This is a genomic window from Aeromonas sp. 600479 (genome assembly GCF_049175515.1).
GTDB classification, from domain to species: Bacteria; Pseudomonadota; Gammaproteobacteria; order Enterobacterales; family Aeromonadaceae; genus Aeromonas; species Aeromonas veronii_A.
In genome coordinates, this window is record NZ_JAAKVF010000019.1 from 1 (window position 1) to 57,671 (window position 57,671).

Below are 57,671 nucleotides of genomic sequence, written 5' to 3' on the forward strand. Positions count from 1 at the left end.
GCATTCGCCATGCGAGAGTAGGACACTGCCAGGCACCCAATACAAGAAACCCCGCTCATCGAGCGGGGTTTTTTATTGCCTGAAATTCAGCAGGTCGCCTAAAAATTGGCCTGCGTTACCCCCTCCTTCCCCTGAATTCCTGAGCATCCCATCAGTTTTACTCATAAAAAATGGCCCTGGCGGCGTAAAATGGCGCTTTATCTGGTCGGAGATAGCCCATGTTTTGTCCAAAATGCGGCGGTCAAACCCTGCAGAGCGTCAACCCCAAAGAGTTTTGCTGTGACTGCGGTTTTCATTTTTTCCAGAATGTAGCGACTGCGGTGATGGTGGCGCTTTGCTGGCAGGATGAGGTGCTGGTTGCGGTGCGTGCCCGCAATCCGGGCAAGGGGTTGCTGGATCTGCCGGGCGGATTTGTCGATCCCGGCGAGTCGCTGGAGGTCGCGCTGCGTCGCGAGTTGCAGGAGGAGTTGGGGTTCGATATGGTCGGTCAGCCATACCGTTATCTTGGCTCGTTCGCCAATACCTATCCCTATGACGGCATCACCTATCACACCTGTGACACCTTCTTTGCCATCAAGCTGAGCGAAAAACCGGTCATCCAGCCAGCTGACGATGTCGCCGCCTGTCACTGGCTGAAGATCCGCGATATCCCCTTGCCCCGCTTTGCTTTCGAGTCGACGCGCACAGCTATGGCGCGGTTGCAGCAATCCCCTTTGCAAGCCTGATCCCTGCTGATGACGATGGGGATTGGCAGCGACCATCCCTGTCTCATCCTTGTCCGCTTTTGTCCCGCAGACGCCATTCGTCAGACGGTGAGTGGTATAGTCTGCAGTGGATCCGGATTCAAGGAGCATATCGTGAAGAAGATAGTTCTCATCTTGCTCGGCATCGCCGTGGCAGCCTTGCTGGCCATAGTGACGCTGATAAGCCTTATCGACCCCAATCAATTCAAGCCCCAGCTGGCTGAACAGGTGCGCAAGAGCACGGGCCGGGAACTGGTGATGGCGGGGGAGATTGACTGGCGTTTCTGGCCGAGTCTCGGCCTCTCGCTGGAGAAGGTGGCTCTGCGCAATCCGGCCGGTTTTGCCGAGCCGGATCTGATTCGTTTCGAACAGGGCGAGGCCTCGGTGGCCCTGTTACCGCTGCTCTCACATCGTCTGGAGATCGGCAAGGTGACCCTGAGTGGCGCCCATCTCTTTATCCAGACCAAGGCGGATGGCAGCTCCAATCTGAGCGGACTGATCAAAGATGCCACTGCTGATGCAAGCGAACCGGTCGTCCCCGCAACCCCTGCGCCAACCTCTGATAGCAAGCACTGGCAGATCAGCTTGCAGGGTGTCGCGCTCTCCCAGGCCAGTGCGCTTGTACAGGATGATCGCAGCGGCACGTCGCTGCGACTGGATCGACTCGATCTCGATATGGGGCAGCTGGCCACCGGTCAGTGGGTACCCGTGACGCTGGCCGCGAAGGGGAGTGCCGACAAGCTCGCTTTCGACGTTAAAGGGCAGACCCAGATCAAGCTGGCGCAGGAGGTGATGGCCAGTGAACTGAAAGATCTGAGCCTCAGTGGCAGCCTGAGTGCCCCGTCCCTGCGACTCGACAGTTTCTTCATCAAGGGGGATCGACTGGCCCTTGGTGAGTGGAACAACCTCACGTTGGCACTGAAAGGGGCCAAGGTAGAGGGGCAGCAAGTTTTACTGGCAGGTTCGCTGGAAGGAACGCTCAAGGGACGGCTCGATAAAGAGATGAAGCTGGCCGAGCTCTCCGATGTGCTGCTGACGGCAGCGCTGGAAGGTGATGCGCTGCCGCGCCCGCAGATGAAGCTGAAACTGGCCGGGTTTGCCCGTGCCGAGCTCGACAAGCAGTTGATTACCCTGAGCAAGCTGGTGATGAGTGCCGATGAGGCGCTGTTGAGTGGTGATGGAACCGTGCAGCTTGGCGCTGTTCCCTCGATCAGCTTCGATCTCAAGGGGGAGAAGCTGGATCTCGACAAATGGCTCGCCAAATCGGCACCGACCACGACCGCACTGGCGAAAGAGGACAAACCGGCGGCCGGTGCTTCCAATGCCGCTGCAAGTGACAATAAAGCAGTAACTGGCAAGAGCGAAGCTCTTTCCACGGTCGAACCGGATCTGGGCGCGCTCAAGGGGATGGATCTGGATGGTCGGCTGCAACTTGGCAGCCTGCGCCTGAAAGGGCTGGATCTCGGCGCAGTCGATCTGCAGGTGGCTCTGGCCAAAGGGCTGCTGACGCTCAAACAGTTCAGCGCGACCGTAGCTGGCGGTCAGGTAAACGCTAACGGAGTTCTCGATGCACGCCAGCAACCCGCCACCTACAAGGTGCACAAGCAGGTGGCCGGAGTGAACATCCGTCCCTTGCTTCAGACTCTGGCTCAGAGCGATCTGCTGGAGGGCAAGGGCGATCTCGATGTGCAGGTGCAGGGCCGTGGTCTCTCCGCGCTGGCGCTGCGCAACGGGATGCAGGGTAAGGTGACATTGAAGCTGAGTGACGGCGCCCTGCACGGCATCAACCTGCCGGAGATGATCCGCGAGGCGCGGGCCACCCTCACCGGCAAGGGAGCCGAGCAGGTGAAGGAGGCGCGCAAGACCGACTTCAGCGCCCTGACCGCCAGCTTCCTTATTGCCGATGGCATCGCCCGCAGCAACGACATCCAGCTCTTTGCCCCGGCCTTGCGGGTCAAGGGCGAGGGGCAGACGGCGCTGGTGCCACAGAGCCTCGACTTCCTGTTCCTCACCTCCATCGTCGAGAGCAGCAAGGGGCAGGGAGGCAAGGACGTGGACGAGCTGAAGGAGATCACCATTCCGGTGCGGATCGGCGGCCACTGGCAGGCGCCCAGCTACCAGCTCGACGTAAAGGCGCTGCTCAGCAACAACAAGCTGCTGGAGGAGAAGGCGCGCAAGGAGGCCGAACGCGGTCTCAAGAAGCTGCTGGGTGACAAGGCCGACAACGAGGCCGTCAAAGGGGTGGCCGACCAGCTGCTCAAGGGCTTGTTCAAATAGCCCCAGCCTTTCGTTTTATCTCCATGTAGAGCCCGCCTCGTGCGGGCCCTTTTTCATTGCCGCTAGCGGGAATTACTCCCCCAGCAGCAGTTGCCAGACCGCCAGCACATGGCCTCGTTCGGTCAGTAACTGATCGTCGCTCACCTTGCGGGAGATCTCCGAGAGGTTGAGGCGATGGCCGAGGTTGCGGATCTCCAGATAGGCCTGCTTCAGCCCCTCCGCCTGCTCCAGGGTCAGCACCCCCGCCATGACGCACTCATCGAAGATGCGCACGTTATCGGACCAGCGGGTGAGGGCATCGGGTTCACCGCAGGCGTGGGCCAGCACCAGATACTGGGCGATAAACTCGATATCCACCATGCCGCCGGGGGACTGCTTGAGGTCGAACTCGCCAGCACCCGCTTTCAGCAGATGATCCCGCATCTTGTGGCGCATCTCGCGCACCTCGCGGGCCAGAGTCGGCAGATCCCGCTCCTTGGCCAGCACATCGCGGCGGATACGGGCAAACTCGGCGATCACCGCCTCATCGCCATAAATCGGACGGGCCCGCACCAGTGCCTGATGCTCCCAGGTCCAAGCCTCGTTTTGCTGATACAGCTCATAGGCCGAGAGGGACGAGACCAGCAGGCCGGAGTCGCCGGAAGGGCGCAGCCGCATATCGATCTCGTAGAGAATGCCGGAGGGGGTGCGGGTGCTGAACAGGTGCAGGATCCGCTGGGCGAGGCGCAGGTAGAACTGGCGGCTGTCGATGGGCTTGCGCCCATCTGTGTAGCTGTTGGGGTCGCCGCCGTGCAGAAACACCAGGTCGAGATCAGAGCCGTAACCGAGCTCGATGCCGCCCAGCTTGCCATAGGCCACCACCGCAAAGCCGCGCTGGCCGCTCACCGCCACCTCAGGCGGCACCCCGTAGCGCTCGCTCATCTGGGCCCACGCCTGATTGACTACCTCTTCGGTGATCGCCTCCGCCAGCCAGGTGAGGTGGTCGCTCACCTTCATCAGCGGCAGGGCGCCGGCGATGTCGGCCGCCACGATGCGCAGCAGCTGCACCTGTTTGAACTGGCGCAGCGCCTCCATCTGCTGCTCCACGTCCTCTTCGGGGATGCGCAGCAGGAACTGGCGCAACTGGGGCTTGTACTGGTCGAGCGGGGTGGGGTGGTAGAGGTGCTGGGGATCGAGCAGCTCATCCAGCAGGATGGGGTAGCGGGCCAGCTGTTCGCTCACCAGATGGCTGGCGTCGCACAGCCGTACCAGCTGGCGCAGGGCGCCCGGGTTTTCCGCCAGCAGTTGCAGATAGGCGCTGCGGGTGAAGATGCGGGTCAGCAGCTCGCATACCCGCTCGAACAGGCGGGCGGGTTGCTCACTGGCGACCACCAGCCGCAGCAGCTCCGGCATCAGCCAGTCCAGTGCGATGCGCCCCTGCGGCCCCACCTGACGGCGCTTGTACTCCTCCTTGAAGCGCAGCAGGGCAGCGCAGAGCGGAGCGGGCTCGACGACCCCTTGAGCAGTCAGCAATTTTTCCAGCTCGGCGGCATCGAGCTCGGTGCGCCAGAGATCGAGCCAAAGCTGCTCCAGATGGGCGGGTGCCTCTTTCTCTTCCCCCACCACGGCGGCGAACTCCTGATGGACGGCAGCCATCTCCTCATCGAGATGAGCCATAAAGGCGCCCCAGTCGGCAAAACCGAGGGCGGCGACGAGCCGCTGGCGATCCCGCTCCTCGGTGGGCAGGGTCTGGGTCTGCTGATCGCCGATCTCCTGCAAGATGTTCTCGACCCGGCGCAGGAAGCGGTAGGCCGTCAGCAGGCGATCGCAATGGGCGGATTCGAGGGCGCCACATTGAGCGATGGCGGCCAGCGCTTCGGGCAGGTGGCGCACCCGCAGCGCAGGTTCACGGCCGCCGCGAATAAGCTGCAGTGCCTGGGCGATAAACTCCACTTCACGGATGCCGCCAGCCCCCAGCTTGATGTTGCCCTCCAGTCCCTTGCGGCGCACCTCAGCGGCGATCATCGCTTTCATCTGGCGCAGGCCGTCGATAACGCCGAAATCGATATAGCGGCGAAACACGAAGGGGCGCAGCATCTCGGCCAGCTCCACCGCATGTTCGCACTGGGGCCCCAGTACCCGCGCCTTGACCATGGCGTAGCGCTCCCAGTTGCGACCGTGATGCTGGTAGTAATCCTCCATGGCGGCAAAGGAGATGGCGAGCGGCCCCGCATCGCCAAAGGGGCGTAAGCGCATATCGACCCGGAACACCTGACCATCCTGGGTGGGCTGGTGGAGGGCGTTGATGATGCGTTGGCCCAGCTTGATAAAGAACTGCTGGTTGGCGAGCTCGCGCCGTCCGCCGACCGTGTAACCGTTCTCGGGGAAGGTGAAGATAAGGTCGATGTCCGAGGAGAAGTTGAGCTCACCGCCGCCGAGCTTGCCCATGCCGAGAATGAGTAGCGGTTGCGGATTACCGTTGCCATCCATCGGGGTGCCCAGCTCGCCACACTGTTTGGCGTAGAGCCAGTCGCGAGCAGAGCAGATCAGGGCATCCGCCAGCTTGGTGAGATGGATAAAGCTCTCTTCCACTTCAGAGTGGCCCAGCAGCTCGCGCCAGGCGATCACCAGCATGCGGCTGCGGCGGAACTGGCGCAGGATACGCTTGAGCGCCTCTTCATCACTCACCTCGGCGAGCATGGCGGTCAGATCGCGCTGGTAGGCGGGCCAGCGTTCGGCCTGATCCAGTTCTCCGGAGGCGAGCAGTTCGGTCAGCAACTCGGGCTGTTTGAAGAGGGAGTCGGCGACAAAATCGGAGAGCCCAAGCAGGGTCAGCAGGGTCTGGCGAACGGGCTCGGGCAGCGAGCCATAGTCGGGGGCCAGTTCAATCAGTCGTTGCCAATGGCGCTGGGCCAGCTCTTGCAGCAGGGGAGAGAAGGCGGAGAGAGAGGGAGAGTGCTGGGCCACGGTTGCCGTCCTTGTGATTAACGAAACTGCCGGATAAAACGCTGGCTGCCAATCTAGCACTGTCGGGCCCCCGCGTCACAGCGCAGGGGCGAGAAGCATGATCCGGCAAATAAAAATGGGCTCCCTGTCGGGAGCCCATCGGATTGCGCTGGTCATTATCAGTGGCTATCGACCCAGAAGAACTTGAGGACGAACAGCAGGGCAACCACCAGCACGCAGGGGTTGATTTCGCGCCAGCGGCCGGTGCCCGCCTTCATCACGCAGTAGGAGATAAAGCCCACTGCGATCCCCTCGGTGATGGAGAAGCTGAACGGCATCATGACGGCGGTCATAAAGGCCGGTACCGCTTCGGTCAGATCTTCCCACTTCACTCGGGTCAGCTCGGAGCACATCAGCACGCCCACATAGATAAGGGCGCCAGCGGCGGCATAGGCCGGCACCATGGCGGCGACCGGGGAGAAGAAGATCGCCAGCAGGAACAGCAGGCCGACCACGATGGCGGTTAGACCGGTACGGCCGCCGACGGCGACGCCGGAGCTGCTCTCGATAAAGGCGGTAACCGAGGAGGTGCCCATGAAGGCGCCGCCGACGGAGCTCACGCTATCGACCATCAGCGCCTGTTTCATGCGCGGGAAGTGGCCCTTGTCATCGGCCAGCTTGGCGCGGTTGGTGACGCCGATCAGGGTGCCGGAGGAGTCGAACAGGTTGACCAGCATAAAGGAGAAGATGATCCCGGCGAGGCTGATATCGAGCGAGCCCATCAGATCCAGCTGGCCGAACACCGGTTCGATGCTGGGGGGCATGGAGACAAAGCCCTTGAAGGTGACATCGCCAAACAGCCAGCCCAGACCCGTGGTGACCACAATGGCGATCAGCACGGCGGAGTGGACGCCGCGAGCGGAGAAGATGCAGATCAGGAAGAAACCGAGCAGACCCAGCAGGCAGGGCAGGGAGGTGAGGTTGCCCACGGTCACCATAGTCGCAGGGCTGGCCACGACGATCCCTGCGTTGTGCAGGCCGAGCAGGGCGATCAGCAGACCGATACCGGCGGTGATGCCGACCCGCAGGGTGAGCGGGATGTTGCCGATCAGCCAATAACGCACCCGCAGCAGAGTGAGGATCAACAGACCCATGGCACCCCAGAAGATGGTGCCCATGCCCACTTGCCAGGAGTAGCCCATACCCGCGACCACCACGAAGGCGAAGAAGGCGTTGAGGCCCATGGCGGGGGCCAGCGCGATCGGCAGGTTGGCCAACAGGCCCATCAGGATGCTGCCGATACCGGCGATGAGGCAGGTGGTGACGAACACGGCCTGGGTGTCCATGCCCGCCGCAGAGAGGATCTGCGGGTTGACGAACACGATATAGACCATGGTCAGGAAGGTGGTGATACCGGCAATCACTTCGGTACGGGCGGTAGTGCCATGGCCTTGCAGGGCAAACAGGCGCTCAAGCAATCCTTGCCCGGCGGCCTGATTGGCAGCTTGGTGTTGTTGATTCATGTTGGATTCCAATAGGTGACGTGAAATAAGCAGCAGGGGAACGGGCTATCCCATCCATGCGGGGTAAATTGCCCTGTTTCTGGCGGTTAAGTAACCAGACTCGTCCTGATACCGTGACAGCGCGCACATTTTTACACAGGCGGCGCCGTTTACAAACCCCGGATCTGCGAAGCAGATCAATGAATAGAGTAAAAATTCAAACGTTTGCTTTTTGAGCATGAAAAAAGGTTCTCAGCAGAGAACCTTTTATCGAAAATTGGGGGCTTACAGGGTTTTGAAGTAGCGCTCGACCAGCTGGGCCAGCACCGAGTCGAGTCGGTCTTGTACCTCACCCAGTTCGCGGCCGAAGCGGCGCAGAAAGAGGATGGCCTGCTCTTCGGTCAGCTTGCGCCCCTCGATAAAGAACTCCTGCTCCGGCAGTTGCTTGTCGTAGCGGGGGATCAGCACCCAGCTCACCAGCTCTGGATCCACGGCGGCAAAAATCTTGGCGGCAGCAGCACAGAAGGTCTCTATGTGTTCCTTGCCATCCGGCCCGAGGCAACCCGGTTCAACCCGGATCTGGATGGTGAGTTTTTTCTCTATGGGGGTCGTCATCGTGCTACATCCATGCAAAGGCATCCGTCTAGGATTGTAAGCCAAAAGACAACAGAAATGGGAGCCGGAGCTCCCCTTGTGACGTTGGTCGCAGCTGCGATGGTACGGCTTGTACCGACTGACAGCTTACTTGGCGATGCGCTTGTACTTGGCGCGGTGCGGCTGGATGGCCTCGGCGCCGTAGGTCTTCTTCTTCCACTCTTCGTATTCGGTGAAGTTGCCTTCGAAGAATTCGATCTTGCCCTCGTCCTGATAGTCCAGGATGTGGGTGGCGATGCGGTCGAGGAACCAGCGGTCGTGGGAGATGACCATGGCGCAACCCGGGAACTCCAGCAGTGCGTTCTCGAGGGCGCGCAGTGTTTCGATATCCAGATCGTTGGTCGGTTCATCCAGCAGCAGCACGTTGCCGCCGGTCTGCAACAGCTTGGCCAGATGCAGACGACCGCGCTCACCACCGGAGAGTTCGCCAACCCGCTTCTGCTGGTCGGAACCCTTGAAGTTGAAGCGGCCGATATAAGCCCGGCTCGGGAACTCGTAGTTGCCGATGCGCAGGATATCCTGACCGTCAGCGACCTCTTCGAATACCGTCTTCTTGTCATTCATGCTGTCGCGGAACTGATCCACAGAGGCCAGCACCACGGTGTCACCCAGGGTGATGGTGCCGGAATCCGGCTGCTCCTGACCCGACATCATGCGGAACAGGGTCGACTTACCGGCACCGTTCGGGCCGATGATGCCGACGATGGCACCCTTCGGAATGGAGAAGGAGAGATCGTCGATCAGTACCCGATCACCGTAAGATTTGCGCAGGTTGGCCACTTCCACCACCTTGTCGCCGAGGCGCGGTCCGGGCGGAATGAACAGCTCGTTGGTCTCGTTGCGCTTCTGGTAGTCGTTGGTGTTGAGCTCTTCGAAGCGAGCCATACGGGCCTTTGACTTGGCCTGACGCCCTTTCGGGTTTTGACGAACCCACTCCAGCTCTTTCTCGATGGACTTGCGACGGGCAGCTTCAGAACTTGCTTCCTGCGCCAGACGGGCGTCCTTCTGCTCCAGCCAGGAGGAGTAGTTGCCTTCCCACGGGATACCTTCGCCGCGGTCCAGTTCCAGGATCCAGCCCGCCACGTTGTCGAGGAAGTAACGGTCGTGGGTGATGGCCACTACAGTGCCTTCGTAGTCGTGCAGGAAGCGCTCCAGCCAGGCCACGGATTCCGCATCCAGGTGGTTGGTCGGTTCGTCCAGCAGCAGCATGTCCGGCTTTTCCAGCAGCAGACGGCACAGTGCCACACGGCGGCGCTCACCACCGGAGAGGTGCTTGATCTTGGCATCCCATGCCGGCAGGCGCAGGGCATCGGCCGCCCGCTCCAGCTGGTTTTCCATGTTGTGGCCGCCCTGAGCCTGGATGATGGCTTCCAGCTCGCCCTGTTCGCGGGCCAGCTTGTCAAAGTCGGCATCCGGGTCGGCGTAGGCCGCATAGACCTCGTCCAGCCGGGCCATGGCGCGCTTCACTTCGCCAACGGCCTCTTCGACCGCTTCGCGTACTGTCTGCTCCGGATCCAGCTTCGGCTCCTGCGGCAGGTAGCCAATCTTGATGCCGGGTTGCGGGCGGGCTTCCCCTTCGATCTCGGTGTCGATGCCCGCCATGATGCGCAGCAGGGTCGATTTACCGGCGCCGTTCAGACCCAGCACGCCGATCTTGGCGCCCGGGAAGAAGCTCAAGGAGATGTTCTTGAGAATATGACGCTTGGGCGGCACAACCTTGCCGACCCGGTTCATGGTGTAAATAAATTGAGCCATTGGCTAATTCTCTTCCTTTTCAGCAGGTTAATGTCTTGGCATTAACAGACTGATGTCGTGGTGGGGCCAGGTCGACACGCCGTCAACCGGGTTCCAAAAAACCCGTCGATTGTAAACCAACGGACGAGGGGGGGCAAAGGCGGCACCCGGCTATGTCCTCCCTTTGCCAACAGGGTCACGCCTTGCTGCATCAGCCGTGCAATTTGGGCATGATGTGGGCTGCTGTTTTGTCCAGGAGCCGTCATGATCCCATCTCCTCAAGTTCCCTCACTGGCCACCTTTCTCTGCTCCATGGGATTGGATGCCGCCCTGAGCGAAGCCCTCTGTCAGCGTTTGCCACGGTAGACGCTGCGCGCCGGTCAGGCACTGTTGGCGCAAGGGGCCGAACAGGAGGGGGCCTTCTATATCGAAACGGGCATCGCCCGTGCCTGCCACTACAATCGGGACGGGCAGGAGCGCTGCAAGGAGTTCTACTTCGAAGGGGAGCTCTGCCTGCTCTATGACAGCTGGCTTACGGGGTTGCCCGCCCGCTATCAGCTGGAGGCGCTGACGGAGCTGCAGGTGGTGCGGGTGCCGATCGCCCTGCTGGATGAGCCCATCTGGCAGCCGGTCTGCATGGCCCTGCTGCGCCAGCAGCTCGGTTACAAGGAGCGCAAGGAGGCGTTTTTGCTGCTCCACTCCCCCGAAGAGCGTTATCGGGAGCTCTGCCACACCTTCCCCCACTGGCCTGCACGACTGACCCAAGTACAGCTCGCCAACTACATCGGCATCAGCCCGGTCACCTTGTCACGGATCCGCAGGCGCATTAACACGGGTTAATGCCGCTCTCCGGCCATCCCCTCATGCTGCGCCATCCAAATGACGGACGAGGGGTGGATGATGTCGCTGTTTCTGTGGTCGCAACTGGTGGTGAGCCTGGCCTTGTTGCTCGATCTGTTGTCGTTTCAGTTGCGGGATCGTCGCAGGATCCTGGCCTGTCTGGCCCTCTCCTGCACCCTCAATGCCGGTCACTTTGCCCTGCTCGGGCAGTGGTCGGCCGCCAGCCTGTTGCTGCTGGCCAGCGTGCGCTTTCTGGTGAGTATCTGGCTGGTTCGCCGCATCTTGATGTGGTTCTTCATGGGGTTGGCCTTTGCGGCTGCGCTGGCGACCTATCAGGGCGTACTCTCACTGATCGGGCTGCTGGCCAGCCTGCTGCAAACCCGGGCCGCATTTTGCCCGGATGATCGCCAACTGCGGCGCTGGATGCTGCTCGGCACCCTCTGCTGGCTGGTCAACAACCTGCTGGTGGGCTCTCCGGTCGCCGCGCTGATGGAGGGGCTGTTTCTGGTCAGCAATCTGGTGGGCTACTACCGCCACTATGGGCGCAGGGCATGTCCGGGGGGTTGATATCGGCTGTGGAAGAGAGCGCGGGGTAAGTCCTGTCTGATAGAGCTTACAAAGCAGAGAGGCCGCCATAGTGGCGGCCTCTCTGGCTCATCAGGCTTTGTTGAAGCTGTTGATGAGTGCTTTTGCGTAATCAATGACGAACTGCTGGCAGTGGATGGCGGTCTGCGGATCGAACTCCTCGCCATGCAGATCGGTATTGGAGAGCACCCGGATGCCGACAAAGGGCACCTTGTAGGCCTCGGCGACCAGCGCTGCGGAGGAGGTCTCCATCTCTTCTGCTGCAGTGTTGTAGGTCTGATGCAGCCAGTTGATGCGGGCCACCTGGCGGTTCCACTCATCGGCAGTGCCTATGATGCCGGCAACTACGCGGCCGTGGCGATAACGGTCGGCCATGCCAAGGGCGCGGCCAACCAGCTCGGGATCGCCGCCAAAGGAGGAGTGCTCTACCAGCTTGCCTTTGTCACGCAGGCGCATGGTGACCTCGAAGTTGTGCCATTTGCTTGGGTCGACACCCTGCTCGGCCGACGTCAGATCACTGCGATAGGCCCCCATGTTGAAGCTTTTGGTACCGATAACGATATCGCCCCGGTGTAGCGCCGGATCATGGCCGCCTGCCGTGCCCTGATTGATGACGAGGCGCGGATGAAAGCGCTCCATGGCGAGAGTGGTGGCAGCAGCGGCATTGGCCAGCCCCACTTCGGTGCGAGAGACAACTACCGGATAACCCGAGAGGGTACCCTGCCAGTAGGTCCAGGCGCCGACGGTCAGCTCCTGCTTGTCCTTGAGGGCGGCCACCAGCGTCTCGACTTCGACGTCCATCGCTCCCTGGATCAGGATGGGTGCTGGCGCCGGAGTGGCCGCCATGATGGAGGAGGAAAAGAGTGCAAACAGCGTGAGCAGGCGCGAGCAACGTTTGATGAAATTCATGGGATACCTGTTGGTCTGGCAAGAAAGCGCCGGATCCTACCGAAAGGAAAACGATTGCACAAATGGTGGTACGTTTTTTGTCAATAGCGTGCAGCTAGTCGAACAGGTTCAGGGCTGTTTATGGCCAGCGAAGTAGAGCACCCGTTTGACATACTCCCGGGTCTCGTCATAGGGGGGGATCCCGCCATAGCGTTCCACCGCTTTTTCCCCGGCATTGTAGGCCGCCGAGATCCGCACCCAGTCGCCATCGAAGCGGCGATCCAGCCACTTGAGATAACTGACGCCACCCTTGATGTTCTGTGCCGGATCAAACGGACGAGTTACCCCGAATCGCTGCTGGGTCTCGGGAATAAGCTGCATCAGCCCCTGGGCATTCTTGGGTGAAACTGCGCGGCTTTCGAGGTTGGATTCGGCAATGGCGATGGCCAGTACCAGCCTGGCATCCACCTTATGGTGTTTGGCTGCGTGGCGCAGCATGATGACCAGTTTTTGCTTTGCGGGTGGCTGGTGGGCAATCCAGGTGTCGACATTGAAGGGGGCGGAGGGGAGTTGTGCCAGATAGCCACCCTGTCCGCCACGGATCCCGACACCGCACTGATCCCCCATGGGGGCATTGCCGATACGGGCGTTGTAGTAACGGGCAGCCTGTCGGTTACCAAGGCGCATCGCCATGGCGAGGTAGCTGTTGGCCAGCTTGGCGCTGCGCACCGAGGCGGGGCCGATGGCAAGCAGACGACCGATCCGGAAGTAACCTTCGGGGTTGCCGGTACTGGCCGCGACACAGTAGAGGGCGATGGCCTGTTGCAGATTGCCGTGTTGCTGGGCCAGTTGACCCTGCTTGATCGCCGTCAGTGCCTTGGGGGCCTGTCTGAAATCCCTGCCTTGTGCCATCGCCTGCGGCGTACCTGCCAGTAACAACGACAAAAAAAGCAGTAAAAACAGACCGTTTTCACTGATGTTCCCCATGGGTGATCTCCTGCTTGAGTACAGAAGATATAGAGGAACATGGCAGCTATCGCCACGAACCCAGTGGATCCTGTTGTTATAGCCAGTTGATTTCAGAGAGCAAAACGGTATGGAACTAACGGTCTGTCGACAGTTTCACACCATTTTTCATCGGGTTAGAAGTCGTGGTGATACTCATGCTCATCCAGCACGGCGGGAGGAAGCGTGCGATAGAAGCTGCCAATTTCGCAGGCGACCCAGAGCGACAGCAGGATCAGCATGCTGAGCAGGGGAAGCAGGGTGTGGTTCTGGGTCAGGGCATAGGCTGCGATGGCTGCGCCAAGCAGGAGAAGGGTTCGGATCATGAGGTAGCTCCTTGTCGTCATGGGGGGGCGTGGCCACGGACAGAGCGCCTGGGGTCGGGAGTGGCTCCCGGGTGGCACGAAGCGAGGTGATTATATCGCGTCATGCCGCTGCCGGTCCGTGGTGTCATCACACTTTCCATCGTCATGGGGTTCGTATCGAGTTGGGCCCCGCCATATGCGGGGCCTGTGGTTGTGTAACGGTTAGAAGCAACCGCCGTTGCTATCGTCACTGTCGGTCCAGCCGCCACTCTGGCTATCGTCGTCGAGAAAACGGCTGCCAACATCGGGAGGTGAATCCCAGCCATTCCAGCTGACCGGTTCGGCATCGACCGGATTGGCGATGGGCGCTGGCGCTACGATGTCGATGATCTCCTCGGGCCGGTTGTGGTGAAACAGTCCACCGATCATGTCGGCCAGCATCACACCACCGGCCACACCTGCGGCGGTTTGCAGGGCGCCACCCAAAAAGGAGCTGGCACGGGACGCAGGTTGGGCAGGAGCGGTTACCGGTGGCGGAGTGAAGCGTGGGGGCGGGTTGTTTTCGCTACCAAACAGGCCGGAGAGGAAACTGCCGCCGCTCGGGGCGCTCTGGCTGGACTCCAGCTCCTTGATCCGCTCGTTGAGGCGAGTAAGGGCTGCCTGCTGTATCAGTAGCACCTGGGTCATGTAGTAGGGGGCATCCGGCTGCTGGGCCAGATGTTGCCGGATCAGCTGATCCGCTTGTTGGTCTCGCTCGCTATCCCTGGCTTGCGCTTGCTTGAGGCGGTCGAACAGTCCATCGATCAGACCCTGTTCCTGTTGTTGCATCTCAAATCCTCGCTATGGTGCGCAGACAGTGCGTTCAGCCATCCTAAAACCCGCTGGACATCAGTGGTATCTGATTAACTCATCAATGACCGAGGGGTTGCCTCGATGTAGTCAGGAGGAAGCCCGGTAGTAATCGAGATACCAGCGCACGAACGCGGTAACCCCTTCCTTGATGGAGGTGGCTGGGCGCAGGCCGGTGAGGGTGTGGAGGGGCTCGTTGTCGGCCCAGGTGGCGTGCATGTCGCCCGCTTGCATCGGCAGCATCCGCTTGATGGCGGGCTTGTCCAGCGCCTGTTCCAGCGCCTCGATAAAGTCGAGCAGCCGCACCGGCTGACCATGACCGATGTTGAGGATGCGGTAGGGGGCGGCGCTCTCGGCAGGGCTCTGCTCGCCGGCATGCCAGTGAGGGTTGGGGCGAGGCGGTAGCTCGGCGACGGCGAGGATCCCCTCGACGATGTCGTCTATGTAGGTGAAGTCGCGGCTGAGATCGCCCTGGTTGTAGACGTCGATGGGCTCGCCTGCCAGGATGGCGCGGGTGAACTTGGTGATAGCCATGTCGGGCCGGCCCCAGGGGCCGTAGACGGTGAAAAAGCGCAGCCCTGTAGTGGGCAGACCGTAGAGCGCCGAGTAGGCGTGGGCCATCAGCTCGCTGCTCTTCTTGGTGGCGGCATAGAGGGAGACCGGGTGATCCGCCTGCTGCGCGGTGGAGTAGGGCATCTGATCCCCCATGCCATAGACCGAGCTGGAAGAGGCGTAGATGAGGTGCTGGATCCCGTGCTGGCGACCCCCCTCCAGCACCGTCAGCATGCCGGTGAGGTTGCTGTCGGCGTAGGCAAACGGATTCTCCTGCGAGTAGCGTACCCCCGCCTGAGCCCCCAGATGGATCACCCGCTCGAAACCATGACGGGCAAAGAGAGTAGCCATCGCTTCGCGATCCGCCAGATCGACCCGTTCGAAGTGGAAATGGGGATAACTGGCCAATTGTGCCAGCCGCGCCTCTTTCAGACTCACCTCGTAGTAGTCGTTAAGGTTGTCGATGCCCACCACCTGATGACCCGCCGCGCAGAGCCGGCTGGCCACATGAAAACCGATAAAGCCGGCAACACCGGTGACCAGATAGGTCATGGTTGGGGTCCTGTGCAGATCATGGGGCTCCTGACAGTGATGAGAAAAGGGGGTTGCGCGCTTTGTAGCAGAGCCGGCGCGTTTGCGCCATGGCAAACCGCCTCTGTCGGCGCGGCATGCTGCATCTTGGTGCAGCAGGTGTCAATGCCAGATGACAGGCACCAGAATGGGGCGTTCAGCCTGACTGTTGTGATCCTTTTCACAAAAAATAGACTGGACCCCATAACGAAGCCCTGTGGACAGGGCTCGCAGCCCGCCCGCAACGGCAGGCGACAGACACTCTCTCTTTACTTCGCTTGGATACAGGTTATGGACAACACCTCGATTCGCACTGCTCATCCTATTTATGAGGATGTGCTGGCCCTGCTGACGGCGGCCGGCTTTGTTTCCCTCGGCATCTTTCTGTTTCATCAGGTTGGCCTGCTCACCGGCGGGACTGCCGGGCTGGCGCTGCTGCTGCAAAAGGTGACCGGCATCAGCTTCGGCCTGCTGTTTTTCGGCATCAACCTGCCCTTCTATGCGCTGGCATGGCTGCGGATGGGGCCACGTTTTACCTTCAACACCTTTGTCTCGGTGGCGGCGGTCTCCTACATGACCGATCACCTCAACGGGGTGTTGCAGATCGGCAAGATAGAGCCTCTCTATGCGGCGCTGATCGGCGGCACCCTGATTGGCATGGGGCTGCTCATCATGTTCCGTCACAAGTCGAGTCTGGGGGGCTTCAACATTCTGGCGCTCTTTATTCAGGATCGTTTTGGCATCCGGGCGGGCAAGCTGCAGATGGGGCTTGATTGCGCCATTGTTGTCGCCTCGTTTTTCGTGGTGCAGCCCTGGATCCTGGCGCTCTCCATCGTGGCGGCGGTTATCTGTAATCTGGTGTTGACACTCAACCACAAGCCCGGCCGTTACCAGATTGCCTGACAAGCTGCGGCAGTGGCTCGATAAGACAAGCGTGACCCGATAGCACGAGGCGGCCTGATGGCCGCCTCGTCTGTTTCTACCCTCGGGTTTGTTCGCTGCGCCTAGCTCGCCTGCTCCAGCCTGCTGTCGCCGCTCATGGCGTTGCCGCTGATAGCGTGACCACCGACGGCGAGCGGGGTGTGGCAGGCCACCTGATGATGGGCCTCATCACACACCTCAAGCTTGGGCGCCTTGCTTTTGCACAACTCGGTCGCATGGGGGCAGCGCTGGTGGAAGTGGCAGCCGCTTGGCGGCGAGATGGGGGAGGGCACATCGCCGGTCAGCAGAATGCGCTGGCTGCGCCTGCGCGGGTCCGGTACCGGAATGGCGGAGATCAGCGCCTGGGTGTAAGGGTGGCGCGGCGCCAGATAGAGCGACTGGGCATCCGCCAGTTCGACGATCCGTCCCAGATACATCACTGCAATCCGATCCGAGATGTGTTTGACCACCGACAGATCGTGGGCGATGAAGATGATGGAGAGGTTCATCTCCCGCTGCAGGCTGAGCAGCAGGTTGACGATCTGCGACTGCACCGAGACATCGAGGGCCGAGACCGCCTCGTCGCATACCAGCAGCTTGGGCTTGAGGGCGATGGCGCGGGCGATGCCGATCCGCTGGCGCTGACCGCCGGAAAACTCGTGGGGGTAGCGATCCACCGCGCTGCCCGGCAGGCCCACTTTTGCCAGCAGCTCTTGCACCCACCCGCGCCGCTGCTCAGTGTTGCCTTTACCGTGGATGATAAAGGGCTCCTCCAGGATCTGGCCCACGGTGTGGCGGCTGTTGAGGGATTCTGCAGGATCCTGAAACACCATCTGCATCTCCTGACGCAGGGAGCGCATCTCCTTCGGGCTGAGGGCGGTGATATCGCGCCCCTCGAAAGTGATGGTGCCCGCGGTCGGCTCGAACAGCTTGAGCAGGCTGCGCCCGAGGGTGGACTTGCCGCAGCCCGACTCACCCACCAGCCCCAGCGTCTCCCCCTGTTTCAGGTCGAAGCTGATGCCATCCACCGCGTGAACCGTATATTGCTTGCGCAGGAACCCGCCTCCCAGCCGGAAGTGCTGTTTCAGATCCCTGACCGATAACAGAGTGCTCATGGGGTCAACTCCTTCCAGTAGTGACAGGCGACATGGTGGCGCGGATTGAGTTGCTCCACCGCCGGAATGGCGCTGATGCAGAGATCGGTCGCATGGGGGCAGCGGTTGGAGAAGCGGCAGCCAGCGGGCATCTCGTGCAGGGCTGGCACCTGTCCCTTGATGGTCTTGAGCAGGCTCTTGGGCTCATCCTCGAGTCGCGGGATCGAGCTCATCAAGCCGTGGGTATAGGGGTGACGGGGGTGGTCAAACAGCTCGAACACGTCGGCCTGCTCTACCGCCCGCCCGGCGTACATCACCACCACTTCGTCGCACAGCTCCGCCACTACCCCCAGATCGTGAGTGATAAAGATGATGGCCATCCCGGTCTGGGCCTGCAGCTCTTTCATCAGTTCGAGGATCTGGGCCTGAATGGTGACATCCAGCGCCGTGGTCGGTTCGTCGCAGATAAGCAGGTCTGGCTCGCAGGAGAGCGCCATGGCGATCATCACCCGCTGGCGCATACCGCCGGAGAGGTTGTGAGGGTAAACGGCAAAGCGCTGGGCCGGTTCCGGGATCCCCACCTTCTGCAGCATGGCAATGGCCGCGGCTTTGCGCTGGGCCTTGTCATACTCGGGGCGGTGGAGGCGAAACACCTCCATCAGCTGCTCCCCCACCGTCTGCACCGGGTTGAGGGCCGTCATCGGCTCCTGAAAGATCATCGAGATGCGGTTGCCGCGCACCTTGTACATCTGATCCGGCGCAAGCGACAGCAGCTCTTCCCCCTGAAAGCGGATGGAGCCGGCTACCACCTGACCATGGGGTTTGGGCAAGAGCCCCATGATGGCGAGTGAAGTGACACTCTTGCCACAGCCGGACTCGCCGACGATCCCCAGAGTCTGACCCGGGGCCACCTTGAAGCTGACCCCGTCGAGCACCTTGATCTTGCCGTCGTCGACGGCGAACTCCACTTCGAGATCGCGTACTTCGAGGATTGGGGCCTGGTGCTGGCCGTTATCAACGGCGAACTCCCCCCCGTTATCCGGTACGTCAAGAATGGGGGCCTGAGTGTTGGGCATAACGGCTGCTCCCTTCGCAATGGCCTGAATATCAATGACGTGCATAGGTCTTGTCGAGCAGGTTGATGGGCGCCAGCGCCTCCCCTGCCTCCTTGGCGTTGCGGGTCTCTTCCTTCACCTTGGGATCGAGCCAGAGCAGACCGCCACTACTGTGAGGATAACCGTCCATCGGCCAGTAGAGCAGATCCGGCGTGTTCTTGGTGGCAGGCACCTCCGGCAGCATCACATAACGCCAGCTGCTGGCCCGCACATAGTTGAGCTGCACCCCGGGTACGAAGATGGCGAGATCATAGATGCGCTGCTGGATCTGCTGGGAGAGCTTGGCTCGTTTGGCCATGTCGAATTCGACGTTGTAGGCATCGATCAGCGCGTCCAGCTCCTTGTCAGCCACGTTGAACAGGTTGTTGGTCTGCGGTTTGTTGGCGTTGGCGGAGTGGAAAAACTCCCAATATTGCGGATAGAGACCGCCGCCGCCCCAACCGAGCCAGGCCGCTTCGTGTTTCTTCTCCAGCATCACCTTGAAGCCGGTGGCGCCATCCACTAGGTTAAGCTCCAGATCGAGACCCGCCTTCTTGGCCTCCTCTTTCAGCACGGTCAGCCGCTTGGAGTGCTCCTGACTGGTGTAGGTGAGCGCCAGCGTCAGCCGCTCACCCTTCTCATTTTGCAGGATGCCGTCAGGCCCCGGCTTGTTGTAGCCGCCCTTGGCAAAGTACTCCCGCGCCTTGCCAATGTCATAAGCCCGCTCCGGCAGCGTGATGTCAGTGAACTCGCCAAAGCCCGAGTCAAAGGTGGTGGCTCTGTCATAGTCGCCGCGCAGCACGGTCTCGATCATCTTGTCGATGTTGAAGGCGTGCTGGATGCCGAGGCGCACGTTCACGTCCGCCAGCTTGGGGTTGGCCACATTGAGGTGAACCCCCTGACCGCCCTGTTTGGTATCGGTCATGGCCATTACCTTCTGCACGTAGCCTTTTTTGTACTCCGGGGTGACCGCTTTTTCATGCCACCAGTTGGGCAGGATCATCTCGAAGGTATCGATCTCCCCTTTCAGGAAGTGGCGGAAGGCGATGTTGTGGTCGCGGATCACCTGCACCTTGATGGTGTCGATGTTGAATCTGTGCTGGTTGTAGCGATCATCCTTTGCCCACCAATCCTTCTGCTTGCTGAAGGTGACCGACTTGCCCTTCTTGACGTCGCTGATCACGTAGGGTCCAGTGGTGGGCACCACGGCCCAGTTGTACTGCTTCACCCAGTTGGGGGTCAGCTTGTAGTAGTGCCTGGGCTGGGGCCACAGCTCGGTAGTGTTGAGCAGGTCCATCTTGGCCTTGCGGTTGCCCGCTTTGACCATAATGGTGTGATCATCGATCTTCTCTACCGCGACCACTTCAGTGGTGTAGTAGTTGTTGAACCAGGGCCCCTTGATGTGTTTGGAGCGCATCATCTCGTAGCCGAAGGTGTAGTCGTCAGCATTGACCGGCTTGCCATCCGACCATTTGGCGCGGGGATCCAGCTTGAAGTAGACGGTCTGGCTGTCTGGCGCGATGGCCCAGTGGGTCGCGAGCGAGGGGATGGGGTTGCCGGTATTGGGGTGGAAGCTGATGAGCCGCAACTGGTTATCGAGAATAAAGGAGCGGAACGATCCGTTGGAGTCAGGCCCCACGGTGCGAAACGTCAGCGGAAAGCTCTCCACAAACATATTGAGGCTGCCGCCCGGCAGCGCCTTGGGGGAGGCGAACACAGGATCCGTGTCGTTGGTCTCCCATTTGAGATCCGCGGGCAGGCTGGCCGCCCAGACCCAGGATCCGTTTACCAGCACAAAGAGAGCACCTATCCATTTGATTTTATTTTTCATGTTTGACTTCCAGGTCTGGCCCCTGCACTGGGGGTCTTGATTGATAACGGGATTATCCCTTGCTCCCGGGACCGCCGATGGCGGCGGCCCGTCCTTCATTTATCACTGTTCGTTACCCGGCGCCTGCCGATGCGCTGGCATCGGCTGGCTTATTGGTAACGGGTAAATTTGCGTGGATCGAACGCCTCGCGGATCGCCTCACCGATAAAGGAGACCATGATCAGCACCAGACTCACCGCGGCCACCACCGAGCTGACGATCCAGATGGCATCCAGATTGTTGATGCCCTGGGAGAGCAGCTCCCCCCAGCTCGGGGTCGGCGGCGCAAGGCCAAAGCCCAGATAGTCGAGGGCCGTCAGGGTGGAGATATTGCCCACCACGGCGAACGGCGCCAGGGTGACGATCATCATCAGGGTGTTGGGCAGGATGTGGTTGAAGATGATCCGCCCGGTGGTCGCCCCTTGCGCCCGCGCTGCCATCACATAGTCCCGCGCCCGCTCCTTGTAGGTGAGGGTACGCATATACCAGGTGATCCCCATCCAGCCGAACAGCACGTTGATGGCAACAAACAGGCCGAAGTTGGGCTTGGCCAGCGACACCAGGATCATGATGACGTAGAGAAACGGCACCTGGGACCAGATCTCGATAAAGCGTTGCAGGATGAGGTCGAAGCGGCCGCCGAGAAAGCCCATCAGACAGCCGATGGTGACTCCGATGGCGTAACTGGCCGCCAGCGCGATAAAGGCAAAGCCGATGGCGATGCGAAAGCCGTAAACCAGCCGCGCCAGCACGTCGCGGCCGCTGGTGTCGGTGCCGAGGAAGTGGCGCTCGGCTGCGCTGGGGGCGTAAGGTGGGTAGGCATCCTCCTTGAAATCCTGCTCGTAGGGGTTCCAGGGTACCGGCGGCAGCAGCACCCAGTCGCCCTGGCCCTCTGCGGCAAACTTGGCCTTGAGCTGGCGGTAGTTGGTTTCGTACTCGTAATCGAGCCCGAACTGCTGACCGGAGATCACATCGCCATAGGTGGGGAAATGCAGCTGGCCCTGATAGCTCACCATCAGTGCCCGGCTGTTGACCAGCAGCTCCGCCAGCAGGGAGAGCAGCACCAGGGTGGTGAAGATGATGAAGGAGTAGTAACCGCGCTTGATCGACTTGAAGCGCTTGAGTTTTTTCAAGGTAACCGGATTGAGCTTCATGGTCAGTCTCCAAACCGCACGCGGGGGTCAACAGAAGGTGCAACGCAGATATCGGAGACGATATGGCGTGATATCAGCATCGGCATGGCAATAGAGGTCTGGTTCATGGTCAATCTCCAAACCGCACGCGGGGATCAACGAGGGCAACGCAGATATCGGAGACGATATTGCCTATCAGCATCAGCATGGAGGTGATAGCCAGAATGCCCATGACGGTGGGGTAGTCCCGCTCGACGATCGCCTCGTAACCGAGCAGGCCGATGCCGTCGATGTTGAAGATGGTCTCGATGAGGAAAGAGCCGCCAAAGAAAACGGTGAGCACAGACCCCAGGTGGCTGGCGATGGGGATCAGGCTGTTGCGCATCGCGTGGTCGGTGACCGCCTTGCGAAACGGCAACCCCTTGGCCACCGCAGTACGCACATAATCGGCCGACAGGTTCTCCATCAGGCTGTTTTTCATGGTCATGGTGAGGATGGCGAAATCGCCGATGGCGTAGGCGATAAGCGGCAGCAGGGCGTGGGCAAAGACAGTGCGGATCTGATCCCAGCTGCTCTCCATGTACTCAAAGTCGTCCCCCGGAAAACCGCCCATTGGCAGCCATTCCAGATGGAAGGCGAAGACGGTGATGAGGAAGATCCCCACCACGTAGGCGGGCAAGGCATAGGCCATGTAGATAAGCATGGAGCTCAACGAGTCGAAGCGGCTGTTGTGCCTGAGCGCCTTCGCCACCCCCAGTGGAATGGAGACCGCATAGCTCAGCAGAAAGGTTGCCAGCCCGAAGAAGGCGGTAACGGGGAGCCGCTCCTTGATGAGATCCCACACCGGTTCGTAGTAGCGGGTCGATTCGCCCAGATCCAGCACCGCCAGCTTCTGCAACCACTCCCAGTAGGCGACCAGCATGGGCTTGTCGAGACCATAGAAGGCCTTGAGCTCCTCGATCTGTTCATCGGAGAGGGCCTGCGCCCCCTTGCTGCCGCTGGAGCGGCCAGATTCATTCTGGGAAACCTGGGCTTGCAGCAGCATGCGCTCGACCGGTCCGCCCGGCACGAAACGGGTGATGGTGAAGACGAGCAGGGTGATACCGAGAAACGTCGGGATGATCAAAAGCATCCGGCGTAGGAAATACGACAGCATGGTGGAACCTCGTCCTTGTTGTTCTTTTTGCGGCCAGTCAAATCCGGTGACGGGCCTGTCCTTCCTGGCATTACGCGCTGGATTGGTTGCCAAACAGCAGACAATCCGCTTGGCCACTGTAAAAGCTCTGCAACAAAAATCAAGTACAAGGAAATGGAAAACTGGGACAAATGACCCGCTGAGACCAAAAGCACCGAAAAATGACGTTTTTTATCTGAAAAGTGAAAATCAAAACAAAACGCTACTGCTCAACATTATTTTAAAAAATATAAACAGCTGTTTGTTTGAATCTTGTGTTTATTTATGTGATTGAATTTTAAGTGCTTTTATTTCTGATGCCAAAGAAGGGAAAACGATATCATCTCGACAAATTTATCTATCTCCCCCATCGGAGTGGTCAGTCACAATAATAATTAAAATAGAGTTTTATTCTTATTTTTGCCAATAAATCGAAATAAGATATAAAGAGACAGCACGTAAACAAATAAGTTCATCAACTTTTAATTCAGCGTCTTTTACATGTTTTAACAACGATTTCACATTGCGCGGGATGTTTTTGGCAGAATTATTCACTAATTATGCCGGTCAAAATTAATACACTCCGCTTATTCCACATCTCACCCTCCCGATCCCCCCACTCCATTGACGTCGCCAGTCAAAGATTGATAAGCCTTACGCATCGCTCCAAAGAGGGCGGTATCAGGAAGCAAACAATAAACAACCAGGAAGGATATAAGCGATGCTTAGGAAGAGCAGAATCTCTGCTGCGATTGCGTTCGCCTTGGCGAGCCTTGCGGCGGCCCCATCCGTATCTGCCGAAGAAGGGCAGAACGTCGAAAAACTGCAGAAAATCAAAGTCACTGGCTCCCGTATCTCTCGTGTTGATGTTGAGGGGGCGACTCCGGTTGTCTCTGTCAGCAAGGCCCAAATTGAACAGTCTGGCCAGCAGACTGTGGCTGATTATCTGAAACAGGCCTCCTACAACTCCTTTGGTGGTTTCTCCCCATCCTCCGGTAGCTCTGCCCAGTCACAAGCCACCGTAGGGCTGCGTGGCCTTGGTGAAGATCGCACACTGGTGCTGCTCAATGGCAAGCGTATCGCCGGTTCTCCCTCCATGGGGGGCACCGCCATCAACCTCAACACCATCCCCATGGCGGCCGTTGAGCGGGTGGAAGTCAACCTGGACGGTGGCTCTGCCCTGTATGGTTCTGATGCCATCGGTGGCGTTATCAACGTGATCCTCAAAGAGGGTTTTGAAGGCTTGTCATTCCAGGGGCGCGTCGGTTCACCGACCGAGGAAGGTGGTGACGAACAGAGTGGTTCCATCGTCAGCGGCATTTCGGGTGAGAAAGGTTCCCTGATGATGGTCTACGAGCATGATGTCAAAGACGAAATCTATTACAAGGATCGTGATTATCTGGCCAAGCAGGGGGCTGAGTCTCCTAGCCTCTATGGTCGCAATATCAAGGGAGTAGACGCGGCAACTGGCAAGACCGTAACCCATACTCTGAATGGGGTCGACTGTGAAAGCACCGGCGCCGGTTTTGTCACCAAGGGTACGGCTTGCCGCTTCGACTTTGCCCAGGTCGCAGCCAAGACCGCCTCGCGTACTCGCGACACCGTCTATGTCAACGGCCGTTACCATATCAACGACAATGTGGATTTCGTGCCACAGATGATTGGTTCCCGGGTCACCAGTTTTGGTCGTTTCGCCCCTGCTGCCGGTGCCTTCACCGTGGATGGCTCCACCCCTGAAAGTGCTGCAGTCCTGTCTGCCAACAACTTCAGCACCGCCAAGGCTGCGACGGTTTACTACCGCTTCAACAACGTCGGTCCCCGTGACAACGAAGTGACCGACTTGACCGGTACCCTGAACCTGGGTTTTGAAGGGGTGGTTCCGACCGAGGCGGTTGGCGATCTGGAGTGGAATGCCGGTTACATGTACTCCAAAACAGATAACCAGAGTATTGGTAATGGCTATGTATTGGAGCCGGCAGTTCAGACTCAGGTAAACAGTGGAAACTTCGTCAACGGCAGCTTCTCCGCTGATGCCACCAAGGATCTCTCTTATACCACCAGCCGCAACTCCAAGATGGATTTCTTCCAGTGGTATGGCGGTCTGGGTTGGGAGATGGGCGAACTGCCTGCTGGCCCGGTCAGCTGGTATCTGGGTGCCGAGTATAACGATTGGGTTTACTCCGACACCTACGACAGCCAGTCCGAAGCGGGTAACGTACTGGGTTCATCCGGCAACTCTGGTAGCGGTGTGCGCGATGTGTTTGCCACCTACATCGAGAGCCTGATCCCCATCACCGAGCAGATCGAGCTGAACCTGGCGGGTCGTTACGACAAGTACAGCGACTTTGGCAGCGCCTTCTCGCCCAAAGCGAGTCTGCGTTATCAGCCGCTCGACCAGCTGATGTTCCGTACCTCCTGGTCCCAGTCTTTCCGTGCGCCGGGTCTGAATGATCTCTATGCGGCGGATGCCCAGTCAGCGGACTTTGCCAAGGACTATGTCTACTGCCAGGCCAATGGTATTGCCAACTGTTCCGAAGAGCAGTACGAGACAACGCGCCAATCCAACAAGAACCTGAAGGAAGAGACCGCCAATACCTTCACTATCGGGGCGGCCTACAATCCGCTGGACAATCTGAACCTGTCGCTCGATTACTACTACATCAAGATTGATGACGTGATCCAGCTGGCTACCACCCAGACCCAGTTCTATCAGGAGCTCAATACCGGCAGCAACCCGAACGTCATTCGTGACGCCAACGGCGATGTCGAGAAGGTCTATGCCGGCATGGTCAACCTGGGGCAACTCAAGACCAGTGGTATCGACTTCAAGGCGGACTACAAGTACGACTTCAACTCCTTCACCCTGCGTTACGACTTTGGCAGCAGCTACATCCTGAAATATGAGGAAGGTCTGTTTGCTGGTGGCCCAATGGTTGACAAGAAGGGCTGGAATGGCAAACCCGACTTCCGTTTCAACTCCGGGATCGGTGCCAACTTCCCGCAGCTGTGGAATCTGGATACCTACCTGAGCACCAACTATATCGACTCCCAGAGCCAGGACTATGTGGATGGCAAGGAAGAGGGCCATATCGCTTCCAACACCATCTGGAACCTGAACGTCGCGGTCGATACCAGCTGGAATGCCAAGATCCAGACCGGCGTGAAGAACATGTTCAACCGCGGACCTTCCCTGTCAAATGATGGTTACACCTACGATGAATACCTCTACAGCATTGACGGACGGGTCTACTACATCGACTACACCCAGAAGTTCTAATCAACCCCGTTGATATACAACCTCAGCCGGCCCGGTCGGGCCGGCTGTGCCCAACGTCCAAGGAAGTTACGGAGATAGGGTAATCCTATGAAGACAAGGACCATTACAATGAAGAAAGCGCTCCTTGGCAGCCTGGTTTCGGCCGCCTTGTTGACCAGCTTCAATCTGAGTGCCGCCACTGCCGGTCAGGCCGTGGACGCTCAAGCCGCCACCGACAACGCATCCAAAGTTTCCCAGCAGAAGATCGACAGCTATGCCGAATCTGCCGAATCCGCACTGGCCCAGTACAAGGCTGCCCTGCGTCAGGTCGACAGTCTGCGCACCTACAACGAGCAGGTGAGCAAGATGGTCGAGTCCCAGAGCGCCGAGCTGGCGTCGATGCAAAAGCAGATCGCCCAGATTGATCAGACCAGCACCGAAGTGGTGCCCTTGATGCTCAAGATGATCGACTCCCTTGAGCAGTTTGTGTCACTGGATCTGCCGTTCCAGAAGGTCGAGCGCGAGGACCGCGTGGCGGCTCTGACCGACCTGATGAACCGGGCCGATGTCACCATCTCCGAGAAATACCGCAAGATCCTGGAGGCCTACCAGATCGAGGAGGGCTTCAGCCGCACCATTGAGGCCTACAAGGCGAGCCTGGACAAGGATGGCAGCGAGAAGACCTACGAGTTCCTGCGCGTTGGCCGCATCGCGCTGCTTTATCAATCCCCGGATGGCAATGAAACCGGGATGTGGAACAAGAAGACTCGCCAGTGGGAAGAGTTGCCCCAGGAGTATCGCAGTGCGGTTGAACAGGGCCTTCGCATCGCCAAGAAGCAGGCGCCTCCCGCGCTGATCAAGCTGCCGGTTCAAACTGCGGAGAAAGCATCATGAAAGGAATCAAACTTGCTATTGCCTCCCTGATTGCGGGAGCAACCCTGGTCACCCTGCCGGTGACCGCCGCCGAAAAACCGGTGGATCTCAATGCGCTGCTGAACCAGGTCAAGGCCTCCAGCCTGAGCGAATCCCAACTCAACAAGGAGCGGGAAGCCCGCTTCCTGGCTGACAAGAACGAGCAGGGGGCGCTGCTGGCCAAGGCCAAGGCCGAGCTGGCTGCCGAAACAGCCAAGGGCGAGCAGCTCAAGGCGACCTTTGATGCCAACGACAAGCAGCTGACCGAACTGACCGAAACCCTGCGCCAGCGTTCCGGCAACATGGGCGAGATGTTTGGTGTGCTGCGTCAGTTTGCCGGGGAGTTCAAGGGGATCTTCAACGCCTCCGCTCGTCGGGTCGAGCATCCGGAGCAATCCGCCCTGCTAACCCGTCTGGCCGAGAGTAAAGAGCTCCCCTCCAGCGATGATCTGGAAGCGTTCTGGACCACCACCCTCAGCCGCATGGTGGACGGTGGCAAGGTGAGCCAGATCCCGGCGACCGTGGTCTATGGCGAAGGCAACCAGGCCGAGAAGACCGTCACCCAGATCGGCGAGTTCAATACCGTCTCCGAAGGCAAGTACCTCACCTTCGTGCCGGAGACCGGCAAGTTCGAGCAGCTCTCCCGGCAACCGGAGAAGAGTGTGCTCGCTCCCATCGCCGAGTTTGAACAGGGCGGTGGCGGGGTCAAGCCCATCTTTATCGACCCGTCTCGCGGCGTGATCCTCTCCCTGCTGGTGCAGTCACCGACCCTCAAGGAGCGTATCGATCAGGGTGGTTCCGTGGGTTATGTGATCCTGGCATTGGGGGTCATCGGTACCCTGCTGGCCATCTTCTGCGGTATCCGCCTGTCGCTGATCGGCTCGTCCATGCGCAAGCAGCTGAAATCCGATCAGATCATCAAGGGCAACCCCATTGGTGACATGCTGGGGGCCTACCAGAACCATCGCGGTGACAACATCGAGGATCTGGAGTCCAAGCTCGACGAGATCATCCTGCGCAACGTGCCCAAGTTCGAGAAGGGCATCAGCCTCATCAAGCTGATCGCCTCCGTCGCGCCGCTGCTGGGCCTGCTCGGTACCGTGGTGGGGATGATTGCCACCTTCCAGGCCATCACATTGTTCGGTACCGGCGATCCCAAGCTGATGGCGGGCGGTATCTCCGAGGCGCTGGTGACCACCATGCAGGGGCTGGTCGTCGCGGTGCCCATGCTGTTCCTCTACACCATAGTGCAGACCCAGAGCCGTCGTCTGATCCAGGTGCTGGAAGAGCAGAGCGCCGGTTTCGTCGCCCGTTATCAGGAACGTCTGCACGCCTCCAAAGCCGCAGCGTAAGGAGTCACCCATGTGGTTCTGGTTGATTGAAGAAGTCGAGTCGGTCCGCCGGTTTTTGGGATTGGGGGGCGATGTACTGGTCGCCCTGTTCTTCCTGACCCTGATGATGTGGGCCCTGTTGCTGGAGCGCTGGTTCTACTTCATGGCGGTCTACCCCAAGCAGGTGAAGCAGACCAAGGCTACCTGGCTGGCCCGTACCGATCACCTCTCCTGGTCTGCCAAGCAGATCCGGCGCGAGCTGGTCTCACGGGTCGCTATGGCGGTGGACAAGGGGATGCCGGTCATCAAGGTGTTGATCGCTCTCTGCCCGTTGATGGGGCTGCTCGGGACCGTGGTGGGGATGGTGCAGGTGTTTGACACCCTGGCCATCACCGGCACCGGTTCGCCGCGGGCGATGGCATCAGGGATCTCCAAGGCAACGGTACCGACCATGGCGGGCATGATCGCCGCCCTTTCCGGCCTGTTTTTTGTCAACCAGCTCGATCACAAGGCCAAACTGGCGGTGCAAAAGCTGGAAGACAACCTGAAACACGGTTGATGCAGGATGCATACCCCCGGCGAGGCATGGCCTGCCGGGGGCACAGAACAAGCAAGGAGTTTCTGCTATGAGAAAACGTTACAGCGACAGCGGTGCTGACGAGGCGGCTATCGATTTGACCCCCATGCTGGACATAGTGTTCATCATGCTGATCTTCTTCATCGTCACCACCTCCTTCGTCAAGGAGTCCGGTGTCGAGATCAACCGTCCCAGTGCCAGCACGGCCGAGACGGTGAAGAAGGGCAATATCATGGTCGCGGTACGCGAAAACGGTCAGGTCTGGGTCGACAAGCGGGTGGTCGAGGTCGGTGCGGTGCGCGCCAACATCGAGCGGCTGCGGGCCGAGAACCCGGAGAGTGCCGTGGTGATCCAGGCCGATAACGAATCCCGTTCCGGTCTGGTGGTGCAGGTCATGGATCAGATCCGCATGGCCGGTGTCCAGAACATCTCCATCGCGGCAGACAAGAGCAGCTGATGCCGGAGAGAGACCTATGAGATACCTGATATCGTTGGCGGTCTCCTGTGTGGTGGTGTTCTTTCTGTTTCTGGGAATGAACAAGCTGATCACACCGGATCACCGGGAGCTGGTGGAGAAGGATGACGTCACCATGACCGATTTCATCCGCCTCAAGCCCCAGGAGACCCTGCAAGAGAAACAGCGGGAGCTGCCCAAACCGCCGCCGCCCAAGCGTCCGCCACCGCCTCCCGAGATGGAAGTGGCCAGCACGGATCGGCCGAAGATGGAGAGCGCGCCGATGGACATGCCCAAGCTCGACATCCCGGTCAACATCGGTGGTGGCAACGCGCTGGGTGCCTACAGTACCGGCGGTGGTGGTGGCGGAGTCGGTGGCAACAACGGCGCCATTCCGCTGGCAACCTTCGAGCCCATGATGCCCCGCAAGGCGGCACTGGCGGGGCTGGCCTCCGGCAAGGTGCTGGTGGAGTTCACCGTCACCGAGCGCGGCACCGTCAGCAACGTGCGGATCGTCAAGGAAGAGCCGCGCAGTTATGACCTCGGCAAAGAGGCGCGCAAAACCATCGCCAAGTGGACGTTCAAACCGGCCATGGTGGATGGCAAGCCGCAGGCGAGCCGTATGCAGCAAGAGATCGAGTTTGCGGTCAACTAAGGAAGGTGGCGATGAACAAGTTACACAAGATGATCCTCGCCCCGGTCGCCATGGCGGTGCTGCTCAGCACCGCCAGTTGGGCCGCCGAGCAGCCGGCCCTGTCGGATCGGGCCTATCGGGCGGTCAACAAGGCGCAGGAGCTGATCACCGAGAAGAAATACGGCGAGGCCAATGCCAAGCTGCAAGACGCGCTCTCCGGCGCGGGCGAGCGGGTCTACGACAAGGGGGTCATATTGCAGACTCTCGGTTTCGTAGCCGCTCAGCAGGAGAAATACGGTCAGGCAACCAAGTACTTTGCCGATGCCATCGCGACAGGCGGCCTGCCGCCACCGGTGGCCCAGCAGGTGCGCTACAACCTGGCCCAGCTCTATATGGCGGAGGGCAATTATCAGGGGTCGATCAAGACCATGAAGGAGTGGTTTGCCAACCAGGGCAAGGATGACAAGCCCAACTCCCATGCCTATATCACGCTGGCCAACGCCCACGTGCAGCTCAAGCAGTACCGTGACGCGATCCCGGCGGTGGATCAGGCGATCAAGCTGTCGGCAGGTAAAGCGCCGGAGTCCTGGTATCTGCTGAAGATGGGCGCTCACTACGAGCTGAAACAGTACAAACCGGCGACCGAGGTCCTGACCTCTCTGGTCAATATGTTCCCGGAGAAGAAGAAGTACTGGACCCAGCTGTCGGCCATGCATATGCAGGCAGGCAACGATACCAAGGCGCTGGCTGCGCTGGAGTCTGCCTATAACCTCGGCATGTTGACCGAGGCCGCCGAGCTGCAGCGCCTCGCCAACTACCTCGCCTTCACCGGTATTCCCCATCGCGCCGCCCGGGTGATGGAGAAGGGGATGAAGGACGGGGTGATTGAGCAGAGCGCCAGCAACTACAAGACCCTGGCCAACTACTGGCATCAGGCCAAGGAGCTGGATCCGGCCATCGACACCCTGGCCAAGTCCTACCAGCTGGCCCCGAGCGCCGAATTGCAGCTGAAAATGGCGCGCATGATGATCCAGAGCAAACGCTATCAGGATCTGGTGGCGCTGGCCGCCAAACCGGCAGCCAATGCCAATGGTGAACAGCGGGCGGATCTCAAGTTCCTGACCGGTGTCGCCTATTTTGAGCAACAAAAGCCGAAGGAGGCCCTCAACGCCTTCACCCAGGCGGCTCAGAATGGCAACGTCAGCGGTCGGGCATCTCCGTGGATCAGCTTCCTCAAAGAGCAGAGTGGCACCGGAGAGGCAGCCGTCCAGTAATTCCAATGACAACTACCTGTAGTCCCTTTTATGGTTGCCTGGTGGCTCCATTAACCGCTCTTCGGAGCGGTTTTTTTATGGTGGCAGCCAGCACCGGCGGGTGGCCGACGCACGGTTTTATCCCTCTTCATCCCAATAAAGAGCCTCCGTCGACATTGGTCTATCTCCCCGGATGCGACAAACGTTTTAACCACTGCTGCAACCGTGAAGCAAGGTGGCGCTGCGCTGTGGTTGACTGGGGCTGGAGTGGCTCGCTGCCCGGCGGGCCGTGCCATTCATCTTTCACTCAGCTGCGACTTGCCAGTGTGGCTTTTGCCCTGTTGATAAGCGTCACATCGAAAACGGCTACTTTTAACAAGAAAAGCAACATATGGAAGTTGAAATTTTGGCCGACTCGGGAAAGAATGCGCGCTCGGTTATTTGGCGCCGTGGTGCAGGTTGACCCGCCACCGGCAGACCGAAGATAAGATGGCCTCCGGCCCATTTGGTACAGGAAACCACACAGGAATTTTATGAACCCCCTTCGCACTGCCGCTTCGGCCCTTTTATGCACACTTGCGCTGATCAGTCAGCAGGCTGCCGCCCTCGAGTACCGTCTGCCTGCGGCCAACAGCCGTCTGATCGGTGAGAATCTGGAATATGTGGTGCCTGCGGACAATCGTCCGCTGGAGCAGATTGCCTCCGAGTTTCAGTTGGGTTTGACCAATATCATGGAAGCCAACCCGGGCGTTGATCCCTATCTGCCGAAGGCGGGTAGCACCCTGATCATCCCCCACCAGCTGATCCTGCCCAACGCGCCCCGCGAAGGGATCGTCATCAACGTTGCCGAGATGCGCCTCTACTACTACCCGAAAGGGAAGAACGTGGTGGAAGTACTGCCCATCGGCATCGGTCAGCTGGGGGTAAACACCCCGGAGAACTGGATCACCAAGGTAGAGCGCAAGCGCGCCAACCCGACCTGGACCCCGACCGAGAACATCCGTCGCCGCTATGCCGCCCAGGGCAAGACCCTGCCGGCAGTATGGCCTGCGGGTCCGGACAACCCCATGGGTCTGCACGCTCTATACATCGGCAACCTCTATGCCATCCACGGCACCAACGCCACCTTTGGCATTGGTCTGCGGGTGAGCAGCGGCTGCGTACGTCTGCGTGCCGACGACATCAAGTATCTGTTCGACAACGTGCCGGTCGGTACCCGCGTCCAGTTCGTCAACCAGCCGGTCAAGACGACAGTCGAGCCGGATGGTGGTCGCTACATGGAAGTGCACGAGCCGCTGTCACGCACCGAGGAGGAGTTCAACTCCACCGCCTCCGTGCCGCTCCCGATGACACCGGCCATCACCCGCTTCATTGCTCACGCCGAGTCTGACTCCTACGTGGTCAAGCAGGTGCTGGAACAGCGTACCGGTATGCCAACCCGCCTCAATCCCTGATTGGGCAAATTGGCAGTGCCGCGCGCACTGGCTGAATAAAGAAAACGGCGACCAGATGGTCGCCGTTTTTTTATGGGGGAGTCACCGCTTGCTTACTGCACGCAGACCGGGCAGAAGGCGTAGGTGCCTTGCGGATCGTTGAAGCGGGTGAGCGGGTCGAGACTGCGGTTCACTTCCACCAATGCTTTGCCAAATCCAGCCGGCAGCCAGCTTTGCAACTGGGGGGCCAGCACTTGGGCACTGCTGTCAAACAGCTGGCGCAGGAACTTGTCCTTGGTGGACTCCTCCTGCTCGATGGGGGTCACCTGCCACTCCTTGAGGTTGGCCAGTTCGGCGGCGGCCTTGATGGCGTCATCCAGATTGCCGAACTCGTCCACCAGACCCAGGGCCTTGGCATCCTCACCAGTCCAGACACGACCTTCGGCCGCTTTCTCGGCCTCTTCCGGGCTCAGACCACGACCCTTGCTGACCAGACCGATGAAGCGCTGGTAGGTATCTTCCACGCTCAGCTGGATAGCCTGACCGACGTGATCCGGCAGGGCGCGGGTCGGGCCTACGCCGACGTAATCTGTGGTGCCGACCCCATCGGTATGGACACCGAACTGGGCCAACGCCTTGTCGATGGTGGCGAACATGCCGAATACCCCGATGGAGCCGGTGAGGGTGGTGGGGGAGGCGAAGATCTTGTCCGCATCGGCGGAGATCCAGTAGCCACCGGATGCGGCATAGCTGCCCATGGAGACCACTACCGGTTTGCCTGCCTGTTTCAGGGCCAGCAGCTCGGCGCGGATCTGCTCGGCGGCGAAGGCGCTGCCGCCCGGGCTGTCGACCCGCAGGACCACGGCTTTGACCTTGTCATCGCGGCGGGCATCGGCCAGCAGGTCGGAGAGGCTGTCGCCGCCGATGGTGCCGGCAGGCTGCACGCCATCCATGATGGCGCCGCTGGCGACCACCAGACCCACCTCATCCTTGCCGCTCTGGGGATATTGTTCCGGAATGGCAGCCAGATACTCTTTCAGGCCGACCCCTTTCCAGCCGTGGTCGTCCGCTTCACCCACCTCTTTAATGACCGCCTGGGTCATCTCGTCGCGTGTCGCCAGCTGATCCACCAGCCCGTTATCGAGGGCGTAGTTGGCGGCATTGCCACCGGCCTTGCGCAGCAGCTCGAGGAAGCGATCCTTGCCCGGCGCGACTGCATCGGGTTCGATCTCCCGCTGCTCGGCGACATCGGCCACATAGGATTGCCACAGCTGATCCAGCCAGCGTTGGTTCGCTTCTTTGCTCTCGGGGGACATCTCGTCGCGGGTATAGGGCTCGACGAAGGATTTGTAGGTGCCGACCTTGAATACATGCGGGGTGATGTTGAGCTTCTCCAGCGCCGACTTGAAGTAGGTCTGGTAGACACCAAGCCCCTCGATCACCACTGCGCCGCTCTGGTTGAGCAGCACATGATCGGCGTGGGCCGCCAGCAGGTATTGCCCCTGAGTGTAGAAGTCGGCCATGGCGATCACCGGTTTGCCGCTCTCCCGGAAGGAGTCGATGGCGCTCGCCACCTCCTGCAGTTTGGTGAAGTTGGCTCCCTGCAGCCCTTGCGGCTTGATCACCAGCGCCTTGATGCGCTCGTCATCCTTGGCACTCTTGATGGCCCACAGCAGGTCGGAGAGGACGATCTCGCTTGGCTGCTCGTCGCTGCTGTCCATCTGGCGCAGCAGTTGTACGGTGGGATCTGTCTGGGAGCGTTGCTCCACCAGCACGCCGTTGAGATTGAGGGTCAGCGCCCCTTCGATGGGCGCCTTGGGGGCCTCTTTCTGGCTGACGCTGAAGACGATGACCAGCACTACGATGAGAAACAGCAGATTGACCAGCATCAGCCGGGTGAAATTGAGCAGGCGCCACAGGCTGCGGAACAACCAACCCAGACCTTTGAAAATAGACATAGTCGCGTTATCGCCCTGTTAATGGGTAGAGAAGAGCCATTATTAACCAGTTGCGGGCGAAATTGCCATTTCCGACTGGCGGATCCCGCCTATCTTCGTTCAGGGCACGGCTGTTCGCTGAAAAATTGTCCAAACATTTGTTTGAAAAAGAATTTTCGATTCTTTACTCTAGCCTCAGTTTGATAACAAAAAATTAACTGGAGGCATCGTGAGCCGCTATCCGACCCTGCTGACCCCGCTAGACCTTGGTTTTACCCAGCTGCGCAACCGCGTCTTGATGGGCTCCATGCATACCGGCCTCGAAGAGGAGAAGGGCGGTTTTGACAAGCTGGCCGCCTTTTATGCCGAGCGAGCCCGTGGTGGCGTTGGCCTTATCGTCACCGGCGGTATCGCCCCCAACCTGCGCGGTCGGCTGGTGCCTCACGGCTCTCAGCTGAGCTTTCCCTGGCAGGTGAGCAAGCACAAGAAGGTGACCAGCGCCGTGCATCAGGAGGGGGGCAAGATTGCGCTGCAGATCCTCCATGCCGGTCGTTACGCCTACCATCCCTTCAGTCTGGCCCCGAGCGCCCTCAAGGCCCCCATCTCCCCATTCAAACCGCGCGCCATGAGCGAGCGGCAGATCCGCGGCACCATCCGCGACTTCGCGGCTACAGCCGCGCTGGCCAAGGCGGCTGGTTATGACGGCGTCGAGGTGATGGGCTCGGAAGGCTATCTCATCAACCAGTTCATCTGCGAGCGCACCAACAAGCGCACCGATGGCTGGGGCGGCAGCAGCGAAAACCGGATGCGCTTCCCGGTGGAGATTGTTCGCGCCATCCGCGAGCGGGTCGGCACCGACTTCATCATTATCTTCCGCCTCTCCATGCTGGATCTGGTGGAGCAGGGCTCGACCCTGGAAGAGGTGATCGCCCTTGGCAAAGCGCTGGAAGCGGTGGGGGTGACCCTCATCAACACCGGCATCGGTTGGCACGAAGCGCGTATTCCCACCATCGCCACCAGCGTGCCGCGCGGCGCTTTCAGCTGGGTGACCGCCGAGCTGAAAAAGCACCTCAAGGTGCCGCTTATCACCACCAACCGGATCAACACTCCCGAGGTGGCCGAGCGGATTCTGGCGGGGGGCGAGGCGGACATGGTCTCCATGGCGCGCCCCTTCCTGGCGGATCCCGAATTTGTCATCAAGGCGGCCGAAAATAGGGCGGACGAGATCAACACCTGCATCGCCTGCAATCAAGCCTGCCTCGACCATGTGTTCAAGCAGAAGCGCGCCTCCTGTCTGGTCAATCCTCGCGCCTGTTTCGAGACCGAGCTGACCTTTGGCCGCGTGCCCCAGCCCAAAAAACTGGCGGTCGTGGGGGCGGGCCCGGCCGGGCTGGCATTTGCCTGCTACGCTGCCGAGCGCGGTCATCAGGTGAGCCTGTTCGATCAGGCCAGCGAAATCGGCGGCCAGTTCAACTTCGCCAAGCAGATCCCGGGCAAGGAGGAGTTTCACGAAACCCTGCGCTATTTCGCCAAACGGCTGGAGAAGTGCGGCGTCGAGCTCTATCTCGGCCAGCGCCAGAGTGCCGAGAGCCTGCTCGGCGGCGGTTTTGACGAGGTGATCCTCGCTACCGGTATTCGTCCGCGCACCCCCAATATTCCGGGCATCGAACATCCCAAGGTGATGAGTTATCTTGATGTATTGCGGGATCACAAACCGGTCGGCCAGAAGGTGGCGGTGATCGGTGCCGGCGGCATCGGATTCGATGTGGCTGAGTATCTGGTCGAGAAGAAGGTGGAGATGGATGCCGATGGGCACCGTGATCACTGGCTCAAGGAGTGGGGCATCGACAAACAGCTTGGCGAGCGCGGTGGCCTTACGGTTCCTGAAATCGACGCCCCCGAGCGCCAGATTTGGCTGCTGCAGCGCAAGGAGAGCAAGGTGGGTGACGGACTTGGCAAGACCACCGGCTGGATCCACCGTACCGTACTTAAGAACCGCAAGGTGCAGATGCTCTCCGGGGTGCAATATCTGGGGATCGATGACGAGGGCTTGCACATTCAGGTGGGCGAGACCAAGCAGTGTCTGCCGGTGGATCAGGTGATCGTCTGCGCCGGGCAGGAGCCCCTCAAGGAGCTTCAGGCGGGTTTGCAGGCAGCAGGCAAGCCGGTGCATATCATCGGCGGAGCTGACGTGGCTGCCGAGCTGGACGCCAAGCGCGCCATCCGGCAAGGGGCCGAGCTGGCAGCCGTCATCTAACCAGCGGCGCCTTTTTGCCCCTTTATAGTGCGATAAACCCCTGAGCCTCAGGGGTTTTCTTCATTCGGTGCTGTGCTAAGGTAGCGCCATCATTGCCCCAGAGAAGGAATTGCCCATGGATGCCCTCACCCTGTTGCTCAATCGCCACTCCTGTGGCCGTCTCGCCGATCCCGCCCCGAGCGGTGAGGTACTCGACAATATCCTCAAGGCGGGCTTGCGCGCGCCGGATCATGGCACCCTGACCCCTTGGCAGTTCATTCTGTTTGAAGGAGAGGGGCGCGAGCGGCTGGGCAAGCTGTTGGCGGACGCCGCCCGTGCCCGTGGCGAAGATGAAGAGAGCATCAAGAAGTGCAACGAAGCGCCGCTGCGGGCACCCTTGGTCGTCGCCGTGGCAACCCGTTATCAGGATCACCCCAAGGTGCCGAAACTGGAGCAGGAGCTCTCTGCCGGTTGTGCCCTGATGGCGATGCAGATGGCGGCGCAGGCACAGGGCTTCAACGGTATCTGGCGCTCCGGCTGGTTTATCTTCGATGAGCAGATCAACAAGGGATTGGGACTGGCGGCAGAGGATCAGCTGGTGGGTTTCCTCTATCTCGGTACCCCCATGCTGGAAGCACGCAAACTGCGCGAACTGCCGCTCGATGAGTTTGTCCGCCGTTTCTGACTCTTCGGCCACGTTGCGGTTGAGAGAAGCAAAGCCTCGAGAAATCGGGGCTTTTCTGTTTAACCGTGAATAGTAACCAGAGAAATTGGGGAAAATAAATGGCTCAAAGAGGCTTCGCGCGCCATAGCAGGTAATTATTTAAATAGTGCGATGTACCTCGCAATCCTGTTGTATTTCACTATGTAAAACGTTTGCGCATTCGCTAATATCTCCCTGCCAGTTTAGAAGGGCACTCCTTCTAATTTTTCTGCGATGAGAGTCGCAATTCCGTAGCACCTTTTAACAGCCCAACGTCTTCGTGACATTGGGCTTTATTTTTATGGGGTGTAGGGGTTGCTGTGAGCTGATGGCGGCATCAAGATGCAGCCCGGTTGGCAGCCTTATGCCCTGTTTTTGGCTGGCAGGATCCGGGCTGGGTTGCCGACTACCCGAGCTCCGGCCGGTACATCTTTGGTGACTACGGCACCTGCGCCGACGATCGCCTCCCGCCCTATGGTGACGCCGGGCAGCAAGATGGCGCCGCCCCCAATCCAGACCTTGTCTTCAATGGTGACCGGCAGCGCCGTCTCTGTCCCCTGAATCCGTTCATCTGCCTCCAGCGCATGGGCTGCGGTATAGATCTGCACATTTGGCCCAATCATCACATGGGCGCCGATGCGGATGGGGGCATTGTCCAGCAGGGTAGCCCCCATATTGATGTAGGAGTCCTTGCCCAGGTGGATGTGGCGGCCATAGGTACAGTAGAGGGGCGGGCAGATAAAGGCGTTCTCTGCCAGTTCGCCAATCAGCTCCGCCAGTAGTGCCCGCTGCTCAGCCTCATCTTCCGTCTGATTGAAACGGCGATAGCGCCGTGCCGCCTCCCGGCGCAACTGGGCCAGCTCGGGTGCCATGCAGTTGTACGGTTGGCTGCTAATCATCTTCTGGTATTCGGTCATGGCAGGGCCTCAATGATGTGGAGGAACGATGTTAATCCCTCATTGGCCAGAGAAGCGTGAACCTTCCCCCAGAGTGAGAAAAGGGAGAAACAACAAGAGCACCCGCGGGTGCTCTTGTTTAATAAAGGTGCTGACTTGCCGCCTTGAGAGCGGGAGCTATGTTTAGCCGTGTTTGCGGCCGGAGAGGCGGCACCACTCCTCTTTGACGGCGGTCGGGTCCATATCGAACCACTGGCCGTAGATGGTTTCCAGCTCCGGGGCCTGGCTCTCCAGCACGCCGGAGAGGGCCATCAGGCTGCCCGGCTTGCCGTGGCCGGCGATAAGCGGTGCCAGTTCGCGCAGCGGGCCGGCCAGAATGTTGGCGACCACCACGTCCGCTTCGACGTCTTGTGGCTGGTCGGCCGGCAGATAGAGCTCAATCTGGTCGGCGACGCCGTTGCGCGTGGCGTTGTCGCGGCTGGCCTGAATCGCCTGCGGGTCGATGTCGATGCCGATGACGCGGGCGGCTCCCAGTTTCAGGGCGGCGATGCCGAGGATGCCGGAGCCACAGCCAAAGTCGACCACGGTTTTACCGGCCAGATCCAGCCCGTCCAGCCACTGCAAGCAGAGTGCTGTGGTGGGGTGGGTACCGGTACCGAATGCCAGACCTGGGTCCAGCATGACGTTGACCGCATCGGGGTTTGGCACGTCGCGCCAGCTCGGGCAGATCCAGAGCCGCTCGCCGAACTGCATGGGGTGGAAGTGATCCATCCACTCGCGCACCCAGTCCTTGTCCTCCAGCTGCTCCACCTTGTAGCCCACGTCTTCACCGAAGATCTGCTGGAAGAAGGCGATGGTGGGGGCCGGATCGGTTTCGGCGTCAAACAGCCCCATCACTTCGGTCTCGCCCCACAGCGGGGTTTCGCCCGGCATGGGTTCATAGACGGGCACATCCTTGGCATCCATAAAGGTCACCGCCTGGGCACCACGCCCCAGCAGCATGTTGCTCACCTTGTCTGCGGTCTTGGCAGTGGCGTTGATTCGAATTTGTATCCAGGGCATGGCGTCGACTCTTCATAAATGTGAAACCGCGAGATTCTACCATCATGGGGCAGTGCTGTCGTGGTTTGCCCATGACGTGGAGGGATACGGGGGCTTTTGCCGGATTGGCACGGTTCCTGTATTGCTCTATGCAGGCGAAGACGACCGGTTTTCGCTGAACGCTTTGCTCAAGTTCCGTCATCTTTCACTGCCACCCTCGGGTGGCATTTTTTTATCTGCACTCCTTTGCCTGGTAAACAGTCTGCCAGACAAAAAAAGAGCAAGGTCGGCACCTTGCTCAAGGATGTACTGACGCCGTTTTGGCGCATTCATGCTGCTGTTGGCACGCCAGATGCAAAGACTAATATGTCCTGCATAAGGATATGTGTGTGATTGTTACCCCAATGTTCAGGTATTCAGGCCATTTCTCGCGAAATGGCCTCTTTTTTGGCTAATTGTCGGACGTTGGCCTGCCACAGGCTGTCATGAGTGCCGCAGATTGTGCCCGTTTGGGGCATCTCCTTGGTGAACTTATCCCATCATGGTGCGTTGGAGGGCTTAGTTGGCAAAGCCGCTCATGTCGATCACCAGCTTGCCTACCATGCGGCCCGCCTCCACCTCGGCATGGACCTGAGCCAGCGTGACCGGGGTCAGTGACGGGATGGTTCTGGTCAGGGTGGTCTGCAATACCCCTTCATCGACCAGTGCCGCCACCCGGCCGAGCAGGCGGTGCTGCTCGATCATGTCCGGCGTCTGGAACAGGGAGCGGGTGAACATGAACTCCTGGCTGAAGGTGACGCTCTTGCTCTTGAGCAGGGAGAGATCCCACGGCTCGCTCGATTCGGCGATGGTGCAGATATGGCCAAACGGGCGGATCAGCCCTGCCATGGTGGCCCAGTGCTCGGCGGTGGCGTTGGTGCAGAAGATGGCATCGACCTGAGTGATGCCAAGGGCGGTCAGCTCCTCCTGCAACTTGTGGTGGTTTACGACCTGATGGGCGCCCATCTCGAGGCACCACTCGCGGCTCTCGGGGCGGGAGGCGGTAGCAATCACCTCCATGTCGGTGAGCTGGCGGGCCAGCTGGATGGCGATGGAGCCCACGCCGCCGGCACCGCCGATGATCAGCAGTTTGCCACGGCTTTCGCGGGTAAGAGCGAAGCGCTCGAACAGGGTCTCCCAGGCGGTGATGGCGGTCAGCGGCAGGGCGGCGGCCTCCACATCGCTCAAGCTGGTGGGGGCGATGGCGGCGATGCGCTCATCCACCAGTTGCAGGGCGCTGTTGCTGCCCGGACGGCTGATGTCGCCGGCATACCAGACCCGCTCGCCCGCCTTGAACAGGGTCACTTCGCTGCCGGTGGCGATCACTTCCCCCACCGCATCCCAGCCCAGTACCCTAGGCGAGCTTTCAATTTTGGCCTTGGGGGAGCGCACCTTGGTATCTACCGGATTGACGGAGGTGGCGGTGACCCGCACCAGCAGATCCCGCGGGCCCGGAACCGGATCGGGCAGGTTGGCGGCGATGAAGCAGTCGGGGCGGTCGCTTGGCAGATAGTGAGTCAGGGCAATGGCTTTCATGGTTTTTCCTTTCAAATCGCTGTGTTCGGGATTGCCACTCACTCTAGTCTGGTTGATTATCAAGATTAAGATGGGTAATCAGTAAAGACTGTTTGAATATATGAACAATGTCGATCTGGAGTTGATGGGGCTGTTTGCCACCGTGGTGGAGCAGGGGAGCTTTACCCGGGCCGCCGAGCTGCTCGGTATGCCCAAGTCGTCGGTGAGCCAGAAGATCTCGCGGCTCGAATCCCAGCTTGGGGTGCGGCTGTTGCAGCGCACCACCCGCAGGTTGAGCCTGACGCCGCAGGGGGAGCTCTATGTGGAGCATTGTCAGGGGCTGCTGGCACTGGCCCGCAGTGCCAATCTGGCGATGGCACGGCTGCGCTCGGCCCCGGCGGGGCGGGTGCGGATCACTGCCCCCGAGGCGACCGGTACTCTATTGCTTGGCCGGATCCTCGCCGAGTTTCGTGCCCTCTATCCCGAAGTGGTGCTGGAACTGACCCTGAGTGACGAACAGCTCGATCTGGTGGGGGAAGGTTATGATTTGGCGCTGCGGGCGGCGCCGCTGAAAGACTCCAGCCTCATCTGTCGGCGCATCGGTCAGGTGGCGCGTCATCTGGTGGCAGCGCCCGCCTATCTGGCGGCCCACGGCATGCCGCAACAGCTGAGCGAGCTGGGCCGCTATGCCTGTCTGGTGCACTCGGCCATGCCGGTGTGGCCATTGCAAGAGGGAGGCTGGCGGCCGCAGGGGGCCTGTGTCAGCAACAGCTTGCTGGCGCTGCGGGAGATGGCGCTCCATGACGGGGGGATTGCCCTGTTGCCACACCATGTCTGCGAAGGGGATTTGGCGGCGGGGCGATTGCAGAAGGTGTTGCCGGATCAGCCCATTCCGGCCAACCCGTTCTACCTAATCTATCCGAGTCGGGAGTATCTGGCCCCCGCTCTGCGCACCCTGATGGATTTCGTGGCCGAGCGGTTGCCGTTTGCCTGAGTTACCAGCTGCTCTGGCTGGCCGACCCCTGATTGGGTTTGAGGCCGAGCGGGACCGACTGGCGCTCCGCCAGCATGCGGATCTGCCCTTCAATCAGGCTGGCGCTGGGGCCCAGCACCAGCACCAGCTGGTGGTCGTTGAGCTGGATCCAGGAGAGGCAGCCCAAGCCCAGCAGGCGAGATTCATCCACCAGTGAAATATCGCGCACCCGCAGGCTGAGGCGGGTGATACAGACACTCATCGCCATCAGATTGTCCATCCCGCCCAGCACCTTGAGGTACTGGATCGCCAGCATCTGCGGGTCTGAGGGGGCAACGCTGGCAAGGCGCGGATGCTCCACCGCGATGGGCTTGCTCGGCATGCTGAGGGGGGCACGCTCCAGCAGCTGATAGAACAGCAGGGTGTAGGCGACGAAGAACAGGATACCGACCGGAATGAGCCAGAAGCTGTGCTCCCCTGCCTGATAGCTCAGCACCAGATCCAGCAGACCGGCGGAGAAGTAACTGCCCACCTTGATCCCCAGCCCGCTACAGACAGCGAGCGATAGCCCGGTCAGCAGGGCGTGGGCGAGAAACAGCCAGGGGGCTGTAAAGGCGAACAAAAATTCGATAGGCTCTGTGATACCCACCAGTGCCGAGGTGAGCGCCAGGGTGAGCAGCAGCCCGCCCTGTGGCAGCCGCTGCATCCGTTGGCGGTGCAGCCAGATGGCAAAACAGGCGCCCGGCAGGCCGAACATGATGATGGGGTAGAGACCGGCCACATACCCTTCATGAAGGGGTTGGGCGGTGGCTAGCGCCTGCAGGTTGCTCTCGCCAAGGCCGATGACGCTGCCCAATACCTGATGGAGCCCGAGCGGGATCAGCAAGCGGTTGAGGGTGCCGTAGCAGAAGGCGCCAAACGGCGTGGTAAGCAGCTCGGAGGTGAGCAGGGTCAGCCCGCGCTCCAGTGGCGGCCACAGCAGCGAGAGGGGGATGGCGATCATCAGGCAGGCCAAGGCCGACACCAGCAGGCTGGGAAACTCCCCCCTGGCGATCTGCAGCCAGCGGGGTAGCGTTTGCTGGTGAACCCAGGGATAGATAATGGCGGTGGTGAGTCCCGCCAGCAGGCCGCAGATCATGTCGGCGTGCAGGTTGGGGGCCAGCGTATTGAAAGCTGTGCTGAGCAGCAGGAAGTTGACCGCACCCGCCAGCGTCTGTCCGCCCAGCTCCTGCCGACTCAGGCCAAAGGCGATCGCCACCGCATAGATGAGCGGCATCTGGCTGAAGATCGCCTGACCGGTGAGGGAGAGCACCGCCAAATCGAGCACGTCGGGTTGCCCAAGCCGGTAGATCAGCGCCGCCATCGGCAGGATGGAGACGGGCAGCAGCAGGGCATAACCGAGCCGCTGCAGGGCTTGAGTAACGACTTGTCGAGTGGCTTTAATGGGCATACAGCGGCTACGTTCTGTGACTTGGCGCACAGTTTAACCGGAAAACACCTATTTGGGGATAGTTTTGGAACCCCTAATTTATATTTTTATTATTTCTGCCCGAAAAGCTCGCGCACTTCCCGCGAGGGCGGTGTCGTCAGCAGGCTGACCGTGATAAAGACCACCAGCGCCAGCGTGAGGCTTGGCACTATGGCGTGCAGGCCAGCCAGCTTGATCCCCCACTGACTCAGTACCCCATAACTGACGATGCCGCTGACCATGCTGGCCAGTGCGCCCGGGCCGTTGGCCCGCGACCAGTAGAGGCCGAGCACCAGTGGCCAGAGGAACACCGCCTGCAGACCGCCAAAGGCGAGCAGGTTGAGCCAGATGATCATCTCGGGGGGCTGCAACGCCGCCAGCAGCACCAGGGTGCCCAAGATCAGGGTGCAGAGCAGGGAGAGGCGGGGGATGCGCACCTCCAGCTTCTCCTGCTTTGGACTCAGATAGTTGAGATAGAGATCCTTCACCAGAGTGGCGGAAGCCTGGATCAGCTGGGAGTCGATGGTGGACATGATGGCCGCCATCGGCGCCGCCAGAAAGACCCCGGCCAGCCAGGGGGGCAGCACTTCCATCATCAGGGAGGGCATGATCTTGTCAGGGCTGTCCATGCCGGGCAGGATGGCGCGGCCGAGGGCGCCAGCCAGATGCATGCCGAACATCAGCAGGGCGCTGACCACGGTGCCGATCAGAATGCCGCGATGGAGCGCCTTGCTGTCGCGATAGCCAAAACAGCGCAATGCCGAGTGGGGCAGCCCCACCACCCCGACACAGACCAGGATCCAGAAGCTCAGCATAAAGGGCTGGGTCAGCATGTCGCCGGCCCCTTGCGGGCTTACCAGCTTGGGATCGATCTCCCTGAGCTGGTGGATAAGGTTCGGCAGGCCGTCACCGGCAATCAGAATTCCTGCCAGCAGGGCGCCGGTGCCGATCAGCATGATGATCCCTTGAAGGGCATCAGTCATCACCACGGCGCGGAAGCCGCCGATGATGGTGTAGAGCAGCACACAGCTGGCAAACAGCATCAACCCCTGCTGGTAGGAGAGGCCGGTGGCGGTCTCCAGCAGGCGGGCGCCGCCGATAAACTGCACCACCATAGTCGCGATAAAGGCGAGGATGATAGTAACGGAGCCGAGGATCACCACCGCCTTGCTCTGGTAGCGGGCCCACAGCATATCGTTGATGGTCACCGCATTGACCCGGCGGGCGATGATGGCGAACTTCTTGCCAAGCACTCCCAGAGTGAGCCAGACGGTGGGCAGCTGGATCATCGCCAGCAACACCCAGCCCAGACCGATCTTGTAGGCCGCGCCCGGCCCGCCGATAAAGGAGGAGGCCGAGGTGTAGGTGGCCACTAGCGTCATCGCCAGCACCAGCCCACCCATGCTGCGGTTGCCGATGAAGTACTCCTGCACGAAGTTGCCTTGCGCGCGATGGCGGCTGGCCCAGAAACCCACCCCCAGCACCAGCACCAGATAGATGACGAGCGGCAGCATCAACTCAAGATTCATGGGATGACTCCTTGCCGGAAGGGGAGTGGGTATCGAGGGGGATCTCCACAAACAGCCGGTTTACCATCAGGGCGCAGAGCAGAATGAACAGCAGCGGCATCACCATGCAGCTGAGCAGGAACCACAACGGCAGCCCCCACAACTCCAGCTGGAGCGGGATAAAATAGGCGGTGCCATACCAGGCAAAGAAGTAGAGCAGGGTCAGCAGCAGGCAGAAAGCTGCTTCCCGGCGGGCGAGAGCAAAACGGTTCACCTTGGCCTCCGACAAATTTGAGGGGCGCAAGGATAACAAAAAAGGGCCATGTCGCCATGGCCCTTTTTCAGCAGAGGCTCCTTGCGGAGCAGACTTCCACCGGAAGTCCGGTCTCTATCAGAGATCCTTACAGACCCAACTTCTTGTGCAGATAGTGGGCGTTGGTACTGCCACCGTGCAATGTCATCGGGTCTCTATCAGCGATCCTTACAGACCTAACTTCTTGTGCAGGTAGTGGATATTGGTGCCACCGTGCTGGAAGTTTTCGTCTTTCATGATCTCTTTTTGCAGCGGTACGTTGGTCTTGATCCCTTCCACTACCAGCTCGTCCAGCGCATGGCGCATGCGGGCGATGGCAATGTCACGATTCTCGCCGTAGCAGATCAGCTTGCCGATCATCGAATCATAGTGGGGCGGTACCTTGTAACCGGCATAGATGTGGGAGTCCCAACGCACGCCCAGACCACCCGGCGCGTGGAAGCGCTGCACCAGACCCGGAGAGGGCATGAAGGTGGCCGGATCTTCCGCGTTGATCCGGCACTCGATGGCATGACCACGGATGCGGATATCCTGCTGGGTGATCGACAGGGGCTGACCGGCGGCGATGCGCAGCTGCTCCTTGATCAGATCGATACCGGTGACCATCTCGGTGACCGGATGCTCAACCTGGATACGGGTGTTCATTTCGATGAAATAGAACTCGCCGTTCTCGTACAGGAACTCGAAAGTACCCGCACCGCGGTAGCCGATCTCGATACAGGCGCGCACACAGCGCTCGCCGATGAACTTGCGCATTTCGGCGGTGATGCCGGGTGCCGGCGCCTCTTCCACCACCTTCTGGTGGCGACGCTGCATGGAGCAGTCGCGCTCGCCCAGATAGAGGGCGTTGCCCTGGCCGTCTGCCAACACCTGAATTTCGATGTGGCGCGGGTTTTCCAGGTACTTCTCCATGTAGACCATGTCGTTCTTGAAGAACTGGCCTGCTTCGGATTTGGTTAGGGCAATGGCGGAGGCTAGCTCGGCCTCGCTGCGTACCACGCGCATGCCACGACCACCTCCGCCACCGGCAGCCTTGATGATCACCGGATAGCCGATGCGCTTGGCAATAGCGGCATTGCGCTTGGTGTCGTTGTCCACCGGACCGTCAGAGCCCGGTACACACGGTACGCCTGCCTTCTTCATCGCTTCGATGGCGGAGACTTTGTCACCCATCAGGCGGATGGTCTCGGCGCGCGGGCCGATGAAGATGAAGCCGGATTTTTCGACCACTTCGGCAAAATCGGCGTTCTCGGAGAGGAAGCCGTAACCCGGGTGGATGGCCACGGCACCGGTCACCTCGGCGGCGGCGATGATAGCCGGAACGTTGAGGTAGGAGTCGGTACTGGCTGGTTTGCCGATACAGATGGATTCGTCGGCCAGCAGCACATGTTTGAGCTCCCGGTCGGCGGTGGAGTGAACGGCCACTGTCTTGATCCCGAGCTCTTTGCAGGCGCGCAGGATCCGCAGGGCAATTTCACCGCGGTTGGCGATGACTACTTTGTCCAACATGGGTGGCGATTTCCCTTATTCGATGATGAACAGCGGCTCGTCAAATTCGACGGCCTGACCATTTTCAACCAGGATCGCTTTGATCACACCGGCCTTGTCAGACTCGATTTGGTTCATCATTTTCATGGCTTCGACGATGCACAGGGTATCGCCGACATTGACTTGCTGACCCACTTCCACGAACGGCTTGGCTTCCGGGCTGGAGGAGCGGTAGAAGGAGCCAACCATGGGAGAGCGCATCAGGTGACCGCTCGGTGCGGCATCTGCGGCCGGCGCAGCGGAAACCGGGGCGGCGGCTGGAGCGGCAACCGGAGCGGCTGCTTGCTGCATGATCATCTGCGGTGCGGCAGTGACCTGGCCTGCGAAGTTGCGGCTGATGCGAACGGACTCTTCACCTTCGGAGATCTCCAGTTCGGCGATGCCGGACTCTTCAACCAGTTCAATCAGCTTCTTGATTTTGCGGATATCCATTAGCATTCTCTTTCTTCTTTATCTGATCAGTGATTATCAAGCCGCGTGCAGATGGCGCACGGCCGCGGTTAAAGCGAATTGATAGCCATCGGCCCCCAGACCACAAATGACCCCTTTGGCGACATCAGACAGATAGGAGTGATGACGGAATGGCTCCCTGGCATGAACGTTTGACAGGTGAACCTCGATAAAGGGGATGGCGACACCCAGCAGCGCATCGCGGATGGCGACGCTGGTGTGAGTGAAGGCGGCTGGATTGATGATGATGAAATCCACCTGACCCATGGCCTGATGGATGCGGCTGACCAACTCATGTTCGGCGTTGGATTGCAGATGTTCCAGAGTGACACCGAGTTCGCTGGCGTTGAGCTTCAGATCGGCGACGATCTCATCAAGCGTCTTGCTGCCGTAGATGCCCGGTTCCCGTTTGCCCAGCAGATTCAGGTTTGGTCCGTTGAGCAGGAGAATACGGTGATTTTGCGACATATTGAGTGCATCCTCGATGATAATGCTGCTATCTGTCAGCTATCTTGTGGACTACCAGAAATCTAGCCATTTTCTGCGCAAATCGGTGTGCCCTGGCACACAGATTTCGTAATTATATTGATTTCGTGAAAATTAGCAGCATTTTACTGGTCTAATCTCTACATCTGACTATTTATTGAACGCTCCTCCCTGTGCGTCCAGTTTCAGCGGCTCAGGCTGTTTGTACCGCTGTGGAAGCAACAAAGCCGGCACAAGGCCGGCTTTGAACAAGAGTTGGCAGGAGATCAGGCTGCTTCCGACTTCTCGCGGATCAGCTTGTCCACCACACCCGGATCCGCCAGGGTGGAGATATCCCCCAAACTGTCGGTTTCGCCGGTGGCGATCTTGCGCAAGATCCGGCGCATGATCTTGCCGGAGCGGGTCTTCGGCAGCCCCTCCGCCCAGTGAATGACATCTGGCGTGGCGATGGCGCCAATCTCCTTGCGCACCCACTCCTTCACCTCTTTGTGCAGCTCGCGGCTCGGCTCTTCCCCGGCGATCAGGGTGACATAGGCGTAGATGCCCTGACCCTTGATCTCGTGAGGAACCCCTACCACCGCCGCTTCGGCGATCTTGGGATGGGCCACCAGCGCCGATTCAATTTCGGCGGTACCCATGCGGTGGCCGGAGACGTTCAGTACATCATCCACCCGACCGGTGATCCAGTAGTAGCCGTCCTCGTCGCGACGGGCACCATCGCCGGTGAAGTAGCGGCCCGGGAAGGTGGAGAAGTAGGTCTGCTCGAAGCGTTCGTGATCCCCGAACACGGTGCGCATCTGACCCGGCCAGGAGTCGGTGATCACCAGGTTGCCCTCGGTGGCTCCCTCCAGCGGTTCGCCCATGTTGTCGACCAGCGCAGGCTGTACGCCGAAGAACGGTTTGGTAGCCGAACCCGGTTTCAGGTCGGTGACGCCGGGCAGCGGGGTGATGAGGATGCCGCCAGTCTCGGTCTGCCACCAGGTATCGACGATGGGGCAGCGCTCGTCGCCAATGGTGCGGTAGTACCACTCCCAGGCTTCTGGGTTGATGGGTTCACCCACTGACCCCATGATGCGCAGGCTCTGGCGGGAGGTGCCGGTGACCGCTTCGTTGCCCTTGGCCATCAGGGCACGGATGGCGGTCGGTGCGGTATAGAGGATGGTGACCTGATGCTTGTCCACCACCTGACTCATGCGGTTGGTGGCCGGGTAGTTGGGCACCCCTTCGAACATGATGGTGGTGGCGCCGTTGGCGAGCGGCCCGTAGACCAGATAGGAGTGACCGGTGACCCAGCCCACGTCGGCGGTACACCAGTAGATATCCTCTTCGTGGTAGTCGAACACATATTTGAAGGTGAGGGTGGCATAGACCAGATAACCGCCGGTGGTGTGCAGCACCCCCTTGGGTTTGCCGGTGGAGCCGGAGGTATAGAGGATAAAGAGCGGATCTTCGGCATTCATCGCTTCGGGTGGGCAGTCGCTGCTGACGGCTGCGGTTGCTTCGTGCCACCAGATGTCGCGGTGGCTGTGCCAGGCGATATTACCACCGGTGCGCTTGAGCACGATCACCTTGTTGACCTGGGTATCCGGGTTGGTGAGCGCTTCATCCACATTCTTCTTGAGTGGCACCGGGCGGCCACCACGCAGCCCTTCGTCGGCGGTGATCACGATGCGGGAGCCCGAGTCGATGATGCGACCAGCCAGCGCTTCCGGCGAGAAGCCGCCGAATACTATGCTGTGTACCGCGCCGATGCGGGTACAGGCCAGCATGGCGATAGCTGCTTCCGGTACCATGGGCATGTAGAGGCAGACCACATCGCCGCGGTGTACCCCCTGAGCTTTCAATACGTTGGCAAATTTGCACACTTCGGCGTGCAGCTCGCGGTAAGTGAGTTTGCGATCTTCGGCGGGGTTGTCCCCTTCCCAGATGATGGCAACCTTGTCGCCCCGTTCGGCGAGATGGCGATCGAGGCAGTTGGCGGAGACGTTGAGCTGGCCATCTTCAAACCATTTGATGGAGACATGGCCCGGATCGTAGGAGGTGTTTTTGACCTTGCTATAGGGTTTCATCCAGTCGAGGATTTTTCCCTGCTCTCCCCAGAAGGTCTCGGGATCCTCGACGGAGGCCTGATACATGGCGGCGTAGTCGCCCTTGTCTAGCAGTGCATTGCTGCTGATGTGGGGTTTGACCGGGTAGACCTTGCTCTCGCTCATCTGTCACTCCTTTGAATACATACTTTTAATAATTAAGTAACAACTTATACCTTTGGTCGAGGGGGGCAATTAGACTTTTGGATAGACAGCAACATTTGGTTACAGGGTAATGGGTGACACTCACGCGGTGAGTGGGTAAAAAGGTGTTTTTGATTGATAGAGGTTGTTATGTTCTCTCTGTTGCTCTGTGCATCCCTGTGGCAGTTTGATGCGCCTGTTCTTGCAGACAAGCCTCCCAAAGAGTTTGCTATTACACACCAGGAGCCGTCACAGACTGTACGGGATCGGGTTGCTGAGCAGCTTGGTCATGCATGGCAGGACAAAAAGCCGGGAGCCAGGTTTTCCCTCAGTGAGCCAGGCTCCCGTTACTCGGGTGACTCACCGCTCACTCGCATGGCCAATGACCGGGATAACGGTGGTGTTCCTACCCTGACGTTTGGAAAATAGTTTGATTGTCCAGTCGTTGGCCGTTCGTTTCCCTGATATTGCTACTGCTGAACGCTTTGGCAATGCAAGCGTTCGTGCATCTGTTCTACATGCAGCGGTTTACTGAACAGGTAGCCCTGCCCCTCACCACAGTTAAGTGACTGCAAGAAGGTATATTGTGCTCGAGTTTCAATACCCTCTGCCGTAACCTCCATCTCCAGACTGTCTGCCAGACTGATGATGGTGCGGCAGAGCTCCCTGCTATTCTTGTCCTCCGGTAAAGCCTGCACGAATGCCCGGTCGATCTTGATGCGATCAATCGGCAGAGTCTTGAGCAGGCTCAGCGACGAAAATCCGGTGCCAAAGTCGTCGATGGCAATTTGAACCCCCAGATTTTTCAGCCGGGTAAAGAGATCCAGGCTCTGATCAACCCGTTGTATGATGCTTTCCGTTACTTCAATCTCCAGTCGCTCAGGCGGAAACCCTGTTTCGGCCAGAATAGTTGCGACCTGTTCCACATAGCCGGGTGAGCGCATCTCTCGCACCGATACATTAACTGACAAGCGGGGCACCGGCAGGCCGGCGGCCAGCCAGTTTCTTCCCTGTGCACAGGCATTGCGCATTACCCATTCGCCAATTTTTTCGATGAGGCCGCACTCTTCTGCAACCGGAATAAAACGGGCTGGATTGATCAGTCCCTCATTGGGGTGCTTCCAGCGCAAGAGTGCCTCCAGCCCACTCAGATGACCGCCGGCAAGATGAGTCATGGGCTGATAGAGAATACAAAGCTGTTCAAGCTCAAGAGCTTTGAGTAATCCCTGTTCAATTTGCATTCGTTCTCGAGCCTGTTCCGCCATGTATGGGGTGTAGAACTGGAAGCCGTTACGACCCTGGCTCTTCGCTTCATACATGGCGTTGTCGGCGGCACTGATCAGTGTCTCAGGGGTGGTTGCGTGGTCCGGATAGATAGCGATGCCGATGCTCGCCGAGATAGCAACCTGCTCATGGGACAGTTCGACCGGTTCACGCAGCGCAGTCAGCAAGGTATTGGCGAGTGTTATCAGCTCGTCAGGTGCTTCCAGATAGGGGATGAGCACCAGAAATTCGTCCCCACCCAAGCGGGTAGCCAGCTCATTCGGTTGCAGGCAATTTCGGATCCGTTCTGCCAGTCGCTTGAGCAGTTCATCGCCCACCCCGTGCCCCAGACTGTCGTTGATCAGTTTGAAACCATCCAGATCGATAAAGAGTAGTCCCAACCGCTTGTTGTTGAGTTGTGCGGTTTTCAGTTCAAGAGTCAGTCGCTCCTGCAGCAGATGGCGATTGCCGAGTTCGGTCAGGGGATCGTGATAAGCGAGATGATTCAGCTCGGCTTCCACCTTGCGAATGGCGCTGATGTCGGAGAGGGCAATTACATAGTGAGTGGTGTTGTTGAAGTTGTCGTAGACGGCACTAATCTGCTGCCATGAAGAGAAGTAGCTGCCATCTTTGCGTAAACAGGCCATTTCGCCATGCCAGGCATTATTGTCCGGATGCAGTTGATGCCATGGTGAGTCGAGGTCGGTATAGCGTCTCGGATGTATAACGATTCCAGGATCTTGGCCTATTACCTCCTCGGCATCATATTGCGTCAGCATGGTGAAAGCCGGGTTGACCGAAATGATACGGTGATTGTTGTCCAGAATAATAATTCCCTCGGCCGTAGTATCGAAAACCACGTTGGCCTGATGGAGTCGCTCCTCCTGACGCCGCCGGGCCGTCGCGTTGTGGATCACGCCCATCACTCTGTGGCCGATGGATTCCGTGGCTGCAACATGATCGGCATGAATATCAACCCAGTGACGTTCATTTAAGGGAGTGATGAAGCTCAGGGTGAGATGGATGGGCTCTTTCCCTTGCAGAACTGTCCTGAGCTGCTGGCCTGATTCAGGTTCAAAGCAGTCAATGAAAGCCTGCAGCCCTCCCTTGAACTGGTGAGCTGGTATGCCAAGCAGTGGTTCAATTTCTCCATTAAACAGCAATCTATCCTCTGCAACATACCACTCCCACACGCCAATTTGTGCCGCTCTCATAGCCAGTTGCAGCCGCTGCTCTGTTTCGTACTGTTCGGTAATATCGCGCACTATGGCGAGGATACCGCTCGGCTTGCCACTGTCGTTCCACATCGGACTATAGGTTGCCTGCCACCGTCTTGCGCTGCTGCCATGTGCCGCTGTTTGCCCCGTGATGGCGATATTCACGTAGGGCCTACCGTGGCGCAGGATTTGCCGGAACATGGGCTCCAGTACTGGAGCCAGCTTGGGCACAATCTCTCTCAGATGTTTGCCCTTGTGTTCCTCTATGGTCTTGCCATTGATATCAGCCAGTACCTGATTGACTTTGCAATAACGGAAATGGCAGTCAAAGACACCTATACCCAAGGGGGCTGTATTCAGTAGTTGTTCGAGTATGCTCTGATCTGACAGCGTGGGCAGAATTGTTTCGGTATCGGCCTTGAAAAGCATTCCATCCATGATGGCTCCCGGCATTGATTTATTTGTCATTTAACGGTTTTAAGTATGGCACGAACCTTTTTTTGGGGGGGAGGAATAACCTTATCTCATTGTTATATATGGTAAGTCTTGGTGATGAAATCCATTTGGAGGCGGTGAGGTGTGAAAGGCAATCACAGCGGCGCGATTTCCGCTCAAGATGTATTAAAGGCTTAATTGATAGCGCAGGGTCAGGCTGATGGTGGGTTGCCAGTCACGCTCTTTCATCAGCCACTGTTTCGCGCCCGCTTCCAAGCCAAGCTTCCACTGATTCCATGTCCAGCTACGTTCCAGCGTCATTCCCCATTCGCGCCATCCCTCTTCGCTCTCATATGCGGACATGTATGCCTGGTCGCCTCTTGTCAGCCATAGATTGAAGGATACGTTGGCAGGCAGCGGAAGCGAATGTTCCATATACCACAGCTGGCCATAGCGACCGGTTACATCATAAAGCTGGCCAATGCTGAGCTGGTGTTCGTCATCCAGTTGCCAGCCCATGCGCCATAACGCACCAAAGCGGGAGTGATCCGCCACCACCATCGGACTGATCCCTAAGGCGATAAAGCTCTGTTTATAAAGGGATAACGCAACGCCTGCGCTTTGGCCATCAATAAAGACAAGGCCCATCTGTGTTTCCCGTTCATAGCCGAGCCAGAGCTGTACCGTGGAGTCGGCCCCCGCTCCCGCGTTGCTGCTGTCGAGTTGCCATTGGCTACCCACAACCAGCGCCCTGGCCGAGAAAGGCAGCATCAGGGGAATGAGCAGCAGTAACCCGCTCTTATTTGCCATACAGTCTCTGCCAGTCCCGATCCTGATGCATTCCCATCAGATGACAGATGATGCCGGAGCGCTGGAAAGCATAAATAAGCAGTACGCTGGCAGTGCAGAGCAACATGATAAGGCCAAAACTGTTGGGCAGTATGGTGCCCTGACGGGCAGTCCACCACAGTAGCAAGGGGCCCCACAGATGGACGAAGATGCTCTTGTGGAAGATGAATACGGTCAGCGAGTACATACCGATCCAGTTGAGTGGTCGCCAGCAGAGACGGATATTGTGTTGGTGTAGCCAGAGCACGGTACCGATCACCAGAAACTCCATACCCCAGATCCCGGCTCGGCCGATCATGTCCAGCGCCAGTTCGTGTTCATTGGCGTAGATGTCGTTGAGCTCGACCGTGCTTGTCTCGCCGAACATGAGATAGATGGCCAGCGCCACCAGTGACAGCGTCAGCACCAGACGGTTGAGGCGATCTCGCCATTGTGGGCGCTGATGCCAGCACCAGCCATAGAGAAAGCCGAAGCAGCCACTGGCCATGAAGAGGTCGAGACGGGCATCCAGCTCATAGTCGGGGTGAACGTGCAGCTTCATCCAGCTGTCGATATGGCCGAGCAACTCCTGTACGCCGAGTTGATCCAGCAGCAGGCTTAGAAGGGTCAGCAGGAGCATGCCGCGGATGCCGAACCAGGCATACACCATGGAGAAGAGCGCCAGCAGGCACATCCAGAGCATGACCGGGTAGAACGAGATGGCCTCGCCGAAATTGGGGGCGATGACCAACCCTTCGACATAGAGCATCAGTATGATGCTGGCAAACAGGGCCAGCTTGCTGCCCAGCTGCGGCTTGAAGCTGGCCTGATCGCGGCGGCTCAGGTTGAATGCGGCCAAGGCCAGGTAGATCTGGCTTACCCAGGGGATTAACCAGGCTGATGCGTGTGCTGTCAGCTGATCCATGGGTAGCAGGTGTCCCGCCATTGCCTTGTGTGACACATAGAAGCTGTCCCACAAGGCATGCTCCCGATTGAAGAAATCGATGTACCAGTAGTTGAGATAACCGGTGTAGTGCTCAAACACTGCCATGAAGATGACCAGCCCGCGCAACAGATCGAGGCCTGTGATGCGCGCATCCTGTGGAGGCATACTATTGCTCCTGTGTAGTGTGGCGAAAGGAGCGGCACTATATCGGCTTTTGTGAAACTGAACGGGAGCTGAATGTAAGCAAATGTTACGGGGGGCTGTACCGATGTGCTTGTAATGACTGGGAAGAGCCTGACCTGGCTGTCATGATTTGCAATATTATTGGCTGTTTTTTAGCCTTTCTCTCGGCCAAATGCCTGAATACCGCGCACAAATACCAGCCAGCCGAGCAGGTGGAACGGGAGGGCGAGTAGGTAGAGCAGCAGGAAGTGCGACTCGCTGCCGCTGCTGTTGATGAAGTCGATCCAGGCGGCCAGCAGCGCCAGCATGCCGGCAATCTGGAAGCGGCGGCGCAACACCACCTCGACGCCGAGATTGGCAAGGTAGAGGGTGAGCAGGATGCCGGCAAAGCCGGTAAGCTGGGCGGTGCCGTAGAGCTCGCGATCCGGGTTGAACAGCAGCGCGATCAGGGGAGTAATGCCCTGATCCAGCGGGATCAGGGCCAGCAGCCAGCATGCAATCAGAAGCAGGGCTGTCTTCATCGCGGCCTCAGTCGGCGGACGGTGCCGGTTTGACCAGAGAGAGGTAGTTAGCATCCATCTTGAGGAAGACCCCCAGCAGACGGGCACTGGCGCCGTAGAAACCAAATCGGTCGGCGGCGCGACAGGCGCTTTCGAACTTGTCAAACCAGCCCAGCAGATGACCGTGCAGCAGTGCTTCCTGCTCGTCGAGCCAGCGTTCCCGCTCGGCTGCGCTCTTGGCTTCCGCCGCGCGGATGATGAGATTGCCCATCAGATCCAGCTCGATGGCCAGATGATCCGCAGGCTCCTTGTATTTGTCGCTGACATTGATACCAAGGCGATCGAGGCGGGCCTGCATCCCGGCCATCGGGGCCTGCATCAGCAGCTTGGCATCGCCACGATAGAGCGATTCGTAGGGCAGGGCGCCCTGTTTGGGATCCACCAGAAACAGGCCGGCGAAGTCGGCAGCGAGTTCGAGTTGGCGATCCGGGCGCACCAGCAGGCGGGCGATAGCATCGTTGAGCTCGGCCACGGCTTCGCGCATCGGATCCAGGGTGGAGAGGCTTTTCAGGAAGCTTCGCACGTCATAGGTGTCATATTCGGCGATCTGCTCATCACTGAGTTCGGCGGCGAACAGGGTGGAGAACCACCAGTAGAGTTCGGCCCGGCGTTCGCTGGTAGCCATAAATTCCTGCATTTTTCCTCCGTGGATGGCAATCGGGAGCCTTGATGGCTCCCGATTCTAACGACTTTAAAAATAAAGGAAACTCAAGGGGGCGCTTTCGTCCCCCCGGGGTCAGAGTGCCGGGAACATGGGGTCGATGCCCTTGGCCGATTCCGGCGCGCCGAAGGCAGTGACGGCGGGCGCCTGTCCGCGGAACTTCTCGATCTCCACCAGCGCGGTGTGGGCCGTGGTGGCCTGCGCCAGGCTGGAGGAGCCTATGTCGGCGGTCAGCACGTTGGGATCGCCGTAGGTACAGAGAGTCCCTACCTTGCCGCCCTCTTGCGGGCCATACCAGGCTCCTTCCTGTATCCGGACTACGCCGGGGGCGTAGTCATCGCTCACCACCAGCCCAGCCAATACCTGACCGCGGCCGTTGAACACCCGCACCAGATCGCCGTCCTTGAGGCCGCGGGATTTGGCATCCTGCGGATTCATGTAGACAGGCTCGCGACCCTGCACTGTGTAGGTGGCGCGATAGTTGTCGGAGGAGCAGAGCTGGCTGTGCAGCCGTTTGTCCGGGTGGCAGGATTGCAGGTGCAGCGGGTACTGCTTGCTGCCCGGCCCGCCGTGTGAGCGCTCGTAGGGCTCGATCCAGACCGGATGGCCCGGGCAATCCCCATAGCCGTAGTCGGCAATGGTCTTGGAGTAGATCTCGATAAGGCCAGACGGGGTACCGAGGGGTTCCAGATCCGGCTCCTGACGGAACGACTCGTGACGCACCCAGGGCTGGCCTGCCGGGAAGGTGACGAAGCCTTCCCCGTGCCAGAACTGGCTGAAACGGGGCAGACGGATGCCGATGCCGCGGCCCTGCAGGCGGGCATCGTCATAGATGCTCTGGATCCACTCCAGCTTGCTCTTGCCGCCGGTGAATTCGACCTCGCGACCGAAGCGACGGCAGAGATCGGCGAAGATGTCATAGTCATCGCGCGCCTCGAACAGCGGCTCCACCACCTTGTACATGGCCAGAATGCCCGCGTTGGAGTGAGAACCCCACTGCTCGATGTCGTCCCGCTCATAGGTGGTGGTGGCGGGCAGCACGATATCGGCGAAACGGCAGCTGGCCGTCCACTGGTGATCGATGCTGACCACGGTTTCCAGCTTGCGCCAGGCGGCGACCATCTTGTTGCGATCCTGCTGGTGGTGGAACGGGTTGTTGCCGCAGAACACCGCCATCTTCATGTGGGGGTAGGTGATGGTCTGGCCGTTGAAGGCGATCTGCTTGCCCGGATTGAGGATGCAGTCGACGAAGCGGGCCACCGGAATGTATTTGGAGTAGCCCTTCCAGTCGCCGTCATGGAGTGGTTTAACGCCGGGAATGACCGAGCTGAAACCTGACATGATAGGGCCGCTGGAGGTGATGGTGCCCGCCCCGTTGTAGTGCCAGCCAAAGCCGTAACCGCCCCCCGGCAGGCCGATCTGGCCAATCATCGAGGCCAGTACCACCAGCATCCAGGCGTACTGTTCGCCGTGGTGCATACGCTGCACGCACCAGCCGCCGATAAGCTGGGTACGGCCGCTGCTCATGGTGCGGGCCAGCTCGCGGATGGTTTCGGCTGGTACGCCACAGATGGCGGCGGCCCACTCTGCGTCCTTCACCTGACCATCGCTGGTGCCCAGCAGGTAGGGCAGGAACTTGTCAAAACCGGTGGTGTAGTCTTTCAGGAAC

Annotated in this window: 47 protein-coding genes and 1 pseudogene (1 of these 48 running past the window's edge); 17 read left to right on the forward strand and 31 right to left on the reverse strand. The window is 59.6% G+C overall.

The genetic code is table 11. The features are described from left to right. Positions 1 to 218: 218 nt before the first annotated feature. Positions 219 to 725, forward strand: coding sequence for an NUDIX hydrolase (locus G5149_RS17380; RefSeq protein ID WP_216979421.1), 507 nt, complete (start codon positions 219 to 221; stop codon positions 723 to 725). Between the two features lie 132 nt (positions 726 to 857). Continuing rightward, positions 858 to 3,020: an AsmA family protein gene (locus G5149_RS17385; protein WP_337073564.1), complete on the forward strand. Its 2,163-nt coding sequence runs from the start codon at positions 858 to 860 to the stop codon at positions 3,018 to 3,020. 72 nt (positions 3,021 to 3,092) lie between these two features. Here the strand turns inward: G5149_RS17385 and glnE are convergent, their stop codons facing one another. The 4 genes from glnE to ettA all read right to left on the reverse strand — a co-directional run bounded on the left by glnE (position 3,093) and on the right by ettA (position 9,856). Continuing rightward, the gene (glnE, locus tag G5149_RS17390; RefSeq protein WP_421213140.1) at positions 3,093 to 5,966 is read right to left on the reverse strand and encodes a bifunctional [glutamate--ammonia ligase]-adenylyl-L-tyrosine phosphorylase/[glutamate--ammonia-ligase] adenylyltransferase; all 2,874 of its coding nucleotides are present in this window, start codon (positions 5,964 to 5,966) and stop codon (positions 3,093 to 3,095) included. A 158-nt stretch (positions 5,967 to 6,124) separates the two neighbouring features. Beyond that, a complete protein-coding gene (locus tag G5149_RS17395; RefSeq protein ID WP_255909502.1) occupies positions 6,125 to 7,468 on the reverse strand; it encodes an NCS2 family permease in 1,344 nt (447 codons plus the stop codon). Between the two features lie 264 nt (positions 7,469 to 7,732). Next, a complete protein-coding gene (locus tag G5149_RS17400; RefSeq protein WP_216979417.1) occupies positions 7,733 to 8,062 on the reverse strand; it encodes a hypothetical protein in 330 nt (109 codons plus the stop codon). A gap of 126 nt (positions 8,063 to 8,188) precedes the next feature. Then, a complete protein-coding gene (ettA, locus tag G5149_RS17405; RefSeq protein WP_421213142.1) occupies positions 8,189 to 9,856 on the reverse strand; it encodes an energy-dependent translational throttle protein EttA in 1,668 nt (555 codons plus the stop codon). 243 nt (positions 9,857 to 10,099) lie between these two features. Between ettA and G5149_RS17410 the strand changes: the two are divergent. After that, positions 10,100 to 10,675: pseudogene (locus G5149_RS17410) on the forward strand (Crp/Fnr family transcriptional regulator). Positions 10,676 to 10,732: 57 nt separating this feature from the next. After that, positions 10,733 to 11,242 (forward strand): YgjV family protein, encoded by a 510-nt coding sequence (locus G5149_RS17415; RefSeq protein ID WP_421213144.1) that lies wholly within the window; start codon positions 10,733 to 10,735, stop codon positions 11,240 to 11,242. A gap of 90 nt (positions 11,243 to 11,332) precedes the next feature. Here the strand turns inward: G5149_RS17415 and mtnN are convergent, their stop codons facing one another. The 5 genes from mtnN to G5149_RS17440 form a co-directional block, all read right to left on the reverse strand. Next, positions 11,333 to 12,169, reverse strand: coding sequence for a 5'-methylthioadenosine/S-adenosylhomocysteine nucleosidase (gene mtnN / locus G5149_RS17420; RefSeq protein WP_216979413.1), 837 nt, complete (start codon positions 12,167 to 12,169; stop codon positions 11,333 to 11,335). Positions 12,170 to 12,277: 108 nt separating this feature from the next. Then, a complete protein-coding gene (locus tag G5149_RS17425) occupies positions 12,278 to 13,135 on the reverse strand; it encodes a lytic transglycosylase domain-containing protein (RefSeq protein WP_421213146.1) in 858 nt (285 codons plus the stop codon). 155 nt (positions 13,136 to 13,290) lie between these two features. Further along, positions 13,291 to 13,479 (reverse strand): hypothetical protein, encoded by a 189-nt coding sequence (locus G5149_RS17430; protein ID WP_421213147.1) that lies wholly within the window; start codon positions 13,477 to 13,479, stop codon positions 13,291 to 13,293. Positions 13,480 to 13,680: 201 nt separating this feature from the next. Next, complete coding sequence (locus tag G5149_RS17435; RefSeq protein WP_204385116.1) at positions 13,681 to 14,286, reverse strand: DUF2076 domain-containing protein; 606 nt, start codon at positions 14,284 to 14,286, stop codon at positions 13,681 to 13,683. Positions 14,287 to 14,397: 111 nt separating this feature from the next. After that, a complete protein-coding gene (locus tag G5149_RS17440) occupies positions 14,398 to 15,411 on the reverse strand; it encodes an NAD-dependent epimerase (RefSeq protein ID WP_421213149.1) in 1,014 nt (337 codons plus the stop codon). Between the two features lie 309 nt (positions 15,412 to 15,720). Here G5149_RS17440 and G5149_RS17445 point away from each other — a divergent pair, with 309 nt between their 5' ends. Continuing rightward, positions 15,721 to 16,332 carry a YitT family protein gene (locus G5149_RS17445; RefSeq protein WP_005349421.1) on the forward strand — a complete coding sequence of 204 codons (612 nt, stop codon included), beginning with the start codon at positions 15,721 to 15,723 and terminating at the stop codon, positions 16,330 to 16,332. A gap of 101 nt (positions 16,333 to 16,433) precedes the next feature. Here G5149_RS17445 and G5149_RS17450 read toward each other — a convergent pair whose 3' ends face one another. The 5 genes from G5149_RS17450 to G5149_RS17470 all read right to left on the reverse strand — a co-directional run bounded on the left by G5149_RS17450 (position 16,434) and on the right by G5149_RS17470 (position 22,697). Further along, on the reverse strand, positions 16,434 to 17,465 hold the full coding sequence (locus G5149_RS17450; protein WP_216979408.1) for an ABC transporter ATP-binding protein: 1,032 nt from the start codon (positions 17,463 to 17,465) through the stop codon (positions 16,434 to 16,436). After that, positions 17,462 to 18,520 (reverse strand): ABC transporter ATP-binding protein, encoded by a 1,059-nt coding sequence (locus tag G5149_RS17455; RefSeq protein ID WP_330123983.1) that lies wholly within the window; start codon positions 18,518 to 18,520, stop codon positions 17,462 to 17,464. Before G5149_RS17455 ends, G5149_RS17450 begins: the two co-directional genes overlap by 4 nt. Before the next feature lie 31 nt (positions 18,521 to 18,551). After that, positions 18,552 to 20,369: an extracellular solute-binding protein gene (locus G5149_RS17460; RefSeq protein ID WP_201938279.1), complete on the reverse strand. Its 1,818-nt coding sequence runs from the start codon at positions 20,367 to 20,369 to the stop codon at positions 18,552 to 18,554. Positions 20,370 to 20,518: 149 nt separating this feature from the next. Next, positions 20,519 to 21,562, reverse strand: coding sequence for an ABC transporter permease (locus G5149_RS17465; RefSeq protein WP_139410822.1), 1,044 nt, complete (start codon positions 21,560 to 21,562; stop codon positions 20,519 to 20,521). A 109-nt stretch (positions 21,563 to 21,671) separates the two neighbouring features. Continuing rightward, on the reverse strand, positions 21,672 to 22,697 hold the full coding sequence (locus G5149_RS17470) for an ABC transporter permease subunit (protein ID WP_031227629.1): 1,026 nt from the start codon (positions 22,695 to 22,697) through the stop codon (positions 21,672 to 21,674). On the opposite strand from G5149_RS17470, the gene G5149_RS17475 reads away from it, so the two are divergent. The 9 genes from G5149_RS17475 (at position 22,696) to G5149_RS17515 (ending at position 32,586) form a co-directional block, all read left to right on the forward strand. Beyond that, positions 22,696 to 23,010, forward strand: coding sequence for a hypothetical protein (locus tag G5149_RS17475; RefSeq protein ID WP_421213152.1), 315 nt, complete (start codon positions 22,696 to 22,698; stop codon positions 23,008 to 23,010). The genes G5149_RS17470 and G5149_RS17475 overlap by 2 nt on opposite strands. A gap of 426 nt (positions 23,011 to 23,436) precedes the next feature. Next, the gene (locus G5149_RS17480) at positions 23,437 to 25,992 is read left to right on the forward strand and encodes a TonB-dependent receptor (protein WP_337073555.1); all 2,556 of its coding nucleotides are present in this window, start codon (positions 23,437 to 23,439) and stop codon (positions 25,990 to 25,992) included. A gap of 108 nt (positions 25,993 to 26,100) precedes the next feature. Further along, positions 26,101 to 26,865: a DUF3450 domain-containing protein gene (locus G5149_RS17485; protein ID WP_100654455.1), complete on the forward strand. Its 765-nt coding sequence runs from the start codon at positions 26,101 to 26,103 to the stop codon at positions 26,863 to 26,865. Then, a complete protein-coding gene (locus G5149_RS17490) occupies positions 26,862 to 28,235 on the forward strand; it encodes a MotA/TolQ/ExbB proton channel family protein (protein WP_216979404.1) in 1,374 nt (457 codons plus the stop codon). The genes G5149_RS17485 and G5149_RS17490 overlap by 4 nt, the downstream gene beginning before the upstream one ends. A gap of 10 nt (positions 28,236 to 28,245) precedes the next feature. Further along, entirely contained in the window at positions 28,246 to 28,773 is a 528-nt protein-coding gene (locus G5149_RS17495; RefSeq protein ID WP_005338936.1) for a MotA/TolQ/ExbB proton channel family protein, read from the forward strand. 67 nt (positions 28,774 to 28,840) lie between these two features. Then, positions 28,841 to 29,248, forward strand: coding sequence for an ExbD/TolR family protein (locus G5149_RS17500; RefSeq protein WP_005338933.1), 408 nt, complete (start codon positions 28,841 to 28,843; stop codon positions 29,246 to 29,248). A 16-nt stretch (positions 29,249 to 29,264) separates the two neighbouring features. Next, the gene (locus tag G5149_RS17505) at positions 29,265 to 29,900 is read left to right on the forward strand and encodes an energy transducer TonB (RefSeq protein WP_005343441.1); all 636 of its coding nucleotides are present in this window, start codon (positions 29,265 to 29,267) and stop codon (positions 29,898 to 29,900) included. An 11-nt stretch (positions 29,901 to 29,911) separates the two neighbouring features. Then, positions 29,912 to 31,153: a tetratricopeptide repeat protein gene (locus G5149_RS17510; protein ID WP_257696658.1), complete on the forward strand. Its 1,242-nt coding sequence runs from the start codon at positions 29,912 to 29,914 to the stop codon at positions 31,151 to 31,153. A gap of 512 nt (positions 31,154 to 31,665) precedes the next feature. Then, complete coding sequence (locus G5149_RS17515) at positions 31,666 to 32,586, forward strand: L,D-transpeptidase family protein (protein ID WP_421213155.1); 921 nt, start codon at positions 31,666 to 31,668, stop codon at positions 32,584 to 32,586. 92 nt (positions 32,587 to 32,678) lie between these two features. On the opposite strand, the gene sppA is transcribed toward G5149_RS17515, so the two are convergent. Further along, the gene (gene sppA, locus G5149_RS17520) at positions 32,679 to 34,523 is read right to left on the reverse strand and encodes a signal peptide peptidase SppA (protein ID WP_069526535.1); all 1,845 of its coding nucleotides are present in this window, start codon (positions 34,521 to 34,523) and stop codon (positions 32,679 to 32,681) included. A 208-nt stretch (positions 34,524 to 34,731) separates the two neighbouring features. Between sppA and G5149_RS17525 the strand changes: the two genes are divergently transcribed. Together G5149_RS17525 and G5149_RS17530 are read left to right on the forward strand one after the other, a co-directional pair. Further along, positions 34,732 to 36,759: an FAD-dependent oxidoreductase gene (locus G5149_RS17525; RefSeq protein WP_421213157.1), complete on the forward strand. Its 2,028-nt coding sequence runs from the start codon at positions 34,732 to 34,734 to the stop codon at positions 36,757 to 36,759. A gap of 115 nt (positions 36,760 to 36,874) precedes the next feature. Continuing rightward, positions 36,875 to 37,423: an NAD(P)H nitroreductase gene (locus G5149_RS17530; RefSeq protein ID WP_236284857.1), complete on the forward strand. Its 549-nt coding sequence runs from the start codon at positions 36,875 to 36,877 to the stop codon at positions 37,421 to 37,423. Positions 37,424 to 37,803: 380 nt separating this feature from the next. Here G5149_RS17530 and G5149_RS17535 read toward each other — a convergent pair whose 3' ends face one another. From G5149_RS17535 to G5149_RS17545, 3 genes are all read right to left on the reverse strand, one after another. Then, the gene (locus G5149_RS17535; protein ID WP_421213159.1) at positions 37,804 to 38,358 is read right to left on the reverse strand and encodes a sugar O-acetyltransferase; all 555 of its coding nucleotides are present in this window, start codon (positions 38,356 to 38,358) and stop codon (positions 37,804 to 37,806) included. A gap of 162 nt (positions 38,359 to 38,520) precedes the next feature. Then, the gene (gene prmA / locus G5149_RS17540) at positions 38,521 to 39,399 is read right to left on the reverse strand and encodes a 50S ribosomal protein L11 methyltransferase (protein WP_421213161.1); all 879 of its coding nucleotides are present in this window, start codon (positions 39,397 to 39,399) and stop codon (positions 38,521 to 38,523) included. Between the two features lie 537 nt (positions 39,400 to 39,936). Continuing rightward, a complete protein-coding gene (locus tag G5149_RS17545) occupies positions 39,937 to 40,953 on the reverse strand; it encodes a zinc-binding alcohol dehydrogenase family protein (protein WP_421213163.1) in 1,017 nt (338 codons plus the stop codon). A gap of 100 nt (positions 40,954 to 41,053) precedes the next feature. On the opposite strand from G5149_RS17545, the gene G5149_RS17550 reads away from it, so the two are divergent. After that, positions 41,054 to 41,926 carry a LysR family transcriptional regulator gene (locus G5149_RS17550; RefSeq protein WP_224968626.1) on the forward strand — a complete coding sequence of 291 codons (873 nt, stop codon included), beginning with the start codon at positions 41,054 to 41,056 and terminating at the stop codon, positions 41,924 to 41,926. Position 41,927: 1 nt separating this feature from the next. Here the strand turns inward: G5149_RS17550 and G5149_RS17555 are convergent, their stop codons facing one another. The 13 genes from G5149_RS17555 to torA all read right to left on the reverse strand — a co-directional run. Then, positions 41,928 to 43,355: a PTS transporter subunit EIIC gene (locus tag G5149_RS17555; protein WP_421213164.1), complete on the reverse strand. Its 1,428-nt coding sequence runs from the start codon at positions 43,353 to 43,355 to the stop codon at positions 41,928 to 41,930. Between the two features lie 89 nt (positions 43,356 to 43,444). After that, entirely contained in the window at positions 43,445 to 44,902 is a 1,458-nt protein-coding gene (gene panF / locus G5149_RS17560; protein ID WP_421213166.1) for a sodium/pantothenate symporter, read from the reverse strand. Further along, on the reverse strand, positions 44,892 to 45,155 hold the full coding sequence (locus tag G5149_RS17565; RefSeq protein ID WP_005338912.1) for a YhdT family protein: 264 nt from the start codon (positions 45,153 to 45,155) through the stop codon (positions 44,892 to 44,894). Before G5149_RS17565 ends, panF begins: the two co-directional genes overlap by 11 nt. A gap of 207 nt (positions 45,156 to 45,362) precedes the next feature. After that, positions 45,363 to 46,703: an acetyl-CoA carboxylase biotin carboxylase subunit gene (gene accC, locus G5149_RS17570; RefSeq protein WP_216951972.1), complete on the reverse strand. Its 1,341-nt coding sequence runs from the start codon at positions 46,701 to 46,703 to the stop codon at positions 45,363 to 45,365. A 15-nt stretch (positions 46,704 to 46,718) separates the two neighbouring features. Further along, positions 46,719 to 47,174: an acetyl-CoA carboxylase biotin carboxyl carrier protein gene (gene accB / locus G5149_RS17575; RefSeq protein ID WP_216979391.1), complete on the reverse strand. Its 456-nt coding sequence runs from the start codon at positions 47,172 to 47,174 to the stop codon at positions 46,719 to 46,721. Positions 47,175 to 47,210: 36 nt separating this feature from the next. Next, the gene (gene aroQ / locus G5149_RS17580; protein WP_216979390.1) at positions 47,211 to 47,660 is read right to left on the reverse strand and encodes a type II 3-dehydroquinate dehydratase; all 450 of its coding nucleotides are present in this window, start codon (positions 47,658 to 47,660) and stop codon (positions 47,211 to 47,213) included. Between the two features lie 284 nt (positions 47,661 to 47,944). Beyond that, positions 47,945 to 49,891, reverse strand: coding sequence for an acetate--CoA ligase (acs, locus tag G5149_RS17585; protein WP_216979389.1), 1,947 nt, complete (start codon positions 49,889 to 49,891; stop codon positions 47,945 to 47,947). 488 nt (positions 49,892 to 50,379) lie between these two features. Then, positions 50,380 to 52,818: an EAL domain-containing protein gene (locus tag G5149_RS17590; RefSeq protein ID WP_419772933.1), complete on the reverse strand. Its 2,439-nt coding sequence runs from the start codon at positions 52,816 to 52,818 to the stop codon at positions 50,380 to 50,382. A gap of 192 nt (positions 52,819 to 53,010) precedes the next feature. Beyond that, positions 53,011 to 53,634 (reverse strand): hypothetical protein, encoded by a 624-nt coding sequence (locus tag G5149_RS17595; RefSeq protein WP_337073547.1) that lies wholly within the window; start codon positions 53,632 to 53,634, stop codon positions 53,011 to 53,013. After that, positions 53,624 to 54,763 carry a hypothetical protein gene (locus G5149_RS17600; protein ID WP_337073546.1) on the reverse strand — a complete coding sequence of 380 codons (1,140 nt, stop codon included), beginning with the start codon at positions 54,761 to 54,763 and terminating at the stop codon, positions 53,624 to 53,626. The genes G5149_RS17595 and G5149_RS17600 overlap by 11 nt, the downstream gene beginning before the upstream one ends. Positions 54,764 to 54,933: 170 nt before the next feature. Beyond that, positions 54,934 to 55,302, reverse strand: coding sequence for a hypothetical protein (locus tag G5149_RS17605; protein ID WP_227341296.1), 369 nt, complete (start codon positions 55,300 to 55,302; stop codon positions 54,934 to 54,936). Between the two features lie 7 nt (positions 55,303 to 55,309). After that, entirely contained in the window at positions 55,310 to 55,978 is a 669-nt protein-coding gene (torD, locus tag G5149_RS17610; RefSeq protein ID WP_337073545.1) for a molecular chaperone TorD, read from the reverse strand. Positions 55,979 to 56,077: 99 nt separating this feature from the next. Next, a protein-coding gene (gene torA / locus G5149_RS17615) for a trimethylamine-N-oxide reductase TorA (RefSeq protein ID WP_421213168.1) crosses the window boundary here: on the reverse strand, positions 56,078 to 57,671 show its 3' portion. Its footprint extends 899 nt past the window's final position; the window shows 1,594 of its 2,493 coding nt (coding positions 900-2,493); its start codon lies off the right edge, out of view — the gene reads right to left on this strand; its stop codon occupies positions 56,078 to 56,080.

What these genes read in the sequence shown, in the direction of transcription:
- G5149_RS17490 (WP_216979404.1), top strand. Translation starts at nt 26,862, where the DNA reads ATGAAAGGAATCAAACTTGCTATTGCCTCCCTGATTGCGGGAGCAACC.
- G5149_RS17425 (WP_421213146.1), bottom strand. Translation starts at nt 13,135, where the DNA reads ATGGGGAACATCAGTGAAAACGGTCTGTTTTTACTGCTTTTTTTGTCG.
- G5149_RS17440 (WP_421213149.1), bottom strand. Translation starts at nt 15,411, where the DNA reads ATGACCTATCTGGTCACCGGTGTTGCCGGCTTTATCGGTTTTCATGTG.
- G5149_RS17480 (WP_337073555.1), top strand. Translation starts at nt 23,437, where the DNA reads ATGCTTAGGAAGAGCAGAATCTCTGCTGCGATTGCGTTCGCCTTGGCG.
- G5149_RS17445 (WP_005349421.1), top strand. Translation starts at nt 15,721, where the DNA reads ATGGACAACACCTCGATTCGCACTGCTCATCCTATTTATGAGGATGTG.
- G5149_RS17430 (WP_421213147.1), bottom strand. Translation starts at nt 13,479, where the DNA reads ATGATCCGAACCCTTCTCCTGCTTGGCGCAGCCATCGCAGCCTATGCC.
- G5149_RS17590 (WP_419772933.1), bottom strand. Translation starts at nt 52,818, where the DNA reads ATGCTTTTCAAGGCCGATACCGAAACAATTCTGCCCACGCTGTCAGAT.
- mtnN (WP_216979413.1), bottom strand. Translation starts at nt 12,169, where the DNA reads ATGAATTTCATCAAACGTTGCTCGCGCCTGCTCACGCTGTTTGCACTC.
- G5149_RS17455 (WP_330123983.1), bottom strand. Translation starts at nt 18,520, where the DNA reads ATGCCCAACACTCAGGCCCCCATTCTTGACGTACCGGATAACGGGGGG.
- G5149_RS17555 (WP_421213164.1), bottom strand. Translation starts at nt 43,355, where the DNA reads ATGCCCATTAAAGCCACTCGACAAGTCGTTACTCAAGCCCTGCAGCGG.
- G5149_RS17595 (WP_337073547.1), bottom strand. Translation starts at nt 53,634, where the DNA reads ATGGCAAATAAGAGCGGGTTACTGCTGCTCATTCCCCTGATGCTGCCT.
- G5149_RS17510 (WP_257696658.1), top strand. Translation starts at nt 29,912, where the DNA reads ATGAACAAGTTACACAAGATGATCCTCGCCCCGGTCGCCATGGCGGTG.
- G5149_RS17400 (WP_216979417.1), bottom strand. Translation starts at nt 8,062, where the DNA reads ATGACGACCCCCATAGAGAAAAAACTCACCATCCAGATCCGGGTTGAA.
- panF (WP_421213166.1), bottom strand. Translation starts at nt 44,902, where the DNA reads ATGAATCTTGAGTTGATGCTGCCGCTCGTCATCTATCTGGTGCTGGTG.
- G5149_RS17545 (WP_421213163.1), bottom strand. Translation starts at nt 40,953, where the DNA reads ATGAAAGCCATTGCCCTGACTCACTATCTGCCAAGCGACCGCCCCGAC.
- prmA (WP_421213161.1), bottom strand. Translation starts at nt 39,399, where the DNA reads ATGCCCTGGATACAAATTCGAATCAACGCCACTGCCAAGACCGCAGAC.
- aroQ (WP_216979390.1), bottom strand. Translation starts at nt 47,660, where the DNA reads ATGTCGCAAAATCACCGTATTCTCCTGCTCAACGGACCAAACCTGAAT.
- accB (WP_216979391.1), bottom strand. Translation starts at nt 47,174, where the DNA reads ATGGATATCCGCAAAATCAAGAAGCTGATTGAACTGGTTGAAGAGTCC.
- G5149_RS17465 (WP_139410822.1), bottom strand. Translation starts at nt 21,562, where the DNA reads ATGAAGCTCAATCCGGTTACCTTGAAAAAACTCAAGCGCTTCAAGTCG.
- G5149_RS17495 (WP_005338936.1), top strand. Translation starts at nt 28,246, where the DNA reads ATGTGGTTCTGGTTGATTGAAGAAGTCGAGTCGGTCCGCCGGTTTTTG.
- G5149_RS17485 (WP_100654455.1), top strand. Translation starts at nt 26,101, where the DNA reads ATGAAGAAAGCGCTCCTTGGCAGCCTGGTTTCGGCCGCCTTGTTGACC.
- G5149_RS17515 (WP_421213155.1), top strand. Translation starts at nt 31,666, where the DNA reads ATGAACCCCCTTCGCACTGCCGCTTCGGCCCTTTTATGCACACTTGCG.
- G5149_RS17395 (WP_255909502.1), bottom strand. Translation starts at nt 7,468, where the DNA reads ATGAATCAACAACACCAAGCTGCCAATCAGGCCGCCGGGCAAGGATTG.
- G5149_RS17600 (WP_337073546.1), bottom strand. Translation starts at nt 54,763, where the DNA reads ATGCCTCCACAGGATGCGCGCATCACAGGCCTCGATCTGTTGCGCGGG.
- G5149_RS17475 (WP_421213152.1), top strand. Translation starts at nt 22,696, where the DNA reads ATGGTGGAACCTCGTCCTTGTTGTTCTTTTTGCGGCCAGTCAAATCCG.
- G5149_RS17470 (WP_031227629.1), bottom strand. Translation starts at nt 22,697, where the DNA reads ATGCTGTCGTATTTCCTACGCCGGATGCTTTTGATCATCCCGACGTTT.
- G5149_RS17535 (WP_421213159.1), bottom strand. Translation starts at nt 38,358, where the DNA reads ATGACCGAATACCAGAAGATGATTAGCAGCCAACCGTACAACTGCATG.
- G5149_RS17605 (WP_227341296.1), bottom strand. Translation starts at nt 55,302, where the DNA reads ATGAAGACAGCCCTGCTTCTGATTGCATGCTGGCTGCTGGCCCTGATC.
- G5149_RS17460 (WP_201938279.1), bottom strand. Translation starts at nt 20,369, where the DNA reads ATGAAAAATAAAATCAAATGGATAGGTGCTCTCTTTGTGCTGGTAAAC.
- sppA (WP_069526535.1), bottom strand. Translation starts at nt 34,523, where the DNA reads ATGTCTATTTTCAAAGGTCTGGGTTGGTTGTTCCGCAGCCTGTGGCGC.
- G5149_RS17530 (WP_236284857.1), top strand. Translation starts at nt 36,875, where the DNA reads ATGGATGCCCTCACCCTGTTGCTCAATCGCCACTCCTGTGGCCGTCTC.
- accC (WP_216951972.1), bottom strand. Translation starts at nt 46,703, where the DNA reads ATGTTGGACAAAGTAGTCATCGCCAACCGCGGTGAAATTGCCCTGCGG.
- G5149_RS17415 (WP_421213144.1), top strand. Translation starts at nt 10,733, where the DNA reads ATGATGTCGCTGTTTCTGTGGTCGCAACTGGTGGTGAGCCTGGCCTTG.
- acs (WP_216979389.1), bottom strand. Translation starts at nt 49,891, where the DNA reads ATGAGCGAGAGCAAGGTCTACCCGGTCAAACCCCACATCAGCAGCAAT.
- ettA (WP_421213142.1), bottom strand. Translation starts at nt 9,856, where the DNA reads ATGGCTCAATTTATTTACACCATGAACCGGGTCGGCAAGGTTGTGCCG.
- G5149_RS17450 (WP_216979408.1), bottom strand. Translation starts at nt 17,465, where the DNA reads ATGAGCACTCTGTTATCGGTCAGGGATCTGAAACAGCACTTCCGGCTG.
- G5149_RS17505 (WP_005343441.1), top strand. Translation starts at nt 29,265, where the DNA reads ATGAGATACCTGATATCGTTGGCGGTCTCCTGTGTGGTGGTGTTCTTT.
- G5149_RS17500 (WP_005338933.1), top strand. Translation starts at nt 28,841, where the DNA reads ATGAGAAAACGTTACAGCGACAGCGGTGCTGACGAGGCGGCTATCGAT.
- G5149_RS17550 (WP_224968626.1), top strand. Translation starts at nt 41,054, where the DNA reads ATGAACAATGTCGATCTGGAGTTGATGGGGCTGTTTGCCACCGTGGTG.
- G5149_RS17435 (WP_204385116.1), bottom strand. Translation starts at nt 14,286, where the DNA reads ATGCAACAACAGGAACAGGGTCTGATCGATGGACTGTTCGACCGCCTC.
- G5149_RS17380 (WP_216979421.1), top strand. Translation starts at nt 219, where the DNA reads ATGTTTTGTCCAAAATGCGGCGGTCAAACCCTGCAGAGCGTCAACCCC.
- torD (WP_337073545.1), bottom strand. Translation starts at nt 55,978, where the DNA reads ATGCAGGAATTTATGGCTACCAGCGAACGCCGGGCCGAACTCTACTGG.